Here is a 48,060-nt window from a genome sequence, read left to right as displayed (position 1 = left end):
CTCTCAAATTAAAAGTTTGCCTTGGCTGCCTCTTTCGTTTCCTACTCGAGACGTCTTCCTCCAACCAATATGGAGGTGACTCAAAAAAATTTACTTTGGTCTTATTACCTATTTCTGTTTAATTTTCAAAGAGCTTGTCGCTTCGCTATTGTTCGTATCGAAGTGAGCCTATTTATAATACCACTTCTGTTTGAGCGCTGTCAACGCTCATTTGCCGAAACAGCTGACTTAGATATATTACCACAAGGAAAAATTTGAAGCAATCCTATAAACAAGAAATTTTTCATTTTGTTTACATTTTTTGTCCTTTTCACTATTAAACGCTCTATTCAAATCCATGATAAAGGCTGGCATCCATATGATTACCAGCCTTCAACATTCTTATATCCTGATCTTATTTCCTGTTCTTATATGCGCACGTATTGAGATGGTCATTCACAAGCCCTGCCGCCTGCATGAATGCATAGCATATGGTGCTCCCGCAGAAAGCGAATCCCCTTTTCTTCATATCCTTCGACATGGCATCCGATTCCGGACAGGTTGCCCTGTAGTCTTCAGGTCCATTTATGCTTGAAACAATGCTCTTGTTTCCGACGAAGGACCAGATATAGCTGTCAAACGATCCGAACTCTTCCACGGCCTTGAGGTAAGCCTTTGCATTCTTTACAGCCCCTTGTATCTTCAGCCTGTTCCTGATGATTCCGGTATCCTGCATCAGCTCTTCCAACTTGAGGTCGTCATACTCTGATATCCTTTCAGGATCGAAGCCGTCAAATGCCTTCCTGAAGTTCTCTCTCTTGTTAAGGATGGTCTTCCACGACAGTCCTGCCTGAAATGTGTCGAGGATCAGAAATTCAAACAGCTTCCTGTCATCATGGAGCTCAGCGCCCCATTCGTTGTCATGGTATTTCCTTTCAATGTCGCTTACAGGCCAGGTACAGTCTCCATGTCCCATGAACTTCCTCCCTGTGAAAAGAGACGCCTGATACGGCGCCTCTTTAGTATTATTCTTCTTACTCGTCTCCAAAGCCGATTCCCATGGACTTGGCAGCCTCAACAAGCTCTCCGTTAGGATTTACAAGCTTTGACTTTCTGCCTATTACATTCTCAAGTGAATCATAGGACATGTGGTCCCCCTTCAGGGTAACCATGTTTCCGAACTTGCCTGATGCTGCAAGCTTGACAGCCTCAACACCGTATCTTGTGGAAAGTATCCTGTCCGAAGATGAAGGCGATCCACCTCTCTGCAGATGTCCAAGGATTGTAGCTCTTGTCTCATTTCCGCAGAGTTTCTCAAGCTGGGTTGCCACCTTGATTCCGATTCCGCCGAGTCTTATAGGATCCGGAGAATCCTTAATGATTTCTCTTACAGTTATGTCTCCGCCAATCTCCTTGGCTCCTTCTCCGACTACAACTATAGAGAAGTTCTTGCCTCTTGCCTTCCTCTCTTCGATGGTCCTGGCAACATTCCTTATGTCATATGGAATCTCAGGAAGAAGTATGACATCCGCTCCGCCTGCTATACCTGAATGAAGAGCTATCCAGCCCGCATATCTTCCCATGACCTCAAGGACCATTATCCTGTGATGGGATGAAGCTGTAGTATGAAGCCTGTCGAGGGCTTCTGTTGCTACATCAACCGCAGTCGAGAATCCGAATGTGGTATCTGTTGATGCCAGGTCATTGTCAATGGTCTTTGGAATAGCTATGACCTTTACTCCCTTCCTTGCAAAGTCCCTTGCAGAGGTAAGGGTGCCGTCGCCTCCGACGATGAACATGACATCTATTCCCATCTTCTTTATGTTTTCCATTCCGACGTCAGATACATCCTTGTTAACAAGCTTACCATCAACTTCAACCTGATAGTCGAAAAGATTATCCTTGTTGGAGCTGTAAAGGATCGTACCGCCTTCATGCAGTATGCCAGAGATGGAATCGAGAGTAAGCTCGATAAAATCTCCGTTGTACATTCCCTTGTATCCGTTCCTTATTCCAACGACTTCCCAGCCGTACTCCAGTATCGCAGTCCTAACGACAGCTCTTATTACCGGATTGAGTCCCGGGCAATCTCCACCGCCTGTAAGTATTCCTATTCTCTTTATCTTGTTGACTACCATATTTTTTGCCTCCCTGATTTAGTATGCAAACTTTCCATGGATTTCACTATGATTTTATCCTAAGAAGAAACATAATGCAAAGGTCTGCAGGCCAAAGACCACGAGTTCCAAAATTTAAAAATCATTAACAAGAGCTGCGAACCTGTCCCCACGTTCTTCAAAGTTCTTGAAGCTGTCAAAGCTGGCACAAGCAGGAGAAAGCGCAACGATATCACCAGGCTTTGAAAGCCTTTTGGCAATGTAGACCGCATCCTCAAAGGATTCGGCCATATGTACAGGTACGAAAATCCCTTTCATATTAGCAAGGTTGTCGAACGCTTCCTTCAGCTTGAACCTGGTATCTCCTACAAGCACCGCATTCTTTATGTATTTGTAGCCCTGGAATGCTACAGGTGAAAGGTCGATGTTCTTGTCATACCCGCCTGCGATGAGGTTTACCTTCGTATCGAGAGCCTTAAGGCTGGCAAGTGTCCTTGTAGGACTGGATGCAATGGAGTCATTGTAATACCTTACTCCCTTATACTCTCTGACAAGCTGGCACCTGTGCTTGACTCCAGGGAACGTAAGAGCTACCTTCCTCATCTCATCAATTGACACGTAATCCTTGGCAGCCAGGAACGCAGCAAGGAAATTCTCAGCATTGTGCACTCCCCTTACCAGCATGTCCTTCAGCTCCACTACCTTCTCATCCCTTAGATAGAGAGTGCCGTCAGCAAAATATGCATCTTCAAGCTCCTTTGTTGATGAAAAGAATTCAACTACGCCCTTCGCCTCACCAGCAAACTTTTTAGTTATCTCATTGTCCTCATTAAGGATGAGGATATCCTCCTTGCCCTGATGCAGGAAGATGTTCTTCTTTGCATCGATGTATTCCTTCATGTCCTTGTGCATGTCTAGATGATTCGGGGAAAGGTTGGTAACTATAGCAACCTCAGGAGACACAGTCATGGTCATGAGCTGGAAACTCGAAAGCTCGAGCACTACCATATGGTCATGTCTTATGTCCTCTATCTTGTCAAACAGCGGTGTCCCTATATTGCCGCCTACGAATACCTTATAGCCGGCTTCCTTGAGAAGCAGACCAAGAACAGTTGTAGTGGTTGTCTTCCCGTCAGATCCTGTCACGCCGAAGGTCCTTGCCTTGCAGTACTTCAGAAACTCCTCCATCTCAGATGTTATTATGGTCCCTTTTTCCTGTGCCCTCACAAGATGCGGATCGTCTATCCTCATACCAGGAGTCTTGAATATGACATCCAGCCCATCGAGATGGTCAAGGTAATCATGGCCATGGAATATCTCTATCCTGTCAGATAGCTCCTGGACCTCAGGCCCCAAATCCTTTAGCTCTCTCCTGTCAAACGCAGACACATGCGCCCCCAGCTTCAGAAGAAACCTTATCAGCGGAAGGTTGCTTACTCCTATGCCTACTACCCCGACCTTCTTATCTCTTATATATTCCTTGAACTCATTGAAATCTCTTTTCACTGCTTACACCCGCATTTCAAATATTTGTACATCCTTCTAAAGGATACTTCCTTCACCCTTCAGTATAGAGTAAAAGCAAGTATAATTGCCACTATTTTAGCTGAAAGGACCAGCCCATCGGGCCGGTCCTTAAAATGTCGGAAAGTATCAGAACTCAAGCTTCCTGCTTATATAATCAGCTACTTCGTATACTGAGAGCCTTATCTGCTCCATGGTATCCCTGTCTCTGACTGTTACAGTATTGTCCTCAAGAGTATCAAAGTCAACAGTTATGCAGTACGGTGTTCCGATTTCATCTTCTCTTCTGTATCTCTTACCGATTGACCCGGCTTCATCGTAGTCAACCATGAAGTGCTTCGAAAGCTGTCCGTAGACTTCAAGTGCCTTCTCAGAAAGCTTCTTGGAAAGAGGCAGAACAGCAGCCTTGAACGGAGCAAGTGCAGGATGCAGCTTAAGCACATTCCTCGACTCACCGTTCTCAAGTGACTCCTCCTCATAAGAATCTACAAGGAATGTGAGGAACAGTCTGTCTACACCTACTGAAGGCTCAACGCAATAAGGGATGTACTTCTCATTGGTAACTGGATCCACATATGAGAGGTCTTCATTGGAGTGATTGATATGCTGTGTCAGGTCATAGCTTGTCCTGTCAGCGATACCCCAAAGCTCGCCCCATCCGAACGGGAATTTGTATTCAATGTCAGAGGTGCCGGCACTGTAGAAAGAAAGCTCTTCAGGCTTGTGGTCTCTCATCCTGACATATTCTGCGTCAAGACCAAGGTCAAGAAGGAACTTCATGCAGTAATCCTTCCAGAATGCAAACCACTCAAGGTCTGTTCCCGGCTTGCAGAAGAATTCAAGCTCAGCCTGTTCGAATTCCCTGGTCCTGAATATGAAGTTTCCTGGTGTTATCTCATTCCTGAAGGATTTTCCTATCTGGGCTATTCCGAACGGAACCTTCTTCCTGGTAGTCCTTGCAACGCTCTTGAAGTTAACGAATATACCCTGAGCAGTCTCAGGCCTCAGGTAGACCTCATTCTTGCTGTCCTCGGTGATTCCCATGAAGGTCTTGAACATGAGGTTGAACTTCCTTATGCTTGTGAAGTTCTTCTTTCCGCACTTCGGACATACGATGCCGTTGTCCTCGATGTACTTCATGAGCTCGTCTTCCTTCATGCCGTCAGCTGATGCAACCTCAGCACCCTTTAAAGTCATGTCATCCTCGACAAGCTTGTCAGCACGGAACCTTGACTTGCAGTCCTTGCAGTCCATGAGCGGGTCAGAGAAGCCGCCTACATGTCCTGATGCAACCCAGACTTCAGGGTTCATCAGTATCGCGCTGTCAAGTCCAACATTATACGGGCTCTCCTGCACGAATCTCTTCCACCATGCCTTCTTTATGTTGTTCTTGAGCTCTACTCCAAGCGGGCCGTAATCCCACGAATTTGCCAGGCCCCCATATATTTCCGATCCCGGATACACGAAGCCTCTGCCCTTGGAAAGCGCTACGATCTTATCCATTGTCTTCTCAGTCATTTCTTTTCCTCCCCAAAATAAAATAATAAAAAAAGGCCTGCTCAACGAAAGGACGGATATTATCCGCGGTTCCACCTTTCTTGGCATTGCCCTGCTCTTGCATTCACACGCTCATGGGCTCCGTTCACGATACTGCCTCCGGATCTTACACCAGCCGTCCGGTCTCTTGAAGACTTTTCTCGTTACTCTTCCCATTCATTGCGAGTTATTCAGTTATAAAAAAAATGGCTCCGCGAAGAGGGCTCGAACCTCCAACCTATCGGTTAACAGCCGAGTGCTCCACCATTGAGCTATCGCGGAACGTCATTACAAAGACTATTATAGCAATGTTTTGGATTAATGCAACAGTAATTTTTCAAATATTTACGATAAAAATTGACCATAAAAATTATCCAATTCATATCCTGTCTGCTGCTATAAAATGTAGGAATAAGCACCCGCTATTTTATGACATCAGAAATATCCCGAAACAAATCCATCTTAGTGACACTATTACCGGACAATGCTTATAGTGATATGGTGCAGACCGTAAAAATCACTTCGTGAAGTTCCAACCGAATTAGTTGCAATTTTGGGCTGAAATCTAAAAAGATTCTTGTTGACAGGACAGACAAAATGCTTATAATTGAAAATAATAATCGGCATTGACGAGAAGAGTATGTTATGTGCAAAGACAAAGAGAACCGGGGATGGTGTGATCCCGGTGCAGGAGCATAGCTGAAGAACATCTCAGAGCCGCCAGAGGAAAGCCTCTTAGGCAAGTAGACCTGGCCGGAACTCCCCGATAACGGAGTCGGATATCGGCATTACCTATGCCTGTGTCTTAAAAAGTGAGCTCCAATGGAGTTAAGCTGGGTGGTACCGCGGAAGAGCCTTCCTTTCGTCCCTGTATAGGGATGAAGGGATTTTTTATATTCAGGAGGAAATCAAATTGTACAAATCACAGATGAGTCCGAAGGAAACACAAAAGGCAATCAAGATGATAAAGGTGTTCTTTGAGCACGAGTTATCAGAGAGGCTCAACCTCACAAGGGTATCCGCACCGCTGTTCGTGGAGATAGGCACAGGCCTGAACGATGACCTTAACGGCATCGAAAGACCTGTATCATTTGATGTCAAGTCAACAGGAAACCACATAGAGATAGTTCAGTCACTGGCAAAGTGGAAGAGGAAGGCCCTGAAGGATTACAGCTTCACGCTTGGCGAAGGGCTCTACACAAACATGAACGCAATCAGAAGAGACGAGGACCTGGACAAAATTCACAGCATCTACGTCGATCAGTGGGACTGGGAGAAGATAATTGGAGCTGGTGAAAGGGACCTTGATACGCTGAAGTCCACAGTAAGCATAATATACTCGATATTCAAGGACGCTGAGACTATGCTTCATGCGAAGTATCCGTTCATACAGCCCATACTGCCTGACTCCCTGTCGTTCATAACAACAGAAGAGTTGCTTGCAATGTATCCCGGAACAACTCCCAAAGAGAGAGAAAGGGAATTTGCGATAAAGACAGGAGCATACTTCCTGATCGGCATTGGTGACCTGCTTGCAGACGGTCAGAAGCATGATGGCAGAGCTCCTGACTACGATGATTGGTCGCTTAACGGAGACCTCCTCTTCTTCAACCCGGTACATGACGATGTCCTCGAGCTTTCCTCAATGGGAATTAGGGTTGATTCGAAGACACTCTCAGTGCAGCTAGAAAAGGCCGGGGCTTTGGACAGACTGGAGCTTCCTTTCCACAAGGCTCTTGTAGCAGACGAGCTTCCCCAGACAATGGGTGGAGGAATCGGCCAGTCAAGAATCTGCCAGTTCCTTCTCAGGAAATACCATATAGGTGAAGTACAGTGCTCCATATGGCCAGAAAGCATGATTAGAGAAATGAACGACATGGGAGTAACGCTCCTGTAAAACCGAAGAGATTCCGTCTAAAATGGAAATCATCACAGGGAGATAGCGCCACCAGACTGAAAGCGCAATCATGAGAGTAGCTGACGGGGAACACTCCAAGGATGAACAAAATAATGTTTTGAGTGAGCCTTCAGGCTAATTCGGGTGGCACCGCGGGAGATAATCCCGTCCCGGGGAATACATAGTATTGTATTCCCCTTTTTCGTACCAAAAATGACAGGAGGACAAAAAAATGCAGAGCTTTAGGACTACACACTGCAATTCGATAAGACAGACCGACATCGGCAAAGAGGTTACTCTTGCAGGCTGGGTCGACACCATAAGGAACCACGGTGGAGTCATATTCATCGACCTGAGAGACCAGGAGGGTATGACCCAGGTGGTACTTCACGACGAGACAAAGATCCACGGCATACATAAGGAGTCTGTCATCTCAGTCACCGGAAAAGTTGTGATGAGGGATGAGGAGACAGTCAACAGGAAGATAGACACCGGAACTGTTGAGGTCCACTCGGACTCCATAACTCTTCTTTCCTCCTGTAGCGCATCACTGCCCTTCGAGCCAGCAAGGTCCAGGGAAACAAGGGAAGAGCTTAGGCTCAAGTACAGGTTCCTCGACCTCAGGAATCCACTTGTCCACAAGGATATGGTGCTAAGGTCTAAAGTAATCAGCCACCTAAGGCATCAGATGGAAGAAATGGGCTTTCTGGAAATGCAGACTCCGATATTAACAATGTCTTCACCTGAAGGAGCAAGGGATTATCTGGTTCCAAGCAGAAAGCACAGAGGAAAGTTCTATGCTCTTCCGCAGGCTCCACAGCAGTTCAAGCAGCTCCTCATGGCATCAGGCTTTGACAGATACTTCCAGATAGCACCATGCTTCAGGGACGAGGACGCAAGGCTCGACAGGTCGCCAGGAGAATTCTACCAGCTTGACTTCGAGATGGCATTCGCTGACCAAGAGGATGTGTTTGAGGTTGCCGAATCAGTTCTTTACAGCACATTCAGCAGGTTTTCCGACAAAGAGGTCTCAAAGCCTCCCTTCAGAAGGATATCCTTCGAGGAAAGTATGCTCAGGTACGGAACGGACAAGCCTGACCTCAGGAATCCTCTGCTGATAGATGACCTCACGGATTTCTTCCTCAATGTTGATTTTGCTCCCTTCAAAGGCAAACCGGTAAGGGGAATCAAGGCCAACTGCTCAGGCATGTCACGCTCGTTCTTCGAGAACATGTTTGATTACGCAGTCGCTATCGGCATGAAGGGCTTAGGATATCTTACACTTTCCGATGGCTCATTCAAGGGTCCGATCGACAAGTTCCTTTCAGATGAGAAAAAAGCAGAACTAATTGAAATGTGCGACTTGAAAGACGGAGATACAGTATACTTCATATCAGACAAGAAGACTAAGGTTGACAGGTTCTCCGGACAGATAAGGACAAAGCTCTGCACTGAGCTTGGACTCCTTCAGGAGGACAAGTTCGAGATGTGCTTCATTGTGGACTTCCCAATGTATGAAACTAATGAGGAAACCGGAAAGATAGACTTCACACACAACCCGTTCTCCATGCCTCAGGGCGGAATGGATGCACTGAAGTATGATGACCCACTCACGATAAAAGCATGGCAGTATGACATAGTGTGCAACGGCATAGAGCTTTCATCAGGCGCAGTCAGGAACCACAGGCCCGACATCATGAAGGAAGCCTTCAGTATAGCAGGCTACTCTGAGGATGTACTCAAGGAAAAATTCGGAGCCCTTTATACCGCATTCTCCTATGGCGCACCACCTCACGCAGGAATGGCTCCTGGAGTTGACAGGATTGTCATGATGCTTGCAGGACACGAGAATATAAGGGAAGTTATCGCATTCCCGCTAAACTCCAACGGTCAGGACCTGCTTCTAGGAGCACCAGGAGAAGTAACAGAGAAACAACTTAAGGAAGTACATATCAAGATGAGATAGTACACTATGTAAACTGTGACTAATCCCATTGGAGATTTCAATAGAGATAACCCTCTGAGTAAAGATAGCAACTATCTGCACTCAGAGGGTTTCTCTCATTTCAGACAACTTTCATACATCACAACCATGGAGGTCATACATTTACCCATTTGCAGAGTTTTCTCGAACTGCTAAAACTTCATCCATTCTCTGAATTGTAACAACTCTCATTCAGCTATTGTATATAATTGCGGTAGGTATAACAGTGTATTTATAGACGGAGGAAAGATGTGAATAAGCTAAAACTGATCATAGCAATCCTTTCAATTACCATTACCCTGTCGGGATGCGTAAACAACATTCCTACTGAAACATCAGCTATCACAGAGCCAACGGAATCAACCCAGGCAGCGAAGGCTGAAATCATAAATGAAGTCGGCGCTACCATTAGGGAGAGGTTCCTCCCACCTGAAGGATCAGAGCGTCTTGAAGCAGCCACAGGCTCATTTGCAGAATATCTGCAGAACCTGAAGCTAAAAGCCTATGGTGAAAAGGTCCTTTACTATGACGGCAGGGAGAAATCAGACTTTGCCTACATTTCTGTGATTGACCAGGATATAACCGAAAGGAATCTGCAGCAGTGCGCAGATGCTATTATGAGGCTCAAGGGTGAGTACCATTATGCAAAAGGTGAATTCGATAAGATCTCCTTTAATTTTGTAAGTGGATTCAAATGCGACTTTAAGACGTGGTCAAGTGGCAGGAAGGTGGTACTTAACGGAAACAATGCATCCTGGGCTGCAGGTCCAAACAATGACACCTCCTATACAAGCTTCAGAAGGTACATGGATGTGGTTCATTCATACGCCAGCACAATCTCCCTGAAGAAGCAGCTCGAACCGGTCGACATGATGGAAATGGAGATAGGGGACGTCTTCATAGTTGCCGGGTCACCAGGACATGCTGTGATAGTAGTAGACATGGCTATAGACAAAATGACAGGAACCAGGTATTTCATTCTCGCCCAAAGCTACATGCCGGCACAGGAGACACAGGTATTAAGAAATCTGTCCAACCCTGAAATCAGCCCCTGGTACACTCTTGAGAAGGGTGAGCTGATTACTCCACATTGGACATTCCCTGAAGGAAGCCTAAGAAGGTTTCCAAAGAAGTAGGAGGAAATTATGGTAAGAATCTGCCCCGAATGCTCATCAGAGATGGAAGAAGGCTACATCCCATATCTGGACATGTCAAGAATCACAGAATCCTATCCATTCTCATTGCTTAAGGTCGCGAAAAAGACCAGAGGCTCAGGCACTGAAGTGCCTTTAAGGCTTACTGCTTCAGTCTGCAGCAGCTGCGGATATGTTGCCTTCCATGTGGTACTGAATGAACAGGATTTGAAAGAATAATCATCTGTCTTTACTTGCCCTTTGGGGTTGAAAAAGCTAAGATACCTTTTCATAACAAGGGATCTTAGCTTTCTTTGTGTTCTATTTTCACTGTGAATTTTCTTAATTTTTCAATAATCCCGAAGCTTTCAATCCTTGTAAGCACAACTATTAAATGTCAAATTTTCACAAAGCCATATCATATTCTTCTCTCCCCGTCAGTACCCTATCCACAATTGATAACCGTCCTGGTTAGTTTCTCAAATTGCAGCCTTTCTCTCCGTATGTTCCGGAAGATTTTCATTTTCCCGCGATACTAATAGCATACATCCAGAATATTTTAAATGATGCTGAATCCAATCAGAAATGAATCGATTCCCATAGAATGGGCTTTTATTAATACCATTCTGTTCACAATTCAGCTGTCTGCTTCTTTCACAAATCCAGGCTATTCTCCTTTAAAAGAAACTCTCTAATACCCAATGTTGCAATTCCATTTTCATTTGGTATCCATCTCTATTTATCTTCATCGATAATCTCCATTCCGCTTTTATGGTCTCAAGACCATTTTTTCGTAATACTATAGCACATTGTCAATATTATTGAGAACAACTCTATCATTTTGAACAAACTTCAGCAATAGGCTTATCAAATCGATAGAATTGTGGTTCTCCTGTACTCGCCACACGATGTCTGTAGTCTGCATCTGATACAAATCTCCAAAATTGATTGGCAAATTCTGGTGTCAAAGCCTCAATTATTAGCACTATATCGAGATCCCTTGTTGCCCTAAATTGTGAATCGTTATTTGAAAAAATGATATCGCATGCTGCTCCACCGATTAGCACATACTGATTCTCGTAATTTTTAAAGTATTCCTCGAAAATATCTAATCCCTTTACCATGCATACTCCCTTAGCATCTCATCCACCGAAAGTTTCACTCTATCATCAGATTTTTCTTCATCGCTTAACGACAGAAGCACTGTCAACGGATCTACCACATTCCTATTTTGGAAATTGATGTAATATCCAAGTACCTGAATAGCACAGCCCTTTTCCTCCCCTCTTGGGACAAGCTGTTTTTTTGTTATCTTCAATACCTGCAAATCCTTCTTTGTTATTGCATAGGTTGGATATGGATTGTCTTCCAGCATGGAATATTCACAAAGAGCAGACATTCCTGCTTTTACCGCAAGTTTTAAATCTTCTTCCAAATCATAGGTTATGATGACCGGATTTCTAAGAATCGGCTGGATTTCCTCCCAAAGTTCTTTTGTCTTTCGATTAATAGTTATCACACGTGACTTACCTTTCAAAGCAAGTACCGGTATCTCAAGATACTCTATCTCGTCAAGGCACCTGGAGACTGACATCTTTGTCATTCCTAAGCTTTCTGCAATCTTTGTCACTGTCATTTCCTGCCATTTGCCATACAAAGCGAGAATAAGAAGCCTCTGTGTCAGAAAAGAGACTTGGCTGACCGGTGCTAATGCTCTATTACCTTCAGTAGCCAAAAGTACTCCAATAAATGGGAGGTAGATCTGCTTACCTTCAACTATGAATGGAATCCCCTCATTTACCATAATATCTTTCGAATAGCTGTTAATGCTTTTAAGATATAAAGCACAGTTCAGACCAGTCAATTTCTCCAGTTGCCTCTGATTTTTCCTCATGGATGCCAGTCCAGGTTTCTCCTTTGGCTCAGCAATAAGCCACTGAACCCCATCCATATTTACCGAATGTAAATGATATAAGCCAACATATTGAAGCGGCAAAGACTCAGTCTTATCAAATACTGTTATCTCAATCTTTCTTTTTAGACTCTGCTCTAAATACTCTTTCATAATACCACCTTTTTAATATGTAACATATTTATGTTAAATATTAAAAATAACATATATTCTTCTTTTTTTCAATGTTATGTTCAATAACTTCTTTCATACTTAAACTGAGATGACACCTGACGCCGAGCAAATTGATGCAGCCACAGACTCGTTTGCTAAATACTCCTGAAACTTGGAATTGAAGCCAGCAGAAAAATAAATGACGGCGTATCAAAGGGACCCCTGAAGTTCAGAGGTCCCTTTGCATATATTGATATTCCTAAATCGTCAGTATTAAGGCTTCATTGTAGGGAAGAGTATTACATCCCTTATTGAATGTGAATCGGTGAGGAACATTACAATTCTGTCTATTCCTACTCCAAGTCCGCCTGTAGGTGGCATTCCGGTTTCAAGTGCACTCATGAACTCTTCATCGATCATGTATGCCTCATCGTCTCCCAGATCCCTTTCCTTGGCCTGCTGGTTGAATCTGTCCCTCTGTACTATCGGATCATTCAGCTCAGAGTATGCGTTGCATATCTCTCTTCCGAATATGAATCCTTCGAACCTTTCGGTGAATGTCGGATTTCCTCTCTTCTTCTTTGTAAGAGGTGAAATCTCAACAGGATAGTCACATACGAAGGTTGGCTGTATGAGATGCTCCTCGGCATACTTCTCGAACATTGCATTCAGGATGTCGCCCTTGGTAGTATCCTTCAGGTCCTTCTTGAATTCATCAGCAAGGTGATGAGCCTTGGCAACCGCATGAGCTTCCTCGTCGCTGCCTATGGCATCGAAGTCTACTCCTGCATATTCCTTTACAAGCTCAACCATTGTCTTCCTGTTCCATGGAGGAGTCAGGTCGATCTCAGTACCCTGGTAGTTGATCACAGTGGTTCCGAGAACCTTCTGCGCAACTGATGAGACAAGCTCCTCAGTAAGTACCATCATGTCGTTGTAGTCTGCATATGCCTCATACAGCTCGATCATGGTAAACTCCGGATTGTGCTTGTAGTCTACTCCTTCATTCCTGAAGTTCTTGCCCATGTCATAAACCTTCTCGAATCCTGCTACTATAAGCCTCTTAAGGTAGAGCTCAGTAGCGATTCTGAGGTACATGTCTATATCAAGTGAATTATGGTGCGTTATGAACGGTCTTGCTGCTGCTCCTCCTGCTATAGGGGAGAGTATAGGAGTCTCAGCCTCAAGATATCCCCTCTCATCAAGGAACGACCTGATTTCTCTGATTATCCTTGTTCGCTTTATGAAGGTTTCCTTTACCACCTCATTTGAGATGATGTCAACCTCCCTCTGCCTGTATCTCATATCCGGGTCGCTAAGGCCATGCCATTTGTCAGGCAGTGGCTTAAGTGACTTGCATATGAGCTCGAAGTCATTAACCTCGAGAGTTATTTCACCTGTCTTGGTCACGAAAGCAGTACCTTTGACGCTTATCCAGTCGCCAAGGTCCAGTGTCTTGAAGAATTTGAGCTTCTCTTCGCCGACTTTGTCAAGCTTGATATAAATCTGAAGCTTGCCTTCCCTGTCGTGAATGTCAGAGAATCCCGCCTTGCCCTGGACTCTTTTTCTCATGAGTCTTCCGGCAGTGGTTATCTCAACACCTTCAAGGGATGCAAAGTTCTCCTTGATGTCTTTGGAATTATGCGTCCTTACGACCTTATACACGTCGAAAGGGTCTTTTCCCTGTTCCTGCAGCTCCTTCAGCTTTTCCCTTCTAAGGGCTTCCTGCTCGGACAGATTGTCCTGCAGCTCCTTGAGGCTCATTTCCTCATTAGACAATTATCGCACCTACTCTCTTCCTATTTCTATGATCTTGAACTTGCTTGTGCCATTAGGCACTTCAGCAACGACTTCGTCTCCTACCTTATGTCCCATAAGGGCTGCTCCTACCGGAGATTCATTGGAGATCTTGAAGTTCAGGGGATCAGCCTCAGTGGATCCTACTATTCCGTATTCCACTTCCTCTTCGAATTCATAGTCATATACCTTGACCGTGCATCCGACGCTTACGCTGTCAACGGATACTTCGCTCTCGTCTATGACGCTTGCATTCTTAAGCATGTTTTCAAGCTGTCCGATCCTGCCCTCTACGAAAGCCTGCTCGTTCTTGGCCTCATCATACTCAGAATTCTCGCTCAGGTCGCCATATCCAAGTGCCACCTTGATTTTCTCAGTTATCTCTTTTCTCCTGACAGTCTTGAGGTATTCGAGTTCTGTCTCGAGCTTCCTCACACCGTCGTAAGTCATGATATACTTCTTAGCCTCGCTCATTTCTTACTCCCCTCTATTTCCATTTAATTTAATATTATAATTCAGTTGACATCTTAAGTCAAATTAAGCTATCACCTTGAACATTATTGATTCTCTATATTCCTCTAAAAGATGAATTACGGCTTCCGGATCCTCTTCGGTATTTATCCTGACCTTCAGGTCTGTGCTGTTCTTCATTCCCTTGAGATACCACCCCAGGTGCTTCCTCATTTCTCTGACTGCCTTGTGCTCCCCGTCATGCCTTATGGCATTTTTGTAATGCTCAATTGCCATCCTTATGATCTCTTCCTGCTTTGGCCTTTGGTATTCTTTTCCTTGAAGAGCACTTTCAATCTCCTCGAATATCCATGGATTTCCAAGAACTCCACGTGCAATCATTATACCGTCACACTTCGTCTCATTGAACATATCAAGAGCATCCTGTCCGGTGAATATGTCCCCGTTCCCTATTACTGGTATAGATAAAGCTTCCTTTACCTTCCTTATTATCGACCTGTCTGACTTGCCGGTGTAGTACTGCTCCCTGAACCTTCCATGAATTGTTATCATGTCAGCTCCTGCATCCTCCATCCTTTTAGCAAAATCCAGAGCGGTCTCATCTCCCATGCCGAAGCCTCTCCTGGTCTTGCAGGTTACAGGCTTGTCTGTGGCTTTCTTTATCTCCCTGATTATGTCCTGAGCCTTCTTCGGGTCCTGCATAAGAGCCGAACCTTCGCCGTTCTTAACTATCTTAGGTGCAGGGCAGCCCATGTTCACGTCGATGAGAACAATATCCTCATTTTCACTGAGCTTAGCAGCCATCCTTGCCATGATATCCTTCTCGCTTCCGAAAAGCTGAACAGCAATGTTCTTTTCCTTGTCAGAGATCCTTAAGAGCTCCCTTGTATTCTCGCTTCCATAATGGAGTGCCTTGGCACTTACCATTTCAGTGAATGCCATGGTGCAGCCTTTATCCAATACTATCTCACGATAGGAGATATCAGTGATGCCGGCCATCGGTGCCAGGAATACCCTGGTATCAACGGTCTTCTTTCCTATTTTTATCATAAATTATCTTCAGCCCCTCCAGGGTCAGTCCGGGTTCAAGGAGATCGATGGAGTCTGTACCGTTGTAGATCATCCTGGACAATCCGCCAGTAGCTATTACAAGAGGTTCTTCCTCGCCTTCTTCCATCATTTCCTTCTTCATCATCTTAATAATGTACTCAATGCTTCCGATATATCCAAGGACTATTCCAGATTGCATGGAGGTTACGGTATTCTTTCCTATTACCTTCTCCGGTGTCACGAGCTCTATCCTGGGGAGCTTCGCAGCCCTTTCGAAAAGCGCATCAGCGGCGATCTTTATACCTGGTAGAATTGCGCCTCCGATATATACACCGGTGCCTTTTACAGCATCAAACGTGGTAGCTGTTCCAAAATCAACGAGGATCATGCTCCTCTTGTATTTCTCATATGCAGCTACGGCATTTACGATTCTGTCTGCTCCGACTTCCCTTGGATTGTCGGTCTTTATGTTCATACCTGTCTTGAGTCCAGGACCCACTATCATGGGATGGATGTCGAATGTCTTCCTTATCATGTTCTCAAGAGAATACATGACATTCGGAACGACCGATGAAATGATTACCCCTGTTATGTCCGATACGCTAATGCCATTCATCCTGAACAGCTCAACTACCTGTATGGACATTTCATCTGACGTTTTCTTAGAATCTGTTGCCAGCCTGAAATCAGCAATGATATCATTGCCATCGTGAATACCTATAACTATGTTGGTATTTCCAACGTCGACCAAGAGTATCAAACTACCGCATCCTTCCCAATATAAATCTAAAAGCAGCTCGAAAAAGCTGCTATGTCTATCTCAGTGCATATAGATGTCATTTGTTTTTAACAATATAATTTTAACAAGGATTCCTTAATTGTCAAGTAAATCAGGCACTTTTACCATGTGCGGCAAATATTTTCTTATAAATTGGCAATATGTCATATATTTTCTCTGTGAATTGCCATGATTAATGAATAAGGGACCTGAAAAGGTCCCCGCTTATTCTGTTAGAACAAACCTACTATATTGCCATTTTCGTCGATATCCATGACTTCAGCAGCAGGAACCTTCGGAAGTCCCGGCATGGTCATGATGTCGCCTGTTAGACATACGATGAAGCCCGCACCGTTGGATACCCTTACCTCATTCACCTTAACCTCGAAGCCTTCAGGCCTTCCCAGAAGCTTAGGGTTGTCAGACAAGGAGTACTGTGTCTTAGCCATGCATATTGGCATCTTGTCCAGTCCGAACTTTTCAAGCTCGAGTATCTGCTTGTCGGCAGTGGCTGAATAGGCAACGCTCTTTCCACCGTATATCTTTTTTACTATCGTATCGATCTTATCCTTGATTGGAGATTCGGTACCATAAAGGACTTCATAGTCGCCTTCCATCCTGTCTGCAGCCTCGATGACCTTCTTAGCAAGGTCAAGTCCGCCTTCGCCACCCTTTTCCCATACCTCTGTCAGAGCAACTTCGACGCCCTTCCCGGCGAGGAATTCCTTTATGAAGGCAATCTCTTCATCGCTGTCCGTGGCAAATTTATTGAGTGCAATTACAGGTGTAAGCCTGAAGCTTTGTATGTTCTCAATCTGCTTCTCAAGGTTGACTATGCCTCTAGCAAGAGCCTCGACATCAGGATGTGAGAGGTCAGCCTTCTGTACTCCGCCATGGAGCTTAAGCGCCCTGATCGTAGCAACTATGACCACTGCCTTTGGTTTCAGTCCTCCGAACCTGCACTTGATGTCAAGGAACTTCTCCGCACCAAGGTCAGCTCCAAAGCCAGCCTCTGTGATGACGTATTCTCCAAGCTTCAGCGCGGTCCTTGTTGCCAGGATGCTGTTGCATCCATGGGCTATGTTCGCGAATGGGCCTCCATGGATTATTGCAGGTGTGTTCTCCAGAGTCTGTACCAGATTCGGCTTTATGGCATCCTTCATCAGGAGCGCCATTGCCCCCTCTACCTTCAGGTCCCTGCAGAATACCGGTTCCCCTTTCAGGTCGTAACCGATGACTATCCTTCCCATCCTCTCCTTAAGGTCCATCAGAGATGTGGACAGGCAGAGTATTGCCATGATTTCAGATGCCACGGTTATCATGAAGCCATCTTCCCTGGGATATCCATTTGGCTTTCCACCCAGGCCTACTATGACGTCTCGAAGAGCCCTGTCATTCATGTCCATTGCCCTCTTCCAGGTTATCCTTCTGATATCAATGCCTAAATCGTTCCCCTGGTGGACATGGTTGTCGATGGCAGCTGCAAGCAGATTGTTTGCTGAGGTTATCGCATGCATGTCTCCCGTGAAATGCAGGTTGATATCCTCCATCGGAACTACCTGAGAATATCCTCCGCCAGCTGCTCCACCCTTCACACCAAATACAGGTCCCATGGATGGTTCCCTTAGAGCTATTAAAGCCTTCTTTCCAAGCCTGTTGAGCGCCTGGCCCAGCCCTACAGTAACCGTGGATTTGCCTTCTCCAGCCGGAGTCGGATTTATCGCAGTCACAAGGATAAGCTTTCCATCCTCCCTGCCTTCCCTTTCGGAAAGCACATCGAGGGATATCTTTGCCTTGTATTTCCCATAATATTCAAGGTCATCCTCTGAAAGTCCGAGTGAAGCCCCAATGTCTCTTATCGGGAGCATCTTGCTCTCCTGGGCTATCTGAATGTCGCTCTTCATAGTATAAGTCCTCCTATTTCTTGTAAACTGCTGAAAGGAATTTGGCTTCATCGACTATGAATCTCTCATGAGTGCCTTCGCCGATCTTCTCACCATCAACCCATGCAGCAACTGTAAATTCCAGCCTTCTGCCGTCAACCACCGTAAGAATTGATTCGCACATGACCTCGCTTCCAACAGGCGAAGCCTTGAGATGGGATATTGCAACCTTGGTTCCGACCGTAGTCTTCGTATTGTCTAAAAGTCCCTGCACGCTGAGCCTTGATGTCTTCTCCATAAGCGCAATCATCGAAGGAGTCGAGAATACGCTGATGTTTCCGGAACCAAGCGCAGCCGCTGTATCATTTTCAGTCACTGTCATTTTTAGAAATCCCTTGATTCCTGCCTTCAATCCATTTTCCAAGTGTTTCTCTCCTTTCAGTTCTATTGCTTCAATTATACCATGCCAGATGTGCAACTTAATGAATGATTTCATAACAGAAGCAAGTTATGAATAAATCCCTGCAACGAAAACAAATGTCTCGCTATAAAAGATTCATTTGTATGTATTTCCAAGCTCAATTAAGGCTAATTAGTATACGAACGGAATGAGCCTCTTTGTCCTTTTCATGTATTTCATGTAGCTATCCCCGAACTCAGCAATCATCATTTTCTCCTCCTCATCAATCCGGTTGATGAGGAAAATCAGCACGATTAACAAGAGCACAAAGGTCAGTAAGCTGCACATTGCAAGGCTTATTCCTGTAATTGACAGCAAATAGCTAAGATACCCGGGATGCCTTACGATTCGATACAATCCGACAGTTACAAGCCTCTGCTCAGGTTTGACCCCAAGCTTCACTGTATATGAACCCTTAAGCTGAACCATGGCGATTGCCTGAACCAGAACTCCCGCCGCAAACAGCACAAGTCCGACGTAGGAGATTATACTGCCTCTGGCAATCGGACCTTCGAAGTTCGAATACTCCCATGGCGGAGCAATGATCAGCCACGGAACTGAAATAAATGATACAGCCAGAACCAAAGCTCTTTGCCCCTTGTCGTACCTTGTTTCCTGTCCTTGCCTTCTTCCAAGGAATGTCACAGTCCACCATGTATTCCAGAGCACGAGATACGTGATTCCAATTGGGTCTCTGAGGAATACATCCCCTTTCCCGGCGATGATTATGCTGAGGCTTGTGAGTGCCAAAAATACTATTCTCCCGAAAATATGAAGAATCCCTTTCATCTCAATCAGCTCCTTGTAGAGAAAGCTTGGGCAAACTCATGACTTCAGTAATGAGTGGTTTAATCGATTTACGAGGTCAATTGAGTTTCAATTGTTTAGAACTTTTCTCACAATTTGTTTGGGACACTACTATTCAAAAGAGAAAGGATGAAACATGCTCCATGACCGGAACAGGCTCCATCCTCAATTCATCATGCTTCCGCAATCGGTCCTGCACCAGTCAGGTCCTTTACAACAGGCCTTTCTTCAGGCTTGCTTTCAGTATTCTTCTGATCTTTTTTCAGCTGTGGTTCAGCTGGCTGCTCCTTCTTCTCGGGAAGCCTGCCAGTTGTGAATAGAGATTCGAATTCGTCGGCTTCTATCTTTTCCTTCTCAAGCAGTGTCTGGGCTACCAGATGAAGCTTGTCGAGATTTTCAGAAAGCAGCTCCTCGGCCTTTTCGTAAGCCTTATCCACCAGCTTCTTGACCTCGTCATCTATGACCTGTCCTGTCTTCTCGCTGAAGGTCTTTGACTTGGAGAAATCTCTACCGATGAATACCTCTTCACCCTCGCCGAATGATATGGTTCCTACAACGTCACTCATTCCGTAGTCAATTACCATTGACCTTGCAATCTTTGAAACCCTGTCGATATCGTTCTTTGCCCCGGTTGATATGTCATGGATGATAAGCTTCTCTGCGACTCTGCCGCCAAGCAGGGATACCATCATCTGCTCAAGTCTGGTCTTCGACATGTAGCTCCTGTCCTCTGAAGGCAGGTGCATGGTATATCCTCCGGCCATGCCTCTCGGGATTATGCTTATCTGATGCACAGGATCAAGGTCCGGCATGAGTCTTCCGATTATCGCATGTCCGGCTTCATGATACGCAGTAAGCCTTCGCTCCTTCTCAGATACGATCCTTGACTTTTTCTCGGTTCCGGCGATTACTCGAGTAATTGCCTCTTCCATCTCCACCATTGTGATGAACTTCCTACCTGCCCTTACAGCCAGAAGAGCTGCCTCATTTGCAAGGTTCTCAAGGTCAGCACCTGTGAATCCGGAGGTCATCTTGGCAAGGACATCCAGCTTTATGTCATCAGCCAGAGGCTTGTTCCTGACGTGGACCTTCAGTATCTCCTCGCGTCCCTTGACATCAGGGAATCCTACAACAATCTGCCTGTCGAATCTGCCTGGTCTGAGCAGCGCAGTATCCAGTATGTCAGGCCTGTTGGTTGCAGCAACCATTATTATACCTTCATTGATACCGAATCCATCCATTTCGACAAGAAGCTGATTGAGAGTCTGCTCCCTTTCATCATGTCCGCCGCCGAGGCCAGCTCCCCTCTTTCTACCTACCGCATCGATCTCATCTATGAAAATAATGCAGGGTGAGTTCTTCTTTGCCTGGTCGAACATATCCCTGACCCTTGAGGCTCCAACACCTACGAACATCTCAACGAAATCCGAACCTGAAATGCTGAAGAACGGGACTCCTGCTTCGCCGGCTACTGCCTTGGCTAAAAGGGTCTTTCCAGTTCCCGGAGGTCCGACAAGGAGTATGCCTTTTGGAATCCTCGCTCCCAGGTCAATATATTTCTTCGGGTTCTTCAGGAAGTCTACGACCTCCTGGAGCTCGAACTTTTCCTCTTCAGCGCCTGCAACCTCCTTGAAGGTAACGCTCTTGTTTTCCGGATTGGCCATCTTGGCCCTGCTCTTTCCGAAATTCATGACATTCCTGTTTCCGCCGCCACCACCGTTCTGTTGGTTCTGCTGGTTCATGAAGAAGAACAGGAATCCAACTACGATAAGTATTCCTCCCAGCGGAATGATTATCGACCACATGTCAGTGTTTTGTACCGGAGTGTATTTTTCAATGACATCATCCCTGCCCTCCTCAGCTAGGAAGCTGTCAAGCCTTTCTGATGATGCTACGGTTGTGAACTCAGATCCATCCTGAAGCACTCCCCTGATAGTCATACCATCATCCCTGACCTCTATCTCCTTGACGTTCCCATTCCTGTACTCGGTCTTGAACTTGTCGAAAGACACTGCATTCAGGTTAGGCTCTGAATTTGAGAAGAGGAAGGATGCAATCATGAACAATAGGAGTATTCCAATCCAGGTGAACCCTGCTGGCATTCTTTGCTTGGTGTTCATATATATCTCCATATGGCCAGGCTTACAGCCGGCCTTCCTTTCGTATTAGTGTTACCCAAAATATCTGGGTATGCCTATATTGTAAAATAAAATTGTATCCAATAGAATAGATATTCAGGAATTTTATGTTAACATTCCTTGAATCCCTATTTTGTGTATACCTCTTCCTTCAATGATGCTACATATGGGAGATTCCTGTACTTCTCGGCATAGTCGATTCCATATCCGATGATGAATTCATCCGGAACATCAAAGCCCCTGTACTTTACAGGTATATCTACCTTTCTTCTCTCCTTCTTGTCAAGAAGGCAAACTATTTCAATGGATGAAGCCTTTCTTGCCTTGAGGTACTCTACAAGGTATCCCAAAGTAAGTCCGGTATCAATAATGTCCTCTACTATGAGGATGCTCTTCCCTTCGACATCCATGTCCAGGTCCTTGATTATCTTAACTACTCCGGAACTCTTCGTATCAGCTCCGTAGCTGGATACTGCCATGAAATCGAGCATTACAGGTATCGTTATCTCCTTCATGAGATCAGTCATGAATACAACCGAACCCTTGAGTATCCCGACCAGCACCAGGTCTCTGCCTGCATAGTCATTGCTTATCATGGCACCAAGCTCCTTGCACTTTGCATCGAGCTCCTCTTTCCCTATAAGGATCTCCTTAACATCATTTACTATCATCAGTTTCCTCCTTGAATATGCCTACTGAAAGGACTTTCTCTGTCTTGTCCGTTACCTTGAAGTCCTCTCCTGTAACCGTGTCTTCTATATAGAATATCTCATCATCCTTTAAGAAAACTAAAAGGTTGTTCCTGAGATCCCTTTTGATTTTCCTGTCAATGAATATATCCTTCACCTTCTTGTAGCCTGCCATCCCAAGGGGCTTAACCCTGTCTCCGTGCACCCGATTCCTGATCTTTATTCTTCTTCCGGTTGATTCCAGGTCGAAATATCTGCAGCAGGGGTCCTTCTTTGGTGGTATGGAATCAAGTATCTCAAATTTCACTCTGAGGCTGCCTATATAATATGTGCCGGGAACATTGTATGATTTCTCCTTGAGAGGGCTCAGTATGCTCGGGTCAATTGAAGTGCCCCTGCGCCTGATGTACATATCGCCGTAGTTGTTATAGGCTGTTATGTCGTCCTTGATGTCGATTATCTTTCCCGTCTCTCCGCCCTGCAGCCTTACTATCTTGTCTACATGGACCTTCTCAATGTTTATAGTGTCACCCTTGACCATCCTGACTGCCGAAAGCACCACTCTGTTGAGTATGGCCTTTTCAAGCCTGAATGCTTCTTTCCTTATCATGGTCTCATAGCTCTTCTCAAGGATGTATCTCTCGACTGCTTCCTTCGCACGTCCCTCGATATATTGGTTATCCTCCTCCAGAAGCTCTGCCATCCTGTATACAGTCGCCGAAAAGTCCTCATTGAAGTTCTCGCGTATATATGGGATTATGACATTCCGGAGCTTGTTCCTGGAGTAATTGTTCTCATCGTTAGTGGCATCCTTTCTGCCTTCCTGACCAATTGCAGTGAGATATTCTTCTATCTCAATCCTCGGTGTTGAAAGAAGCGGCCTTATGAAGACTTCCCTTCTGGCGCTGATTCCCGTGAGACCTGACAATCCTGTTCCTCTGATAAGGTTCAGAAGCACTGTCTCACCCTGGTCGTTCAGGTTGTGCGCAGTGGCACATTTGTTGTAGCCTTCGCTTTCCATGACCTCAGATAGGAACGAATATCTGATTTCCCTGCCAGCAACCTCTGTTGATACCCCTTTTTCAGCAGCATAGCCCCCTGCATCCTTCCTGAGGCAATAGAATGGTATGCCCAAAGTATCACAGGTTATCCTGCAGAATTCCTCGTCAGCGTCTGCTGCTTCACCTCTCAGAAGATGGTTGACATGGGCCGCACCAAGTTTTAGGCCATATTCATCTTTTAGCTCTATCAGGATATTAAGCATGCAGAGCGAATCGCTTCCACCTGAAAAGGCAGCAAGTACTCTGTCATTCTTTTCCAAAAGATCCTTTTCATTGCAGTAGGCTTCAACCTTTTCCTTTAACGCCACCATATGAGGTCACCTCCAGTCAGTTCTTTCTTATTACATAAAAGACGTAGCCGTATTCATCCGAATGTTTCCGGTATATCCCTATTTCTTCCATTTCAGCTTCAAGGACAGCCAGATTTTCCGGCTTTCCCTGATATTTTTCCTTAAGCTCATTTATCCTTTTCTCCATGGGACCATAATAGCTGTCCCACCAGTCGGATTCTGGAAGTATGAACGTTTCAATAAGCTCATAGCCTTCTTCATCTATAAGTTTCCTGTTCTCATCCATGTGCTTCATCTGAGGATATCCCGTATTCCAGAATTCCCTTGCTTCATCCGAAGGTGCTTCCTTGAGCCAGGCAAGCTCTGCGAGGCCAAGGTAGCCCTCTTCCTTAAGCAATCGCCTCCAGGACCTCAGAGCGTTCTGAAAGCCCATTATGTAGGCTGAGCCTTCAGCCCAGACAAGGTCAAAGTGCTCATTCGGAAAATGCATATCGAACATGGATATCTTGAGAGGCTCTATACGATCAAGTACCCTTGCCTCATCAGAGCGCTTCACAAGCTCATCCAGAAAGGGTTCATGGGTATCAACCGCCATAACCTTTGCATCCCTGAAAGTCTTAGCTATCGTGATGGTCTGGTCTCCCGGACCGCATCCAATATCAAGGATCACAGGTTCTTCACCAGTAAGGATTACCTTGTCCAGTGCCCGGAGAGTAGACTCCTCACTTCCCGGAGCCTCCCTCTTAAGCCCTGAATGCACTTCCCAAAACATCTCTTCCATTATATATCTAACTCCTGTTTTCAATGATATTCAAGAAACAGCGCCCTACCTCAATCTTACATTCTTTTGATAATCAATGCAATGAAAGCAAAAATGGTACCATGCGCAGCCTAAGGCCGCACTGGCACCACCTTAACTTTTCCCCAGAAGCCGATTGAAGATCCGATTACTGCAACAGCTCCCAGAACCCCCTCTATTCTTGACGCGAACTCAAGAGCTCCCTGTATGTCTTCCTTAGCACTTATCATGTTTGCTGTCGCCGTAGCTGCAGCATCTGCAATAAGGGCATCCCTTGAGACTATGACAACCGCATCAGCTTTTCCGAAGCTTAATGAGTGTCCAACAGTTCCAGAAGATGTGCAAATGCCTAACGGAGTGTCTTCAGCCTTCACCTCAAGCGCAATTCGGTTCGACAGAGATGAATTTCCTGCATATATCAGAACCTTGATATCCCTTGAGCTTCTCACATACAGGTCGCCGCCATTTTCAATTATGAGGTCCTCACATTCAGGATGCATATTTCCAAGGTATTCAGCAACAGCTCCTGCAACGGCTGCCATGGGTCCGACACCAGCCTTTACCGCCGCCCTCTTCATATGGGAAACCATAGGGTGTTCATCCTCAAGAGAAGGTATTGGCGCAAGACTTGTAAGGAAGTCAGGCTCCCTCATGATTTGCTTCTTCAGCACATCCCTAAGCCCTGACAGCTCCTGTTCAATCCCCTTAATCTCTCCGCTGTACTGTATATCCAGGTCCGACTCCTCATCGATTACTGTCATCCTTTTAAGGTCCGATCCGACGATACCCCTGTATGACCGTTCCTCGTACACAGTCAGGCTCCCAGCTCTTCATATAGGCCGTGCGTTATTGCCCTTGTAGGGCAAACAGGTATGCACTGATTGCAGCCTATGCATTTTCCCGCGTCGTAATTAAGCTTCCAATCCGGTCCTGATATGGACAGCGCATTAATCGCACATACCGAGGTACAAAGTCCGCAGTCATTGCAAAGTGTTTCGCTCACAACAATCCCTGAAGGCGCCATGTCGCACTCTATCCCAAGTGACCTTACATAGTCCATGGCATCTGATATGTTTCCCGCCTCTCCCTCTATGTCATACAGGATGATCCCTACAAGGTTGTAATCAATCTCAGCCTTGAGTATGTTGAACTTCAGGTCGAATTTCTTGACTAACTGGTAGGTTACCGGTGTATTTGTGACATGGGGTGGAAACTTCATGAAAAGCTTCGTCTTCATCTCCTGACCTCCTCTGGATCCTTCATGGCCTTCACTGCGGCATCCTTCTTAAAGAATTTTACAGGCTCCTCAAGAAGGAACTCGCCATTCTGGATAAGCTTCTTTAAGTTCTCAGCGATCTCCCTTGCCTTACGTATGCTTGAGGTCGGTGATGTCTTGACTTCCTTTCCATCAATCTCCACCTTGCCGCTCTGAAGCTCCTCATAGGTCACTGTCTTTACGACAGGCTTCGACCGGCTCTGTATTGAATAGTCCACTATATTGGTAGTTATGTCCTTGTTCCTCACTGCACAGCCCTTTAGGATATCCATGTCTATCACTGGTATGGGGATTCCAATTCCAACATTCAGCGATGTTCCATACCCCTTGAATACCGCAGGGTTGATATATTTCGTGTCCATTTCCCTTAGCTCCCCTACAACAGCAAGCGTTGCTCCAGGAGTCATCGGAGTCCCGTTCTCATTCTTTGGTGCTGATGTCTTGCACTGCGTTCCGTTCCATGCAACATACCCAATTGCCCCGCCAACCAGCAGCCTTGTTCCGACACCTATGGTCCGCAGTCCCGGATCCTTAAGAAGCGGACTTAGCTCTCCGCTGGTCGAATATGTCACGTTGCCAGTCTTGGGAAGGAGTGTCCCCATATATGTATGCAAAGACTTTCCCGATGTGTTTGTCGCTGCTGAATAGTTCTGATAAGCGTTCCTCGGATTATAAAGATATGCTTCGTTAAGGTCAGACAGGGTAAGCCTCGTCCTCACGCTTTTTGCAGGATAGCAGTCCGTCCCCTTGCCGTGAGCTTCAAGCACTACTTCCTTGCCATCTATGAGGTCGCATATGACATGCGCTCCGCCATATTCATAGCCTTTGTCTTCAGACTCCGCTGTCGCACCGATATAAGTGTCCACAGCTGCAAGCCCGCCGTATGCCTCCACACCGTTCAGCATTATCTTCTCCATCCTTATAGGCGGATCCGAATGTCCGAAATTGAGGAATGCCCCTGATGAGCACATTGGGCCGAAGGTACCTGTTGTAACAACGTCAACCTTCTCGTATGCATTCTCTAGCCCCACCTCATCCACAAGGGCTATGAGCTCCTCAGCGGTACATACAACGACTGTACCTGATTTTATCTTTTCATTGATTTCATTGAAAGACCTTTCCTTCATATGTTCCTCCTGCCAGATTACAGAAATTACTCATAATCTGAAATCCAATTGATAATATTATAGGCTCGCGTATTCCAAGCTGTCAACGGATTGCGCTTTTTAATGATTTTTCACCGCTAAATTCACCAACAAATTGATAATTTATCATTTGAATGTAAAATTATGGCAGGTTTTATCCACACGAAAATTGAGGACCGCCATTCATGGCAGTCCTCAAGAGTCTGTTAATCAAATTTACTTGTGCTTTGAGTAGATGATTTCCTTCAGGCCGCCCCACTTTTCCTGGAACATTCCAAGATCCATTACCTTTAGGTCAGCTGCTATTTCCGGCTTGAATTCCATCTGTCCAAGTATGTCCTTCTCAAGGTCGATACCTGGTGCAATCTCGACGAGTGTCAGCTTTCCATCGATAAGCTCAAGTACAGCTCTTTCAGTCACATAAAGCACCGGCTGCTTGTTCTTTGTTGCTATTGCACCTGCGAAGGATACCTGGTCAATCTTGTTCCTGAACTTCTTGGCCTTTCCTTCCTGGAGGATGACAAGCTTTCCGTCCTTTATCTCTTCCTTCAGTCCGCCAGCTGTGAATGTTCCGCAGAAGACGACCTTCTTTGCATTCTGGGTTATGTTAACGAATCCGCCGACTCCGACAGGTTTTCCGCCAAGCTTGCTTACATTGACGTTGCCTGAATGGTCAGATTCGCCAAGGCCAAGGAACGTTACATCGATTCCGCCGCCATCGTAGAAATCGAACTGCTGTGGGTGCTCAATTATGGCATCTGCATTGTATGCGCTACCAAAATCAAGTCCCTGTCCAGGGATTCCGCCGATTACACCGGCCTCAGTACCAAAGCTCAGCTCCGGGCTCATTCCTTCCTCATTTGCAACTGTCGGTACTCCGTCAGGAATTCCAACTCCAACATTTACTACAGCATGGGGAACCAGCTCCATTGAGGCTCTTCTTGCTACGATCTTCCTCTCTGTAAGAGGCATAATTGGCATGGAGTGCATCGGTATCTTAAGGTCTCCCGAAAAGGCTGGGTTGTAGATGGTTCCCGATGTCTGCCTGTGGTTCTCAGGAGTAGCGATGACAACATAGTCAACCATGAGTCCAGGCACCTTGATTTCCTTTGGCTTGAAGGTTCCAGCCTTCGCAATGGCCCTGACCTCTGCAATTACTATTCCACCGCAGGATTTTGCAGCCGTTGCCGCAGCTATTGGATCAGTTAAGATAGCCTCATCCGTAAGCACTACATTGCCGTTTTCATCAGCGTAAGTACCTCTTATGACTGCAACATCAACCTTTGGAAGCTTGTACATCATGTACTCTTCACCATAGATTTCGATTATGTCTATCAGGTCCTCTTTTGCTGCCTCATTGGACTTTCCGCCCTCAAGCCTCGGGTCTATAAAGGTTCCGAGACCAACCTTGGTTATGTAGGCAGGCTTCTTTGATGCCACAAACTTAGGCATCTGGGCAAGCACTCCCTGCGGGAAGTTATAAGCTTCTACCTTGTTTTCAGCGATTAGCTTCTGCATTGCTGGTCCGGCTGCTCCAAAATGACCTGTTACGATCCTCTTCAGAAAGCCTTCATGAGCAAAATGGGCTACACCCTTTTCTCCGAAGTTTCCGCTGGCCGCTGCATTGTAGTATGTTATCCCAACTGGCTTTCCTGTTTCAACAAATCTCTTTTCAAGTGTTATTGCGAACTCTTCCGGGAATGCGTTCATTCCGAACGACGCGGTGAATATCGTATCACCGTCCTTTACCAAATTGGCTGCGTTTTCCTGGCTTATAAGTTTCATTTCTATACCCCCTGTAATAATGCTGTCTGTTCGCTGCATATACATCGGGTAACCGTTATGTTGTCTCATATACGGTTCCCGCCTTTTTCAGGACGCTCCCATCCCTACTACTTTCTACACTTTATGAGTATTACATTGCTGCTCTCAGTGACGACTTCACCTCTCTGATTGATGAGGTATGTGTCTGCAAGAACTGTGCCCTTGCCACCCTTGCTGCTAAGCTTTACTCCAATGATTTTTATAAGAGTGCTTACAGTATCTCCGATAAAAAGTGGTGATTTGTACTTGTTGGTATCTTCTGCCTTGGCGATCGTCGTTCCCTCAAAGATTCCAAGCTGGTTCATCTGCCCATTCATTATCGCTACTCCAAGCAGTCCGTGAGCTATTCTTCTCTTGAACGGTCCCTCAGCTGCAGTAACATCGTCGATATGGATCGGATTGAAGTCACCGGTAAGGCATGCGAAATTTATGACATCTCCATCAGTAACTGTCCTTCTGGTGGTTGCAAACTCCTGCCCTACTGCAAAATCTTCAAAAAATAATCCTTTTGGTTTATATTCAACCATTACTTCATCTCCAATAGGTATTATTAGTTCTTCTCTCCAAGCAATTCCACAAGCGCCGGAACTATTTCCTTGTAATCACCTACTATAGAGTAGTTTGCTATCTTGAATATCGGAGCCTCTGGGTCCTTGTTTATCGCTATGATTACATCAGAGTCCTTCATTCCTGCAAGATGCTGTATCGCTCCTGATATTCCGCAGGCTATGTATATGACAGGTTTGACGGTCTTTCCTGTCTGTCCTACCTGGTGGCTCTTCTCGATCCATCCGCTGTCAACCGCTGCCCTTGATGCACCTATTTCTCCTCCGAGTCTCTCTGCAAGAGGCTTGAGTATCTCAAATCCCTCAGGACCGCCCATGGCACGTCCGCCTGATACTATCACGTGAGCCTCTTCAATGAGGACACCCTTCTTCTTTGCCTTGACAATTTCCCTTACCTTTACCCTGACATCCGCTGCGGAAATCTTAGGAGTTATCCTTATGACTTCCCCTGTTCTTCCTTCAACCGGGTCAAGAGGATCCATGACTCCTGGTCTTACTGTCGACATCTGCGGCCTGAACTCAGTATTGATGATCGTGGCCATCAGGTTGCCTCCGAAGGCAGGTCTAGTCTGCAGCAGTGTCCTTGTTTCCGCTTCTATGTCTAGCTGGGTGCAGTCTGCAGTCAGTCCAGTTGACACTCTTGAAGCTATTCTTGGTGCAAGGTCCCTTCCAATGTTTGTCGCTCCGATGAGGAGTATTTCAGGCTTCAGTTCATCGATCATTTCGCTGATGACCTTTGTATTTCCATCTGTGGTGTAGTGTTCAAGGAGGTCATCCTCAACTACGTATACCTTGTCAGCTCCGTATTCGAATAGCTTTGAAGACAGGCCGGCGATATTTTTCCCGACCAGCAGGGCACATACCTCCACTCCAAGCTTTTCAGCAAGTCTCTTTCCTTCGCCTACAAGTTCAAGGGCTATCTTCTGCAGTTCGCCTTCTCTTTGCTCTGCATAGACCCATACATTCTTAAATTCATCTTTATTTCCGATAAGTTTCATCTGTTTCTCCTTTCGTGAAGACTAAATAATATGGTTCAGCTTAAGCTGCCTTATCAGTTCTTTTGCAGCATCCTTTGGATTTCCCTCAATCCTTGTTCCTTTGACGATAAGTTCCGGGGTGAAGGTCTTCTTTACATTCGTTGGTGATGCCTTAAGTCCTGCCATATCCGGTTCAATCTTCAGTTCGGCATTTGTGATCTGCTTGATTCCAGCTTCATGGAAGCCTTTATGGATAGCCCTCATGTTCATGAGTCTCGGCTCGTTAAGTTCTTTTATTGCAGTAAGCATTATCGGTGTGGTAGCCTCAAGGACTTCATAGCCGTTCTCAAGGTTTCTCTCAACCACAAGCTTGTTGCCTTCGATTTCAACCTTCTGTACGTATGTGATCTGAGGTATTCCAAGCTTCTCTGCTATCTGGGGTCCAACCTGAGCTGTATCTCCGTCAATAGCCTGCCTTCCTGCGAATATGATGTCGAATTCTCCAAGGTACTTTATGGCTTCAGCTATGACATTCGATGTGGCCCATGTGTCTGAACCTCCGAAAACCCTGTCGGTTATGAGGTATGCATCGTCAGCTCCCATTCCCATGCATTCATAGAGTACAAGCTCTGCGGAAGGTGGCCCCATCGATACTACTGTAATCTTCGTATCGGGATATTTGTCCTTAATCCTGAGCGCTTCCTCGATTGCATTGGCATCATCAGGATTGAGTATGCTGGGAACGCCCTCTCTTATGAGTGTTCCCTTTACTGGATCTATCTTGACTTCTGTGGTGTCTGGTACCTGCTTAGCGCAGACGAGTATCTTCATTGTGTTCCCTCCTACTTTCTCTTAAGGACGTGTCCTGCGATTACTATCTTCTGGATTTCTGTGGTTCCTTCGTAGATTTCCAAGATCTTCGCATCCCTGTAAAGTCTTTCAACAACATAATCCTTCGTGTAGCCATATCCGCCATGTATCTGTACAGCCTTGTCTGCTACAAAGTTCGCTACTTCTGATGCAAAATACTTGGCCATTGCAGCTTCGTGAGAATGTGGCTCACCAGCTGCCTTCTTTGCAGCCGCATCATATGTAAGAAGCCTTGCTGCTGCAAGCTTCGTCTCCATCTCAGCGAGCATGAAGGAGATTCCCTGGTTCTTTGAGATTGGTTTCCCGAACTGAGCCCTGTCCTTTGAGTACTTGACAGCCTCGTCCAGCGCTCTCTGAGCAAGTCCTACTGAGCTTGCGGCAACAGTTATCCTTCCGCCATCCAGTGCCTGCATTGATATCTGGAAGCCCTGTCCAAGCTTTCCAAGGAGGTTTTCCTTAGGTATCCTTACATTCTGGAATACAAGCTCTCCTGTATGCGATCCCCTGATACCCATCTTGTTTTCAAAGTTTGGTATCGTGAATCCTGGTAATGGATACTCAACAAGGAATGCTGATATGCCGTGTGTTCCCTTTGACTTGTCAGTTGATGCCATAACTATGTAAAGGTCAGCTATTCCTGCGCTTGAGATGAAAATCTTGTTTCCGTTGATTACCCACTCATCTCCGTCAAGTACTGCAGTAGTCTGTACACCAGCTGCATCAGATCCTGCACCAGGCTCAGTCAGGGCGAAGCCCATTATCATGCCCTCATTGCAGACCTTTGTCAGATACTTCTCCTTCTGCTGTTCGTTACCGAACTTAGCTAGAGGTCCTGCAGAAAGTGAGCAGTTACCGCTGATTATCATGCTTGTTGCCACATCGTACTTGGATACTTCCTCAACGATCATTGCGTATGTCAGGTAGTCTGTATCGAATCCGCCGTACTTCTTTGGGAATATGCATCCAAGGAAGCCAGTGTCCTTAAGCTTCTGTACAAGTTCATCAGGATATTCACCTGTCTCATCAATTTCTGCCGCAAGCGGTTCTACCTCTCGCAAGCTAAAATCCTTGGCAAGCTTCACTATTATCTCTTGCTCTTTAGTCAATTTCATACCTATTTCTCCTTATCTTCTATAATTTGGTTTTCTCTTTTCAAAAAATGCGCTTATCCCTTCAATCTGATCCCGGGATTCGAAGTTAGGTGCAGAATAATCACTTTCCAATGTTATTCCTGCTTCAAGTTCCATATCGACGCCTTTCTCCACCAGCATCTTGATTTTAGATATCGCATTCGGAGAATTCCTTACCATCGTCTCAGCGAGTTCCATCGACTTGCCCATAAGTTCTTCCAGAGGATATACATGGTTCACCAGTCCCATTTCCAATGCTTCCTGAGCCTTCACCCTTTTTCCTGTGAAGAGCATCTCTTTGGAATTTGACTTGCCAACTGTCCTTGGAAGCCTTTGGGTACCTGAGAATCCCGGAATTATGCCAAGAGTAGCCTCAGGGAACGAGAATGAAGCTTTTTCACTAGCAAGCCGGATATCAGTGCAGAGAGCCAGTTCCAGTCCGCCGCCGAAGCAGAATCCATTCACAGCTGCTATCGTCGGCAGCTCAAGAAGCTCGATTCTCCTGAAAAGGCTTGTACCCCTGTCTATGAATGCCCTTGCTTCCTTATCCCTCAGGTCCTTCATTTCATCAAGGTCGGCACCTGATATGAATGCCTTGCCGTTTCCCGTGAATATGATGACCCTTATATCAAGGTCCTTCTCAAAACGGTCAATCGCTTCCTCAAGTTCCTGAAGCACACCGGTATTAAGTGCATTCAGCGCTTCCGGCCTGTCAAAGGTTATTATTCCAATTGATTCTCTTTTTTCAATAAGCATTGCTTTTACCTCCAAATACCTGCCATGGAAGGAACCTATCCTTCCATCCACCAGGAAGCCTTTTATTTGAGCTCGTCCTTCAGACCCATGACAGCCTCACTGAATAACCTTGCATCCATGGTCTTGAGGTTCTCTGATATCATTGGCTTGTATGCCATCTGTCCGATGATGTCCTTCTCGATATCGATTCCTGGCGCAACCTCAATGAGGGTCAGGCCTTCAGATCCATATTTGAATACGCACCTTTCGGTTACTATAAGAACTTCCTGGCCGAATCTTGCGACCATTTCAGCGCTGAAGGTTATCTGCTCGATGTCATGGAGGAACTTCTTCTGCTTGCCTTCATTTACGATCACAAGCTTTCCGTCGACTATTTCTTCAACAAGTCCCCCCGCTGTCAGCGTGCCACAGAATACTATCTTCTTAGTGCACTGGCTTATGTCTATGAATCCGCCGCAGCCTGCGATCTTTGGTCCAAACTTGCTTACGTTGATGTTTCCCTTCGGATCTATCTCAGCAAAGCCAAGGAAGGTCACATCAAGGCCTCCGCCGTTGTAGAAGTCGAACTGGGATGTCATCGGAAGTGAAGCCCATGAGTTGACCGCAGATCCGAAGCTGTTTCCGCCCTGTGGAATTCCTCCTATGAGTCCTGACTCTATGGTGAGCACAAGGTCATTACCAAAGCCCTCTTCGGATGCGACACTGGCGACGCCTTCAGGAATCCCTATCCCAAGATTTACTACTGCATTGGCATTAAGCTCCATTGCCGCTCTTCTTGCTATTATCTTCCTGTTGTCAAGGGCCATTCCCTTGAAGCCAGCAACATCCTTCTTGTAGTAGCCTGCAAGCACCGGATCATACACCGTACCGGGAGTCATCCTGTGATGTTTCTCTACATCTGAGCAGACTACGACCTTATCAACGAATACTCCAGGTATATGGACCTTATTCCTCTGCATCGATTCAGACTTCACATAATTTTTGACCTGAGCTATGACCTTGCCTCCGCAGGCCTTTACAGCCATTGCCACATCAAGTGCATCTATATACGAAGATTCTTCTTCGAATGAAATGTTTCCATGCTCATCAGCAGTAGTGCCTCTTACTAATCCAATATTGAACTTCGGAGCCTTATAGAGCAGATGTTCCTCACCAAGCACATCAATCAGCTCGACTATGTTCTCGGTCGTTACAGAATTCATTTTAGCGCCAAGCTGTCTCGGGTCCATGTATGTGTTAAGGCCAACCTTTGTGATCTCTCCAACCTTGCCAGCGGCAGCTGCCCTATATAGGTGACAGATGACTCCCTGGGGAAGGTTGTAGCACTCGATCTTATTGTTGTTGACAAGGCTTATCATGGCCTGATTGTTTGCAAAATGTCCAGTGACATACCTCTTGAGCAATCCTTCGTGAGTAAGCCTGAGTGTTCCAGCAGTCTTGTAGTCTGAGATTCCGGCAGCCTGATATAGAGTAAGACTCTTAGGCGAACCAGTTGTAAGGAACTTCTCCTCTATGGTCGCATAAATCTCGTCAGCTGCTGTTGCAAGCATGAAACCTGATATTGCAACCACATCACCGTCTTTTATAAGTTCGATTGCATCCTTTGCGCTTGTTAACTTGTTCATTCTGTACCTCCCTAATAGTGCATTTTCAATTTTGAGCAACTTTCAGTCTCATCTTTTAATAGATAATATTTTGTCAAAGCCAGGCGTAAACCTCCTGATTTTGTTAATTAACACACCATTTATGTCTAAGCATTTTTGCTTGCTTTCAAACCAATATTCGTTAATCTGTTCTAGTGTCCTGCATGTTGAGAGGCAAGCTTTCATACAAAATGCCTGCCTTTCTCAAAACCTTCCAGCTCTTCTGTCTGGCCATCAACATGCAAACTGCCAATTATGCTGCTATTTCTTACTGCTGTCAAACCAGCCTTTTCCGCCTGTCTTCTTGCCAAGGCGACCAGCGTTGATCATCCTCTTCAATGAAACAGGTGGTGCCCATTTGTCCTGGCCGAATTCATTATGAAGGTATACCAGTGAATCATATGAAATGTCGAGTCCAGTGAAGTCCATAAGTGTGAATGGTCCCATAGGGTGATTGAGTCCCAGTGTCATCGCCTTGTCTATATCCTCAAGTGATGCAATGCCTTCCTCGTAGACAAGCTGAGCTTCCTTGAACTGAATAAGCATAAGCCTGTTGACTACGAAACCTGGAACGTCCCTCTTTACTTCGATTGATTCCTTGCCTATTGCCCTTACATAAGCCTGAAGTGACTTGATGGTCTCATCGCTTGTGTAGTAGCCTCTTATAAGCTCAACGAGCCTCATTACCTGTGCTGGATTGAAGAAATGTACTCCTGCGAATGCCTCAGGCCTCTTTACTGCTGTAGCCAGCTTTGTAATGGACATTGTGGAAGTATTCGATGCAAGTATCGCCTCAGGCTTAACTATAGAATCCAGCTGGCTGAAAACCTTCTGCTTAAGTTCAAGGTTTTCTACAACAGCTTCGATTACAAGGTCAGCATCCTTAAGATCATTGATGTCAGTCGTGAAGGTCATTCTTCCCAGTGTCTCTGCCTTGAGCTCCTCAGTTGCCTTTCCCTTCTGTATTGACTTGTCAAACAGGGCTGCTATGCTGTCTCTTGATCTCCCGATTGCAGCTTCAGCGATGTCATAGACTACAACTTCATAGCCACTCTGAGCTGATACATGGGCTATTCCGGTACCCATGGCACCTGAACCAACAACGCCAACTTTTTTGATTTCCATTTTTTACCTCCTGCTATTCTGGTACTTTCAGATGATCCGGTAACCAGGCATTAGCCTGATTACCGGCGATCCATTATTTGCTTTAGTGTCGTGTTTGTTAAACTATTCCAAACGATGCGAGTATTATTGCAACGATAAGCCCAGAGAAAGGAACGATACATGTGGATATGAATATTCCTGGATAGCCTTCCTTGAAGGTAAGTCCTGTTACTGCAAGGAATGTTACGTTAGGACCTGCATGTGGAAGCGAGTCAAGAACTCCAGCTGATATTGCAGCTATTCTATGAAGAACTTGTGGGTTGACTCCATTGGCAAGGAATCCCTTGGACATTGATTCCATGAATATTGTAATACCTGCAGATGATGATCCGGTTACAGCTGCGACTACGTTTACTGCGAACGCTACTGATATAAGAGCTGGAAGTGAAGTCGTTGTAGCGAAGGTTACGAAGGCCTGGAATGCAGGAACCATTCTTATAGCTCCGCCGAGTCCTACAACTGAAGCTGTGTTCAGTATGGCCCTGATGCTTCCGTTTCCGCTGGTTGTAAGAGCTTCTTTTCTCTCTTTGATCCTGTTCCAGAAAAGTCCGTAGCCAATAAGTGCTCCTGCAAACAGTGCTATTATGACAGTGAATGTCGATGGCAGTCCTATCTTGAGGAATCTTTCACCGAGTATTATTCCAACTATGAATATCAGTGGAATTATTGACAATCCGAAGCTTGGAAGTGCCTTGATCTCTTCAGCAGTAAGTTCCCTTACGATATCGTTCGGACCTGGCACGAAGTGTTCGCCGTTTGCCTTCATCTTCTTCTCATATAAAGTAAGGAGGAAGTAACCCACTATGAACATTGTTATTGCAGCTGCGATACCAAGTATAGGCGCTGCAGTTGAGGTGGTTCCAAGATAAGTGGTCGGGATGATGTTTGTAAGTGCTGGTGATCCAGGGACTGACGTCATTGTGAATGATCCAGCACCAAGCATTACGGCACCTGGTATGAGTCTCTTTGGAACATCAGCTTCCTTGAACAGGAAGAGTGCTATCGGGTATATGGAGAAGACTATTACGAATACCGATACTCCGCCGTATGAAAGCAGGGCTGAAGTAAGAATTACTATAAGAAGCGCTCTCTTGCTTCCAAATACTTCAGCAAGCTTTACTCCAATTGTCCTTGCAGCACCGCTCTGCTGGAGAACCTCTCCGACAAGTGCACCGAGGAAGAACATGATGATATAGTTTCCTACGAAATTCTTAAGAGATGTTGAGTAACCTTCTGTAAGAACCTTCCAGATGTCCGCGTTGTTTGATATGATAGCAACCATTGCAGCGACAAGCGAAACAGGCAGTACATGATAACCCTTGAAAACGAAGAATATGAGTATTGCTATGGCTGCCAGTAATCCTATTACTCCAAGCATTTATAAATCACTCCTATATTTTTATTATGTTTTTTAGTTGACGTATGCTCCGCCGTTGATGTTGAGTGTTACTCCGTTTACGAATCCAGCCTCTTCTGTAGCAAGGTATACTACAGCTGCAGCGATCTCCTCAGGCTCTCCCATTCTTCCAACAGGTATTGCTGCAAGAAGCGTCTTAGTGATGTCAGCAGGTATGGTCTTTGTCATTTCAGTGTTCATGAATCCAGGTGCTATTGCATTTGCTGTGACATTCTTCCTTCCAAGCTCGATTGCCCAGGTCCTTGTCATACCGATTATTCCTGCCTTCGATGCTGAATAGTTGGTCTGTCCGAAGTTTCCAGCTACTCCTGCAAGTGAGCTAAGGCTGATGATCCTTCCCCACTTCTGTTCTACCATGTAGCTGCTCATAATCTGTGTGCATAGGAAAACAGATTTAAGGTTTACGTTGATTACTGCATCCCATGCTGCGTCAGTGAGCTTCTTAAGTGATGAGTCCTTTGTGATTCCTGCGTTGTTGACAAGTATGTCGATCTTCCCGTACTTGGCAATTATTGCCGCTGCAAGTGCCTCAACAGATTCCCTGCTTGTCACGTCGCATTTTACCGCCAGTGCATCTCCTCCGTTTGCGATTATTTCGTTTGCTGTACTGATGCATCCCTCCTCATTAACGTCTGTTACTACAACCTTGGCCCCTTCTTTGGCAAGCCTCTCGACTATCGCTTTTCCTAGTCCTCTTGCTGATCCGGTTACTACGGCTACTTTTCCTTCTAATCTCATCTATTTTCCTCCTCTATTTTCGATCTATTACGCCTTCGGGTTCTTCAAAAGTACTGCTATTCCCATTCCGCCACCTATGCAGGCGCTGGTTATCGCATACTTCTTGTTCTTCTCGATGAGCTCGTACATTGCTGTTATTACAAGCCTTGTGCCTGTAGCACCAAGGGGATGTCCAAGTGCGATCGCTCCGCCGTTAGGGTTGATTCTTTCGTAAAGCGGGCTGTCAAGGTACATGTCGAGTTCCTTCATGCAGCCGAGCATCTGTCCTGCAAATGCCTCGTTGATCTCATATACATCGATGTCTTCCTTGGTTAGTCCCGTCTTTTCGAGCAGCTTCCTGATTGCATAGACAGGTCCAAGTCCCATGACGTTCGGATCAAGTGCTACTACAGCGAAGTCCACGACCTCTGCCATCGCCTCAAGTCCCAGTTCATCAGCTTTATCCTGGCTCATCATCACTACTGCAGCACCTGCATCATTAAGTCCTGAAGCATTGCCGGCTGTTACAGTTCCATCCTTCTCGAATGCTGGCCTGAGCTTTGCGAGGCCTTCCATGTTTGTAGCTGGCTTTGGATGCTCGTCCTTGCTTACGAATGTCGAGTCACCCTTTCTGCCCTTAATTTCTACAGGTACTATCTCTCTATCGAATCTGCCTGTTTCCATAGCTGCCTTTGCCTTCATCTGGCTATCGAATGCAAACTTGTCTGCATCCTCTCTTGGGATGGAATAACGTCTTACAACATTCTCAGCGGTGTTTCCCATGTGCATGCTTGGGTACTGTGGCGCTGGTTGTGCATTGTAATGGTATGTTGTATTTGCATCTTTAAGGACTTGATTTCCCATCTTCAGGCCTTCATACCTTGCCTCAAGAGGAAGATAGAAAGGAGCCCTTGAAAGACTTTCTGCACCACCTGCAACAACAACATCTGCATTTCCAGTCTGGATCAGCATCAAGCCATTGGCTACAGACTGCATTCCTGATCCGCATATCCTGTTTACCGAACTTCCTGGCGCTGATATAAGTCCAGCAAGAAGAGCTGCATCTCTTCCAATATTAGGTGATTCACCTGATGACTCAACATGACCGATTACTACTTCATCCACCAGTTCGGGATTAAGGTCATTTGAACGCTTAAGCGCTTCTGTTATAGCCTTTGCAGCAAGCTGCTGTACAGGAACCGTCTTGAGTCCTCCCATAAACGCTCCAACCGCAGTTCTTGCTCCACTTGTAATTACTACCTTCTTTTCCATTCCTACCTCCTGAGTTGTTTGCTACCTCACATTTGATCAATCGAAGATTTACTTTCTTCGTTTCTCTCGCCATATATAGAGCAATCCTCGTGCCAAAACTTCAATTTCGAATTTAATTGACATATTTGATAAATTTACTTATTTTTGTTATTGATTTATCAAAATCAATCCCCAATTTTCTCATTTTCAAGAAACGTTTACTGAAACCGATATCTTTTTCTCTGTTAGAAAAGTCTACAATTGTAGACTTTTTTCTCAAATCACACAAAAATCGCATTTTTGCAACCGATTAAATTTCCGATTAAACTTCAATATTGGACATATCCTCGATTATTATGTTTAAATGTACTTAATTGTTCTGCAATTTTTCAAATATCTCAGCTCAGATCGATCTTAAATCTGGTTATTCAGATTTCTCCCTGATTCACCAGGCGATACTTCAGATATAAATAGCGAAATGAAGCAGGCTGAATTCAGCAATTTTTTCACAATTTCATGACAAATTCTTCATCTTATAGTAATATTATTTCTTGAAAACCATTTCTTTGGGCGAATATTTTTTCAAGGGGGACCATGCATGGCAGAATCACAACGATTATTTAAAAAGACCACCATTTCATTCGACCAGATGATTGATGTGCTAAACAATTCTTCAGATGGCATTATGGTTACCGATCACTTGGGAAATGTCACCTATGTATCTCCGGTAGCATATCAGAATATGGGTCTTCCTGAGAGTGAAATGATTGGAAGAAATGTGGATGACCTCGTAAAGGAGGGCCGCTACGACCATTCTGTTGTTATGGAAGCAATTATCAAAGGTGAACGAACCACAGGCATTGTAACTGTCAAAGAAGGCAACAGGGTTGTTTCAACCTGCACCCCAATATTTGACGAAAATCATAAGATGGTAATGACAGTCACAAATGTACGAGTTGAGAGCCTTATGGACAAGTACCTTGATGAACTCAATTCAGTAAAAGCAAAATCCAGAAGGTATAAATCCGCCATTGAATATATCGGAAGTCTGGACAAGAACAGGAATGCTATAATTGCAGAGAGTCCTTCAATGATTGAGATCCTCTCGTATCTGGAGAAAGTTGCCTGGACCAACAGTACTGTGTATCTTCAGGGAGAATCGGGAACCGGAAAGGAAGTCCTTTCAAGGTTCATACACAATGAAAGTCAGCGATGCAATGAACCCTTCATTCCTGTAAATTGCGCAGCTATACCGACAGAACTTCTTGAATCTGAATTCTTCGGTTATGAAAAGGGAGCCTTCTCAGGAGCTCTGACAAAGGGAAAGCCTGGCTTCTTTGAAATGGCTGACACCGGTACTTTGTTCCTTGATGAAATTGGCGACATGCCGCTTAACCTTCAGACAAAGCTTCTGAGGACCATAGAATCCGGTGAAGTCCAGAGGCTGGGTGGAACTAACCTTATAAAGACTGATGTCCGTCTGATCGTTGCAACTAACAAGGACCTTGCACTGAAGGTCAAGGATGGCTCATTCAGGGAGGACCTTTACTACAGGATTAATGTCATACCCGTTAAGATTCCTCCATTGCGCGAAAGGATAGAGGACATAGTCCCAATAGCCGAACATTTCATATCACAGTTCAACAAGAAATATGATACCGGGCTTTCTCTTACCTCTGAGATGAAGAAGACTCTTGAAGCCCACAGTTGGCCTGGAAACATCAGGGAGCTAAGGAACCTCATAGAAAGGATGGTCATAGTCCCAGGCAGCATCAATGATATCGCTGAGCTTACAATTGCCGTACCAACCAGTGAACCTGTGTTGGACAGCACCGCGATTCAAGAAAAAGTTGCGCAGCATTCCGGCGACCTCAAATCACTCGTGAAAGCCGTTGAAAAGGAATACATTACCAAACTCCTTAATGAGAAGGAGTGGAGAATAAACGAGATTGCTGACATACTAGGAATCCACAGAAGCATGCTTTACAGGAAGATGCAGGAGCTGGGAATCCAGAAAAAGGTCGGTGTGAAATAGGATTACTTCATTAAAGCACAAGCCTTCCAGGTTTGTGTTTTTCTTCAATACGGTTCATCTTTCTTATGATTGAATTGGAGATTCGTATTGCAAAAATGCACTAATATTCTACTATTTGAGAATTTGTTCCTTCAAATTTCTCCGGATACTCTATAAATGGTGTATACGCTTTCCGAATTAGAAATTAGCAGGCATGATATTTAGCACTTATTTGAATTTCGTATTAGTTAGCAGCCTTTTTTTATCATTTTCTTAGCACGACTCATCTGTGATTTTGGCACTGTTCTTGCTTTATAAATATTGATGTTGTTTTCAAGACTGTTATTAAAGGAGGATTTACCCATGGCTTACACTAAAGCATTTATTCCCTACGGAGGATATTATTCCACTCCGTTTGTCAGATGGAACGGTTCACTTAAGGGCGAAAACCCGATTGTTCTGGGAGCAGATACCGCGAAGAGGTGGTTTGCAGATAAGCAGATAGATCCTACCGTATTGGACTATCTTTACTTTGGATCTACAGTCGTCAATCCCCTGTCTTTTTACGGACATGCATATGCTGCAGCTGTGATCCTTGACAGGAAGAAGGAAATACCTGCGATTTCACTTAATCAGGTCTGCGCTACATCAACAACTACCTTGGGTCTTGCTGCAAACGATGTCGAGCTAGGCAACTTTGATACTGTTTTCTGCCTCTCCACCGACAGATGCTCGAGCACTCCGATTATTGTAGCACCGAATCCAAAGACAGGCAGCCTTGACGTGGAGAACGTGGTCTTGGACAATTTTAAAAAGGATCCGTCACCGGGAGCAGGACTGCAAATGTACCAGACAGCAGAGCTCATTGCGAAGGAAGTCGGCATTACCAGAGAAGAGTGTGATGAAATTGCGCTGCTCAGATATCAGCAGTATCTTGATGCACTGGCAAACGACAGGGAATTCCAGAAGCGTTACATGTTCCCGGTTGAGCTCAAAGAAGGAAAGAAGAACTTCAAGTACATCTCAGAAGATGAGGGCGTAAAGCCTGCTATAGCTGAAGAACTGGCCAGACTTAAACCATTGGAGGAAGGCGGAGTCCTTACCTTCGGAAGCCAGACACATCCGGCCGACGGCAATTGCGGAATCATTGTCACCAACAAAGATAAGGCTAAAGAGCTCAGCACCGACAAGAACATAAATGTCCAGGTGCTGTCGTATGGTATCGTGAGGATTGGAGCCGGAAGAATGGCTGCAGCACCTGCACCAGCACTTGAGAAGGCTCTTATGAACGCAGGGATTTCAGTCAGGGACCTTAGCCAGGTGAAGACACATAATCCATTCGCAGTTAATGATGCGAACCTCGGAAGGATGCTTGGCATCGACCAGAAGATAATAAACAACTGCGGATCCTCCATGGTGTATGGCCATCCCCAGGGACCTACTGCAGGCAGGTCGATAATCGAGCTTATAGAGCTTCTTGCAGCCCAAGGAGGAGGTTATGGTGCCTTCACCGGATGTGCTGCAGGTGATATCGGAGCGGCAGTAGTTATCAAAGTAGACTGATTGTTACACGGTAAGCCGTTTGTAACGCATTCGATTGACACCCGACATGTCTTGTCATGCCCTCTGCCAATTTTGCAAAGAACAAACGATGCCCTTAAAGGAGTAACTCTCAATGCCTAATATTCGAAGATTCATTGTATATATTTTGGGACTCGTAGTCCTGTCATTTGGAATAGCCTTTTCGATTCGATCTGGCCTTGGAGTATCGCCTGTAAGCTCAATACCTTATACGCTAAGCAGGATAACCGGTAAGACCGTAGGATTCACAACCACAGCTTTCTACTCTTTCTGCATATTCCTTCAGCTTCTTATACTGAAGAAGGATTTCAAGCTGAGGCACCTGCTCCAGTTCGTATTCTCTTATGTTTTCGGCTTGTTCACTGACATGAGCATGTTCCTAACAAGGAACCTGGCTACGGACATATATCCCGTGAGACTTGCCATGCTGGCGGTAAGCCTCGTTCTGATTGCTTTCGGCGTGTATACTGTCGTGCTTACCGATGTTGTAATGAATGCGCCTGATGGACTTGTAAAGACCATTTCAGACCACTGGCATGTTGAGTTTTCCAAAGTGAAATCCATATTCGATGTCATCTGTGTTTCAACATCCATAATCCTTTCACTCGTATTCATGGGCAACATAACCGGATTGAGGGAAGGAACTATTATCGCATCACTTTCTATAGGTAGGCTGATTGGAGTAGTCTCAAGAAGGTACAAGGAGAAGATAGCTTCACTATATTCCTAACTCTTACAACTAATTAGCCTTAACCAGTTACTCCTCCATACAGGTTTTACAAGGAAGAATCCCCGCGATTACAAAATATCGCGGGGATTCTTCTTTATTGGTTCTTATAATCGATTAAAGGATCTCATCTATCGGCGGATCGTTGACATCTGCGAATAACTCCGCTTTGACATCAGGCGCCTCATCCGGTTCAGAAGGCCCCTTCATCGTGTTTATGGCCTGGCAGTTCTGGCACTGGTAGCCTTCCTCGACCGGCAAAAAGTAAGACAGTCTCTCGCAGGTGGTGCAGTAGCCTTCTTTTGCTTCAAGCATTACGATCCCTCCTCAAGTATTTCTTACCTTAATTATACAACTCTTTATGCCAAAGAGATTGCCATTGCTTTTCTATTCTGTGAACAATTAACAATTCTATATATACAGGTCACGCTTGTTGAAGCCTCTGAAAGTCACTACATTGAGTATCAGTATCGCTGCTACAGAGATTATGATAAATTCAATCCTCAGTCCTGTACCATCTATGAATTCCGGTACCGAGAAGAACCTGAAGGGTGTCAGGTACCTAAGAAATTCACCCTGCTCTACCATCTCGCTAAGGACTGACGTAAGATAGAATACAAGCGTAATTGACATTACAAGACTTGTTGAGACTTTTGGCTTCTTTACTACTGATGCTACTGATGTTCCGATGAGGAAAAAAATGCACTGGATAAGGAACATTGAAATCGCCATTTCATAAAGAAGACTGTCAATATTTTCACCCTTGGAGTAAAAATCAACTGAGAACTTAGCCATTGCAAACATCATTGCGTTGAATATTATCAGGCCGGTAAGACCTGCAAATATCTTCGAAGCCATTATCTGAGTCCTTGATCTTGGCTTGACCATAAGGAATTCCGAGGTCTTTACATTCTCCTCCTTTGAAACTATGTTTGCGCCAAGCATTGCAGCGTGAATCGCTGCCATAAGGATGAGATATGAAATCAGGACACCGAAATATCCTGCAAGAGTACCTATGTCCAGCCCATTCATCCCAAATAGAAGTTTCAGGAACTTTGGCATGGCATCCATAATCGCATTGATGTCCTGTCCTGTGACTTCAAGGGCACCATATTTGCTCATTCCTCCGAAGGTCATTGCGAGTATTCCTATACCCCAGAAGATCAGGGATCTTATCTGGGCCTTCATTTCTTTGAAATATATGTTCATTTTCCTTGCCCCCCTTACACTGCGTGGATGTCTTTCCTCTTGAATACAAGGAAGGAAAGACCTATAAATACTGCTGCCGCTGCGATTGAAGTCAGGAAAAACACCATCTCATAGCTCTTTTCACGCAGAATGTAGATTGATTCGAAATACCTAAACGGCAGAAGTATCTTTACCTTGTCCTCCTCGATTATCCTCGATATGGTAGAAGCGATGAAGAACGTCATGACTATGCTTACCGATATGGTAATGACCGACCTTATCCTCTTTGCGAAGACTGCCCATAGTGCACCCATGGCAAAGAACAGAAGTTCTGTTATAAGAACTGAAAGACCGAGAAGCAGACATACGCCCTTGTCGAATTCAACATTCAGAAGAACTCCGGCTATGAAGAAAACCTCTGTAATCAGTACCGCATTGGCTATTACTATGAGAGTTATCCCTGCTAGAAGTTTCGCTGCTACTACAGTTTCTCTCTTAACAGGCTTTGTCATAAGAAAATCTGCTGTCTTATCTGTGTTCTCCCTTGAGAAAAGCGCAAGACCCAAGTTCATTCCCATGATGCTCATGAACAGCAGTATGAAAGTCATGATATACCCATAATATCCGTTGAAGGACAGAAGATTCTTGAGGTCCAAAGCAAATCCCGAAATGACCTCCTTCGGCAGTCCCTCAAAGATTTTCATGAATGCCTCAGAGTCAGCCGTGAATTGACTAAATAGACTAAGAAACATAAGTTGAACAGCAACCATTGATACTGTCCATATCATTGCAGATTTCCTGTACTGCTTTATCTCATGCAGGTATATGTTCATGACTCATCACCCTTTTCATAGTAGTGCATGAACACCTCTTCAAGGCTCGGTTCTTCGATGAGGATGTTCTTAAGCTTCAGTCCTGAAAGTTCCTTCATCACCAGGTTGATGTCTCCCTTGTACAGGAAGCTTGCTGACTTTTCATCCTTTATGACATCATCCACACCTGGGAGATTAAGCAGTCCATTGTAAAGCTTGTCTTCGGTCTCGATATTGAACCTCTTGTAGGTCTCTCCCCTTAGGTTCTCAATGTTGTCAAGCCTTATTATCCTGCCATCCTTAATGATCGCGACCCTGTGGCACAGCTTCTGTACTTCTCCGAGTATATGCGATGAAAACAGGACCGTAGCCCCCTTCTTGTTCTCTTCCTCAAGCAGGTCAAAGAATTTCTTCTGCATCAGAGGATCCAGACCACTTGTAGGCTCATCCAGAAGTATAAGCTTCGGTTCATGAAGCAGACCCTGTACGATTCCTACCTTTTTTTTGTTTCCGAATGAGAGGTCTTCAATCTTCCTGTCAAGGTCAAGGTCCATTACCTCAGAAAGCTCCTTGATCCTCTTTGAGCAATCCTTCTTGTAGAATGATGCAGAATAGTTAAGAAGCTCCTTAACCTTCATGTTGTCATAGTAAAAAACTTCAGATGGGAGATACCCTACATTCTTTGCAATTTCAGGAGCATCCTTCACGATATCCATCCCGAATATGGTTGCCTTTCCTGATGTCGGCCTGATCAGGCTCAGAAGAGTCCTTATAGTTGTCGATTTTCCAGCTCCATTTGGTCCGATGAACCCAAAAATCTCTCCTTCCTTAACATCAAAGGTAAGGTCCTCAATTCCCCTTGTCTTCCCATAATATTTGGTAAGCTTTTCCAGTACTATTACACTCATTGCCTATTACCTCCGTCATCCTTGTATAGCATTTTTTTTAGAAGCTTAAGGTATTCCTCGCTCTCTCTGAAGATTTTCTGATAGTCTATATCAGCACCCTCAGCCTTCGCCTTTGTGAAAGCAGTCCTGCCATAGCCATCGAATGTCCAGGTTATTATCTGCATGGCCATTGGTATGTCAATCCCATCCTTGAACTTAGACATATCTATACCCCTCAGCATTTTCTCCTGTCCTTCCTTCAGAAGCAAGGCAGTCCTTTCGTCCATATATGACCTGGCTTCATCCGCATCATCAAGATAAGCCGTCTCTATGAACCTGAATAGCTCTGGATGCTTGAGCACCATCTGTCCCTTGGCCCTGGTTATTTCCATGATCCTCTCGATAAAGTCAGAACTGTCTGATGTAAGCTTTCCGTACAGGTCATTCATCAGAGTCCTGATTGCATAGTCGTAGAGATATCTGTACAGGTTCAGCTTATCCTTGAAATAATGAAAGAGAATTCCTTTTGATATTCCAGCCTCCTTTACTATCTCATTTGTGGAGGCTTTCCTGTAGCCGTTCCTGGCGAACTCAGCTAGCGCTGCGTTCAATATCCTCTCCTTTTTGCTTTCATCAAGCTTTTCAAAATTCGTATACATTGCTCCTCCTTCCAGACTGATTTCCTATTACAGCTTCAGACTACACCCATTGACCAATCAAGTCAATAATATCAGCAACTATTTTACACAGTTTTTTATACTACATATAAATAGCTATTAAAGGCGGAGACCTTATGCGGCTCCGCCTTATAAAAAATCTGATATTGAGTTATTCTGCCAGCTTTCCCATTATCTCAAGACCATTGAGGATCGAGTCCTTATGAGGCGATGATTCGAAGGCTTCTGTAAGGTCTTGCCCTGCAGAATAACCCTCATGCTCTCCCTCAGTCCATCCGTCTGCATCTGTCACATCGTAAACTACCTCATCTATTGCGATATATGCCGCTGCTCCGTTCTTGCCGTCAAACTGAGACAACTCTTCAAGTGTGAATGTCTTGTCCGGTATTGTCTGTTCTGTTGTATTTTCTACCTCTGGTCTTGCTCCACGTTCACCCTTAGGACCCTTCTCACTGGGATTTTCTTTTCCTCCGGTTGCCGAGCTCACAGCATCTTCGCTTTCATCAGACTTTTTCGTGGCTGAGCTTGTTGCATCTTCCACTTTTTCCTCAGCTGGTGCCTGCTCCTCTGCCGCTACTGCCGAATCCCCTGTAACCCCTACAGCTTCACCCGTCGTACATCCTGCAAGTGCGAATGTTCCGAGCATTAATGCAAGGCTTGCAGCCATTATTTTTTTGTTTCGTGTCATCTTAATCAGTCTCCTTTTATATCCGGACCTAAAAGTCCGTAAGAAAGTTATACCATTATCAGCAAAATCATTCTCCGAAACTATTACATGAAATTGCCGCAAAAAAGCCAGAATACTGAGAAACATGATAGGGATGCTATATATCCCCACTCGGATTCCCCGAACAATAAAACGTTATCACAAATAAATAGTCGCATGTGGTTAATTGAAAAAGCAACTTCCACTTTGCCAAATAGAATTCCACTAATTTAGGAATCTGGGATTTCTTTGATGTACATGGTTTTTTAGACAG

43 protein-coding genes, 1 tRNA gene, 1 pseudogene and 1 other annotated feature are annotated in these 48,060 nt (G+C 45.1%); of the genes and pseudogenes, 7 read left to right on the top strand and 38 right to left on the bottom strand.

Annotated features, from left to right (window positions below; all coding sequences use genetic code 11):
- Positions 1 to 394: 394 nt before the first annotated feature.
- The 5 genes from J2Z34_RS15025 to J2Z34_RS15005 all read right to left on the bottom strand — a co-directional run bounded on the left by J2Z34_RS15025 (position 395) and on the right by J2Z34_RS15005 (position 5,438).
- On the bottom strand, positions 395 to 955 hold the full coding sequence (locus J2Z34_RS15025; RefSeq protein ID WP_209460688.1) for a DNA-3-methyladenine glycosylase I: 561 nt from the start codon (positions 953 to 955) through the stop codon (positions 395 to 397).
- A gap of 58 nt (positions 956 to 1,013) precedes the next feature.
- Positions 1,014 to 2,117 carry a 6-phosphofructokinase gene (locus J2Z34_RS15020; RefSeq protein ID WP_209460687.1) on the bottom strand — a complete coding sequence of 368 codons (1,104 nt, stop codon included), beginning with the start codon at positions 2,115 to 2,117 and terminating at the stop codon, positions 1,014 to 1,016.
- A gap of 114 nt (positions 2,118 to 2,231) precedes the next feature.
- Positions 2,232 to 3,602: a UDP-N-acetylmuramoyl-L-alanine--D-glutamate ligase gene (murD, locus tag J2Z34_RS15015; RefSeq protein ID WP_209460686.1), complete on the bottom strand. Its 1,371-nt coding sequence runs from the start codon at positions 3,600 to 3,602 to the stop codon at positions 2,232 to 2,234.
- Between the two features lie 147 nt (positions 3,603 to 3,749).
- A complete protein-coding gene (locus J2Z34_RS15010; protein WP_209460685.1) occupies positions 3,750 to 5,138 on the bottom strand; it encodes a glycine--tRNA ligase in 1,389 nt (462 codons plus the stop codon).
- Between the two features lie 225 nt (positions 5,139 to 5,363).
- A tRNA-Asn gene (locus tag J2Z34_RS15005) sits at positions 5,364 to 5,438 on the bottom strand.
- 335 nt (positions 5,439 to 5,773) lie between these two features.
- Positions 5,774 to 6,029 (top strand) — a binding site (T-box leader).
- Between the two features lie 55 nt (positions 6,030 to 6,084).
- Here J2Z34_RS15005 and asnA point away from each other — a divergent pair.
- From asnA to J2Z34_RS14985, 4 genes are all read left to right on the top strand, one after another.
- A complete protein-coding gene (asnA, locus tag J2Z34_RS15000) occupies positions 6,085 to 7,053 on the top strand; it encodes an aspartate--ammonia ligase (RefSeq protein ID WP_280922340.1) in 969 nt (322 codons plus the stop codon).
- Between the two features lie 232 nt (positions 7,054 to 7,285).
- A complete protein-coding gene (gene aspS, locus J2Z34_RS14995; RefSeq protein ID WP_209460683.1) occupies positions 7,286 to 9,019 on the top strand; it encodes an aspartate--tRNA ligase in 1,734 nt (577 codons plus the stop codon).
- A gap of 269 nt (positions 9,020 to 9,288) precedes the next feature.
- Complete coding sequence (locus J2Z34_RS14990) at positions 9,289 to 10,173, top strand: DUF4846 domain-containing protein (protein WP_209460682.1); 885 nt, start codon at positions 9,289 to 9,291, stop codon at positions 10,171 to 10,173.
- Positions 10,174 to 10,182: 9 nt separating this feature from the next.
- Positions 10,183 to 10,410: a PF20097 family protein gene (locus tag J2Z34_RS14985; RefSeq protein ID WP_209460681.1), complete on the top strand. Its 228-nt coding sequence runs from the start codon at positions 10,183 to 10,185 to the stop codon at positions 10,408 to 10,410.
- A 596-nt stretch (positions 10,411 to 11,006) separates the two neighbouring features.
- On the opposite strand, the gene J2Z34_RS14980 is transcribed toward J2Z34_RS14985, so the two are convergent.
- From J2Z34_RS14980 to J2Z34_RS14850, 27 genes and pseudogenes are all read right to left on the bottom strand, one after another.
- Complete coding sequence (locus J2Z34_RS14980; protein WP_209460680.1) at positions 11,007 to 11,294, bottom strand: hypothetical protein; 288 nt, start codon at positions 11,292 to 11,294, stop codon at positions 11,007 to 11,009.
- Positions 11,288 to 12,235 carry a hypothetical protein gene (locus tag J2Z34_RS14975; protein WP_209460679.1) on the bottom strand — a complete coding sequence of 316 codons (948 nt, stop codon included), beginning with the start codon at positions 12,233 to 12,235 and terminating at the stop codon, positions 11,288 to 11,290. Before J2Z34_RS14975 ends, J2Z34_RS14980 begins: the two co-directional genes overlap by 7 nt.
- Positions 12,236 to 12,508: 273 nt before the next feature.
- Complete coding sequence (gene lysS / locus J2Z34_RS14970) at positions 12,509 to 14,014, bottom strand: lysine--tRNA ligase (protein ID WP_209460678.1); 1,506 nt, start codon at positions 14,012 to 14,014, stop codon at positions 12,509 to 12,511.
- 9 nt (positions 14,015 to 14,023) lie between these two features.
- Complete coding sequence (gene greA, locus J2Z34_RS14965; RefSeq protein WP_023387366.1) at positions 14,024 to 14,506, bottom strand: transcription elongation factor GreA; 483 nt, start codon at positions 14,504 to 14,506, stop codon at positions 14,024 to 14,026.
- Positions 14,507 to 14,569: 63 nt separating this feature from the next.
- On the bottom strand, positions 14,570 to 15,550 hold the full coding sequence (dusB, locus tag J2Z34_RS14960; protein WP_425348055.1) for a tRNA dihydrouridine synthase DusB: 981 nt from the start codon (positions 15,548 to 15,550) through the stop codon (positions 14,570 to 14,572).
- Positions 15,525 to 16,313, bottom strand: coding sequence for a type III pantothenate kinase (locus tag J2Z34_RS14955; RefSeq protein ID WP_209460676.1), 789 nt, complete (start codon positions 16,311 to 16,313; stop codon positions 15,525 to 15,527). The genes dusB and J2Z34_RS14955 overlap by 26 nt, the downstream gene beginning before the upstream one ends.
- A 251-nt stretch (positions 16,314 to 16,564) precedes the next feature.
- Positions 16,565 to 18,235, bottom strand: a complete 1,671-nt coding sequence (locus J2Z34_RS14950; RefSeq protein ID WP_209460675.1) for a formate--tetrahydrofolate ligase — start codon at positions 18,233 to 18,235, stop codon at positions 16,565 to 16,567.
- A 13-nt stretch (positions 18,236 to 18,248) separates the two neighbouring features.
- Complete coding sequence (locus tag J2Z34_RS14945) at positions 18,249 to 18,638, bottom strand: thioesterase family protein (protein ID WP_245250831.1); 390 nt, start codon at positions 18,636 to 18,638, stop codon at positions 18,249 to 18,251.
- A gap of 168 nt (positions 18,639 to 18,806) precedes the next feature.
- Positions 18,807 to 19,475: pseudogene (locus J2Z34_RS14940) on the bottom strand (methyltransferase family protein); the annotation flags it as partial.
- Positions 19,476 to 19,654: 179 nt separating this feature from the next.
- The gene (gene ftsH / locus J2Z34_RS14935) at positions 19,655 to 21,601 is read right to left on the bottom strand and encodes an ATP-dependent zinc metalloprotease FtsH (RefSeq protein ID WP_209460673.1); all 1,947 of its coding nucleotides are present in this window, start codon (positions 21,599 to 21,601) and stop codon (positions 19,655 to 19,657) included.
- Between the two features lie 146 nt (positions 21,602 to 21,747).
- Positions 21,748 to 22,290, bottom strand: a complete 543-nt coding sequence (gene hpt, locus J2Z34_RS14930) for a hypoxanthine phosphoribosyltransferase (RefSeq protein WP_209460672.1) — start codon at positions 22,288 to 22,290, stop codon at positions 21,748 to 21,750.
- A complete protein-coding gene (tilS, locus tag J2Z34_RS14925) occupies positions 22,277 to 23,680 on the bottom strand; it encodes a tRNA lysidine(34) synthetase TilS (RefSeq protein ID WP_209460671.1) in 1,404 nt (467 codons plus the stop codon). The genes hpt and tilS overlap by 14 nt, the downstream gene beginning before the upstream one ends.
- Positions 23,681 to 23,696: 16 nt before the next feature.
- Positions 23,697 to 24,440: a class I SAM-dependent methyltransferase gene (locus tag J2Z34_RS14920; RefSeq protein WP_209460670.1), complete on the bottom strand. Its 744-nt coding sequence runs from the start codon at positions 24,438 to 24,440 to the stop codon at positions 23,697 to 23,699.
- Positions 24,441 to 24,550: 110 nt separating this feature from the next.
- Positions 24,551 to 25,270 carry a UPF0280 family protein gene (locus tag J2Z34_RS14915; protein ID WP_342453205.1) on the bottom strand — a complete coding sequence of 240 codons (720 nt, stop codon included), beginning with the start codon at positions 25,268 to 25,270 and terminating at the stop codon, positions 24,551 to 24,553.
- 2 nt (positions 25,271 to 25,272) lie between these two features.
- Entirely contained in the window at positions 25,273 to 25,695 is a 423-nt protein-coding gene (locus J2Z34_RS14910) for an NIL domain-containing protein (RefSeq protein ID WP_209460669.1), read from the bottom strand.
- Positions 25,692 to 26,861: a homocysteine biosynthesis protein gene (locus J2Z34_RS14905; protein ID WP_209460668.1), complete on the bottom strand. Its 1,170-nt coding sequence runs from the start codon at positions 26,859 to 26,861 to the stop codon at positions 25,692 to 25,694. The genes J2Z34_RS14910 and J2Z34_RS14905 overlap by 4 nt, the downstream gene beginning before the upstream one ends.
- Positions 26,862 to 27,095: 234 nt before the next feature.
- Positions 27,096 to 28,664: an acyl CoA:acetate/3-ketoacid CoA transferase gene (locus J2Z34_RS14900; RefSeq protein ID WP_209460667.1), complete on the bottom strand. Its 1,569-nt coding sequence runs from the start codon at positions 28,662 to 28,664 to the stop codon at positions 27,096 to 27,098.
- A gap of 107 nt (positions 28,665 to 28,771) precedes the next feature.
- Positions 28,772 to 29,230 carry a MaoC family dehydratase gene (locus J2Z34_RS14895; protein WP_209460666.1) on the bottom strand — a complete coding sequence of 153 codons (459 nt, stop codon included), beginning with the start codon at positions 29,228 to 29,230 and terminating at the stop codon, positions 28,772 to 28,774.
- 23 nt (positions 29,231 to 29,253) lie between these two features.
- Positions 29,254 to 30,267 carry an electron transfer flavoprotein subunit alpha/FixB family protein gene (locus J2Z34_RS14890; protein ID WP_209460665.1) on the bottom strand — a complete coding sequence of 338 codons (1,014 nt, stop codon included), beginning with the start codon at positions 30,265 to 30,267 and terminating at the stop codon, positions 29,254 to 29,256.
- Positions 30,268 to 30,288: 21 nt separating this feature from the next.
- Positions 30,289 to 31,077, bottom strand: coding sequence for an electron transfer flavoprotein subunit beta/FixA family protein (locus tag J2Z34_RS14885; protein ID WP_209460664.1), 789 nt, complete (start codon positions 31,075 to 31,077; stop codon positions 30,289 to 30,291).
- Between the two features lie 11 nt (positions 31,078 to 31,088).
- Complete coding sequence (locus J2Z34_RS14880; protein WP_209460690.1) at positions 31,089 to 32,234, bottom strand: acyl-CoA dehydrogenase family protein; 1,146 nt, start codon at positions 32,232 to 32,234, stop codon at positions 31,089 to 31,091.
- A 6-nt stretch (positions 32,235 to 32,240) separates the two neighbouring features.
- On the bottom strand, positions 32,241 to 33,002 hold the full coding sequence (locus tag J2Z34_RS14875) for an enoyl-CoA hydratase/isomerase family protein (protein WP_209460663.1): 762 nt from the start codon (positions 33,000 to 33,002) through the stop codon (positions 32,241 to 32,243).
- 62 nt (positions 33,003 to 33,064) lie between these two features.
- On the bottom strand, positions 33,065 to 34,627 hold the full coding sequence (locus J2Z34_RS14870) for an acyl CoA:acetate/3-ketoacid CoA transferase (protein ID WP_209460662.1): 1,563 nt from the start codon (positions 34,625 to 34,627) through the stop codon (positions 33,065 to 33,067).
- A gap of 279 nt (positions 34,628 to 34,906) precedes the next feature.
- The gene (locus J2Z34_RS14865) at positions 34,907 to 35,770 is read right to left on the bottom strand and encodes a 3-hydroxyacyl-CoA dehydrogenase family protein (RefSeq protein ID WP_209460661.1); all 864 of its coding nucleotides are present in this window, start codon (positions 35,768 to 35,770) and stop codon (positions 34,907 to 34,909) included.
- Positions 35,771 to 35,867: 97 nt separating this feature from the next.
- Entirely contained in the window at positions 35,868 to 37,187 is a 1,320-nt protein-coding gene (locus tag J2Z34_RS14860; protein ID WP_209460660.1) for a GntP family permease, read from the bottom strand.
- A 33-nt stretch (positions 37,188 to 37,220) separates the two neighbouring features.
- Positions 37,221 to 37,964, bottom strand: coding sequence for a 3-oxoacyl-ACP reductase FabG (gene fabG, locus J2Z34_RS14855; protein WP_209460659.1), 744 nt, complete (start codon positions 37,962 to 37,964; stop codon positions 37,221 to 37,223).
- Positions 37,965 to 37,991: 27 nt separating this feature from the next.
- Positions 37,992 to 39,215 (bottom strand): thiolase family protein, encoded by a 1,224-nt coding sequence (locus tag J2Z34_RS14850; protein ID WP_209460658.1) that lies wholly within the window; start codon positions 39,213 to 39,215, stop codon positions 37,992 to 37,994.
- 577 nt (positions 39,216 to 39,792) lie between these two features.
- On the opposite strand from J2Z34_RS14850, the gene J2Z34_RS14845 reads away from it, so the two are divergent.
- From J2Z34_RS14845 to J2Z34_RS14835, 3 genes are all read left to right on the top strand, one after another.
- Positions 39,793 to 41,229 carry a sigma-54 interaction domain-containing protein gene (locus tag J2Z34_RS14845; protein ID WP_209460657.1) on the top strand — a complete coding sequence of 479 codons (1,437 nt, stop codon included), beginning with the start codon at positions 39,793 to 39,795 and terminating at the stop codon, positions 41,227 to 41,229.
- A gap of 342 nt (positions 41,230 to 41,571) precedes the next feature.
- Positions 41,572 to 42,771: a thiolase family protein gene (locus tag J2Z34_RS14840; protein WP_209460656.1), complete on the top strand. Its 1,200-nt coding sequence runs from the start codon at positions 41,572 to 41,574 to the stop codon at positions 42,769 to 42,771.
- A gap of 112 nt (positions 42,772 to 42,883) precedes the next feature.
- A complete protein-coding gene (locus J2Z34_RS14835; RefSeq protein ID WP_209460655.1) occupies positions 42,884 to 43,519 on the top strand; it encodes a YczE/YyaS/YitT family protein in 636 nt (211 codons plus the stop codon).
- Between the two features lie 114 nt (positions 43,520 to 43,633).
- Here J2Z34_RS14835 and J2Z34_RS14830 read toward each other — a convergent pair whose 3' ends face one another.
- The 6 genes from J2Z34_RS14830 to J2Z34_RS17670 form a co-directional block, all read right to left on the bottom strand.
- The gene (locus tag J2Z34_RS14830) at positions 43,634 to 43,831 is read right to left on the bottom strand and encodes a hypothetical protein (RefSeq protein ID WP_209460654.1); all 198 of its coding nucleotides are present in this window, start codon (positions 43,829 to 43,831) and stop codon (positions 43,634 to 43,636) included.
- A gap of 96 nt (positions 43,832 to 43,927) precedes the next feature.
- Positions 43,928 to 44,725, bottom strand: a complete 798-nt coding sequence (locus tag J2Z34_RS14825; protein WP_209460653.1) for an ABC transporter permease subunit — start codon at positions 44,723 to 44,725, stop codon at positions 43,928 to 43,930.
- A gap of 14 nt (positions 44,726 to 44,739) precedes the next feature.
- The gene (locus J2Z34_RS14820) at positions 44,740 to 45,537 is read right to left on the bottom strand and encodes an ABC transporter permease subunit (protein ID WP_209460652.1); all 798 of its coding nucleotides are present in this window, start codon (positions 45,535 to 45,537) and stop codon (positions 44,740 to 44,742) included.
- Complete coding sequence (locus J2Z34_RS14815) at positions 45,534 to 46,424, bottom strand: ABC transporter ATP-binding protein (RefSeq protein WP_209460651.1); 891 nt, start codon at positions 46,422 to 46,424, stop codon at positions 45,534 to 45,536. Before J2Z34_RS14815 ends, J2Z34_RS14820 begins: the two co-directional genes overlap by 4 nt.
- Positions 46,421 to 47,062 carry a TetR/AcrR family transcriptional regulator gene (locus J2Z34_RS14810; RefSeq protein ID WP_209460650.1) on the bottom strand — a complete coding sequence of 214 codons (642 nt, stop codon included), beginning with the start codon at positions 47,060 to 47,062 and terminating at the stop codon, positions 46,421 to 46,423. The genes J2Z34_RS14815 and J2Z34_RS14810 overlap by 4 nt, the downstream gene beginning before the upstream one ends.
- Before the next feature lie 169 nt (positions 47,063 to 47,231).
- Entirely contained in the window at positions 47,232 to 47,768 is a 537-nt protein-coding gene (locus tag J2Z34_RS17670) for a cytochrome b5 domain-containing protein (RefSeq protein ID WP_245250821.1), read from the bottom strand.
- Positions 47,769 to 48,060: the final 292 nt, after the last annotated feature.

It is taken from the genome of Youngiibacter multivorans (assembly GCF_017873395.1).
Classification (GTDB): Bacteria; Bacillota; Clostridia; order Clostridiales; family Clostridiaceae; genus Youngiibacter; species Youngiibacter multivorans.
The sequence above is the reverse complement of the archived record's forward strand: the minus strand, read 5'-3'. Positions and strand labels throughout refer to the sequence as shown.

Excerpts from the sequence above, each read along its gene's own strand:
- J2Z34_RS14895 (WP_209460666.1), bottom strand. The coding sequence starts at position 29,230 with ATGGTTGAATATAAACCAAAAGGATTATTTTTTGAAGATTTTGCAGTA.
- hpt (WP_209460672.1), bottom strand. The coding sequence starts at position 22,290 with ATGATAGTAAATGATGTTAAGGAGATCCTTATAGGGAAAGAGGAGCTC.
- J2Z34_RS14890 (WP_209460665.1), bottom strand. The coding sequence starts at position 30,267 with ATGAAACTTATCGGAAATAAAGATGAATTTAAGAATGTATGGGTCTAT.
- J2Z34_RS14975 (WP_209460679.1), bottom strand. The coding sequence starts at position 12,235 with ATGAAAGAGTATTTAGAGCAGAGTCTAAAAAGAAAGATTGAGATAACA.
- J2Z34_RS15010 (WP_209460685.1), bottom strand. The coding sequence starts at position 5,138 with ATGACTGAGAAGACAATGGATAAGATCGTAGCGCTTTCCAAGGGCAGA.
- J2Z34_RS14830 (WP_209460654.1), bottom strand. The coding sequence starts at position 43,831 with ATGCTTGAAGCAAAAGAAGGCTACTGCACCACCTGCGAGAGACTGTCT.
- tilS (WP_209460671.1), bottom strand. The coding sequence starts at position 23,680 with ATGGTGGCGTTAAAGGAAAAGGTTGAAGCCTACTGCAATGAAAAGGAT.
- J2Z34_RS14815 (WP_209460651.1), bottom strand. The coding sequence starts at position 46,424 with ATGAGTGTAATAGTACTGGAAAAGCTTACCAAATATTATGGGAAGACA.
- J2Z34_RS14875 (WP_209460663.1), bottom strand. The coding sequence starts at position 33,002 with ATGCTTATTGAAAAAAGAGAATCAATTGGAATAATAACCTTTGACAGG.
- J2Z34_RS14950 (WP_209460675.1), bottom strand. The coding sequence starts at position 18,235 with ATGAAGAGCGACATTCAGATAGCCCAGGAGAGCAAGATGCTCCCGATA.
- J2Z34_RS14910 (WP_209460669.1), bottom strand. The coding sequence starts at position 25,695 with ATGAAGACGAAGCTTTTCATGAAGTTTCCACCCCATGTCACAAATACA.
- J2Z34_RS14810 (WP_209460650.1), bottom strand. The coding sequence starts at position 47,062 with ATGTATACGAATTTTGAAAAGCTTGATGAAAGCAAAAAGGAGAGGATA.
- J2Z34_RS14870 (WP_209460662.1), bottom strand. The coding sequence starts at position 34,627 with ATGAACAAGTTAACAAGCGCAAAGGATGCAATCGAACTTATAAAAGAC.
- J2Z34_RS14860 (WP_209460660.1), bottom strand. The coding sequence starts at position 37,187 with ATGCTTGGAGTAATAGGATTACTGGCAGCCATAGCAATACTCATATTC.
- J2Z34_RS14820 (WP_209460652.1), bottom strand. The coding sequence starts at position 45,537 with ATGAACATATACCTGCATGAGATAAAGCAGTACAGGAAATCTGCAATG.
- J2Z34_RS17670 (WP_245250821.1), bottom strand. The coding sequence starts at position 47,768 with ATGACACGAAACAAAAAAATAATGGCTGCAAGCCTTGCATTAATGCTC.
- asnA (WP_280922340.1), top strand. The coding sequence starts at position 6,085 with ATGAGTCCGAAGGAAACACAAAAGGCAATCAAGATGATAAAGGTGTTC.
- J2Z34_RS14825 (WP_209460653.1), bottom strand. The coding sequence starts at position 44,725 with ATGAACATATATTTCAAAGAAATGAAGGCCCAGATAAGATCCCTGATC.
- J2Z34_RS14835 (WP_209460655.1), top strand. The coding sequence starts at position 42,884 with ATGCCTAATATTCGAAGATTCATTGTATATATTTTGGGACTCGTAGTC.
- J2Z34_RS15020 (WP_209460687.1), bottom strand. The coding sequence starts at position 2,117 with ATGGTAGTCAACAAGATAAAGAGAATAGGAATACTTACAGGCGGTGGA.
- J2Z34_RS14985 (WP_209460681.1), top strand. The coding sequence starts at position 10,183 with ATGGTAAGAATCTGCCCCGAATGCTCATCAGAGATGGAAGAAGGCTAC.
- J2Z34_RS14980 (WP_209460680.1), bottom strand. The coding sequence starts at position 11,294 with ATGGTAAAGGGATTAGATATTTTCGAGGAATACTTTAAAAATTACGAG.
- J2Z34_RS14905 (WP_209460668.1), bottom strand. The coding sequence starts at position 26,861 with ATGAAGGAAAGGTCTTTCAATGAAATCAATGAAAAGATAAAATCAGGT.
- J2Z34_RS14850 (WP_209460658.1), bottom strand. The coding sequence starts at position 39,215 with ATGGAAAAGAAGGTAGTAATTACAAGTGGAGCAAGAACTGCGGTTGGA.
- J2Z34_RS14840 (WP_209460656.1), top strand. The coding sequence starts at position 41,572 with ATGGCTTACACTAAAGCATTTATTCCCTACGGAGGATATTATTCCACT.
- J2Z34_RS14845 (WP_209460657.1), top strand. The coding sequence starts at position 39,793 with ATGGCAGAATCACAACGATTATTTAAAAAGACCACCATTTCATTCGAC.
- J2Z34_RS14885 (WP_209460664.1), bottom strand. The coding sequence starts at position 31,077 with ATGAAGATACTCGTCTGCGCTAAGCAGGTACCAGACACCACAGAAGTC.
- ftsH (WP_209460673.1), bottom strand. The coding sequence starts at position 21,601 with ATGAACACCAAGCAAAGAATGCCAGCAGGGTTCACCTGGATTGGAATA.
- J2Z34_RS14900 (WP_209460667.1), bottom strand. The coding sequence starts at position 28,664 with ATGAAACTTATAAGCCAGGAAAACGCAGCCAATTTGGTAAAGGACGGT.
- aspS (WP_209460683.1), top strand. The coding sequence starts at position 7,286 with ATGCAGAGCTTTAGGACTACACACTGCAATTCGATAAGACAGACCGAC.
- J2Z34_RS14865 (WP_209460661.1), bottom strand. The coding sequence starts at position 35,770 with ATGGAAATCAAAAAAGTTGGCGTTGTTGGTTCAGGTGCCATGGGTACC.
- J2Z34_RS14920 (WP_209460670.1), bottom strand. The coding sequence starts at position 24,440 with ATGGAAGAGATGTTTTGGGAAGTGCATTCAGGGCTTAAGAGGGAGGCT.
- fabG (WP_209460659.1), bottom strand. The coding sequence starts at position 37,964 with ATGAGATTAGAAGGAAAAGTAGCCGTAGTAACCGGATCAGCAAGAGGA.
- greA (WP_023387366.1), bottom strand. The coding sequence starts at position 14,506 with ATGAGCGAGGCTAAGAAGTATATCATGACTTACGACGGTGTGAGGAAG.
- J2Z34_RS15025 (WP_209460688.1), bottom strand. The coding sequence starts at position 955 with ATGGGACATGGAGACTGTACCTGGCCTGTAAGCGACATTGAAAGGAAA.